Raw genomic sequence first — 55621 nt, 5'->3', positions numbered from 1 at the left:
GCCCGCGCTCCGCACCCGATCTTTGTCGGGGGGCGCGGTTAGCGTGTGCGCGCTGTCGCAGTGCCGGTTTCCGGCGCCGATTCCCCTCGGAGGCACCCATGTCGCAGGAGACGACCTACCTCGAACTGTCCGAAGTGGACGGTAGTGCGCACAAGTTCTACGAGATCGTGGTGGCGGACACCGCGCTGACCGTGCGCTACGGCCGGATCGGCGACCAGGGCCAGGTCAAGACCAGCACCTTCCCGGACAACGTGCGCGCCCGCGCCGCCGCCGCGAAGAAGATCGGCGAGAAGATCCGCAAGGGGTACGCCCCGGCGGTGCGCGGCGTCCGGCAGAAGCGGGCGGTGTCCCGCCGGCAGATCGTCAGCACCCGCTCCACCGCCCACACCGCCCCGGTCCTCTGGCGGTACGACTCGGGCGCCCCCGCGTTCGGCATCTTCATCGACGGGCAGAGTTGCATGGTGGGCAACGAGCACGGCGTCATCACCACGCTGAGCCACGACGCCCGGGTGCTGAACCAGGTCCGGCTCCCCGACGGGGTGAAGTGCATCGTCGCCGACGACGCCTGGATCTACGCCGGCTGCGACGACGGCAACGTGTACGACCTGTCCGGCAAGGTGCCCCGGGTGGCGTACGCGATCGCCCCCGAGATCGACATCTACTGGCTGGACATCCACGACGGGGTGCTGGGTGTCTCCGACGCCGACGGCGGGATCGCCGCGATCGACCACGAGGACGAGTTCCTCTGGCGGCGGCCGGGGCGCGGCCGGGCCGCCTGGATGGTCCGCTGCGACGCCGACGCGCTCTACCACGGCCACTCGCAGGGGGTGACCGGCTACGACTGGCGGACCGGACGGGAGCTGTGGCACACCCGTACCGGGTCGGTGCTCTTCGGCTGGCAGGAACGGGACGCGGTCTTCGCCGGCACCGGCACCCGGGAGGTGGTGCGGCTGCGCAAGGACGGCCGCACCGGACGGGCGTACCGCTGCGACGCCCCGGTCTTCTCCTGCGCCACCGCGGAGGGCGGCCGGTACGTCTTCGCCGGCGACAGCCAGTCCTCCATCTACTGCTTCGACGCATCCGGCAACCGGCTGTGGAAGCTCGGCACCGGCTGCGGCTCGGCGTACTCGATGCAGTACCACGAGGAGCGGCTCTACGTGGTGACCACCGGCGGCTACCTGGCCTGCGTCGACGCCAGCGAGCCGGCGATCCGGGCGGCCGAGGCGGGCAGCGTGCCGGAGGTGGTGGACGTCAAGGCGCCGGCCCGGCTGCCGGAGCCGGCGGCCTGGACGACCGTCGAGGTGACCACCGACGACCGCGACGGCGTGGTGGTGCAGTGCGTCGAGGACCGCGGCCGGCTGCGCATCCAGGTGCTCTCCTCCGGCTACCGGCGCGACTGGTCGGTGCAGTTCCCCAAGGGCATCCGCGAGCCGGGCGCGCGCTACCTGGTCACCGAGGTCCGGCAGTCCGGCCGCGGCGGCTTCTACCGGACGTACGGCGACATCCGCCGCCTCCGCTGACCGGCGCGGTCCCGCGAGCGGGCCGGGACGGCCTGCCGGCCGGAATCGGTTGTACGCGGGGACCCGATTGCGTCGAGGATGGTCGGATGGCCGTCGAACTGGAGATCCCCGAGGGGCTGCGTTGGACCGAGCGGGTCCCGGCCGGGCGGGAGTGGCTGGCGACGCTGCCGGACCGGCTGGCCGAGTGCGTCGAGCGCTGGGAGCTGCGGGTCGGTGCGCCCTACCCGTACGCGTTCGCGTCGCTGGCCGTGCCTGCCACGCTGCCGGACGGCACCCCGGCCGTGCTCAAGCTCCAGTACCCGGACGAGGACAGCGTGCAGGAGGCGACCGCGTTGGCGCACTGGGCCGGCCGGGGGGCGATCCGGCTGCTGGCCCACGACGCCGAGCGCCGGGCGCTGCTGGTCGAGCGGTGCGTGCCCGGCAGCCCGCTCCACCAGCTCCCGCCCGATCGGGCGCTCGACGCGGTGGTGGAGCTGCTCCCCCGGCTCCAGGTGCCGGCCGGCCGGCCGTTCACCCCGCTCGCCGAGGAAGCCGCCGGCTGGGCCGAGCGGATGCCGGTGCACTGGGAGCGGGCCAACCGGCCGTACGAGCGGCGGCTGCTCGACGCCGCGCTCGGGCTGCTCGACGAGCTGGCGCCGAACCAGGGTGAGCAGGTGCTGGTCAACCAGGACCTGCACGCCGGCAACGTGCTGCGGGCCACCCGGGAGCCATGGCTGGTGATCGACCCGAAGCCGGTGGTCGGCGAGCGGGAGTTCGCCCCGGTGCCGATGGTGCGCGGCGCCGAGCTGGGCCACTCTCCCGCGGCGGTGCGACACCGGTTGGACCGGCTCAGCGCCGAGCTGGGGCTCGACCGGGAGCGGGTCCGCGGCTGGACGATCGGGCACACCCTGGCCTGGAGCGTCGCCGAGGGCCAGGTCTTCCCGAACCAGGTCGAGGTCGTCCGCTGGCTGCTCGGCGTGGAGTGACCGGGCCCCGGAGACGGCTGGGGACCGGTGCATCCCACAAGTCCTCCTTCAGGCCGGATACGGGGCGGCGTCGCGTGCCGCCCGCAGGGCTGCGGCCCACCAGGCGAGATGATCCAGCAGGGTCTTGGCATATCCGGGCGCCTCGGGGTCCAGTGGCCGGCCGTCTTCCCAGCCAGTGCGGTAGTTCGGGAAGGCCAGGCCGTCGCGGATCGTCACCGCGTGCAGTTCGGTGAGGACGTTCTCCAGATGGAGGACGGCATGGCGACCGCCGGCGGCGCCGCCGCACCTCACCCGCATCGAGCAGGGACGGGACCGCAACCCGTCGCCCGCAGTGTTGACGCAGCCGACGAGTTGAGGGACGCGGCCCGGCGACACCACGACGAACGTTCGCCGCGACACCGATGATGGCCGGCCGGATCGGTTGGCGTCTGGTGTGCCCGCGGCACCGGCCCGGCGTCAGCCGGCCTGGCAGGTGGCGCACCAGTAGAGGTTGCGGCCGGCCAGGTCGCCCCGGCTGACCTGGGTGCCGCAGACGTGGCAGGGCGCGCCGGGGCGGCGGTACACGTACACCTCGCCGCCGTGCCGGTCGACGCGGGCGCCGCGGCCCATCGCCTCGGGCAGGTGGGCGTCGCGCACGGTGTCGATCCGGCCCCGCTCGACGGCGAGGGTCATCAGCGCGACCAGGTCGGCCCAGAGTTCCCGCCAGCCGGCCGGGGTCAGCTCCCGGCCGGGCAGGGTGGGCGGCAGCCCGGCCCGGAACAGCGCCTCGGTCACGAAGATCAACCCGGTGCCGGCGACCACCGACTGGTCCAGCAGCAGCGCGGCGAGGGGCGTCGGGCTGCGGGAGATCCGGGCGTACGCCCGGTCCGGGTCGGCGTCGGCGCGCAGCGGGTCCGGGCCGAGCCGGTCGCGCAGCGCCGCCACCTCGGGCGGGGTGAGCAGCTCGCAGGCGGTGGGACCGCGCAGGTCGAGCCAGTGCCCGTCGCTGGTCAGCCGCAGCCGCACCTGGCCGACGGGCGGCGGCGGTTCGCCGGCGCCGTCGGCGACCTTGCCGTACAGCCCGAGGTGGACGTGTAGGGCCAGCTCGCCGGCGTAGTGGTGCAGCAGGTGCTTGCCGTACGCCTCGGTGCCGTCCAGGACGGTGCCGGTGAGCCGGGCGGCGCCCTCGGCGAAGCGGCCCTGCGGGCTGGCGGCGTGCACCTTGTCGCCGGCGAAGAGCTCGGCGTGCCGGGCCGCCAGGCGGTGGATGGTGTGTCCCTCTGGCACGCCGGCAACGGTAGCCCGGCGTCGACCCGCCCGCGGAGGCCGACCGCCGCGCGATCCGGGTCGCTCGGGGCCGGCCGGCGCCCGGTGCCCGCGCCACCGGGGCCGACCGGCAGGCCGGGCGATCCGTCGATGGGTGTCGGCGACTCGGCGACGGGGTACATCCTGTCCGTCACGCGTGGCTGCCACTGCGCTTCCGTGGCCTCCACGCCCTTGACCAGGAGGTGTGCAGTGAAGATTCAGTCGCGCCGCAACGGAACGGCGCAGAACGAGGACGTGAACGGCGACGGGCGCGTCGACGAGCGGGACGACGTCGCGTCGCCGGACCGGGTGGACGGCACGGCGGGACGGCCGGTGGTCGCCGACCGGGACGACGACCGGGCGACGTCCCGGAGCACCGCCACCGACGGCGACCGCGTCCCGGACGCGGAGCAACGGGCGGCGACCGCGCGGGCCGCCACCGTACGGCCGGTGGGCGCGGACACCCCGCGGGCCGGCGCCGTGGTGAGTCCGGACCCTGCCCGGGAGCGGACCGTCGACCTGGACCGGAGCCGCGACCGGTCGGTGGAGCGGCCGGTGCCGGTGGACCGGGACCGCGCCGACCTCGACGACCGCGCCGAACCGGTCGCCGTAGGCCCGAAGCCCCGGGCCAGCCTGCTGGCCACGCTCGGCCTGATCGTCTCGGTGGTCGGCGCGCTCTTCGTGCTCACCGGCACCCTCGCCGGGTACGGCGTCGGGCTCGGCGCGGTCGGCGCGGTCCTCGCCGTGCTGGGTCTGATGGCCACCCGCCGCCGGCACATCGCCGGCAAGACCGACGCGCTGATCGGCATCCTGGTCGGTCTCGCCGCCGTGGTGCTCGGCATCGTGGCGCTGACCGGCCAGTTCGACTGGCCGACCACTGACGGCGACTGGGTGGGCCGGTTCCGCGAGTGGCTTGACTCACAGTTTGCCGGCGTGTTCTGACGGGCATTTTCCGGCTCGCCGGCGGTGCGTCGGCACGCCCGACCAGCTCCGGTGGTTCACCGGCCGGGCACATCCTCTTTCGGGGGCGGCGATTCGCCGCCCCCGAAGTGCGTCCGGGGCCTGATGATCGGCCCGACGCAATGAATCGTCGGACTGCCAGCCTCAGACGCAACGATCCGGCGGCCAACGCAACTTCCGACGGTGGATGTCGTCGCCTCGGGCCGCATACCGTTGACCAACGGCGCCAGCCCGTGGGCCACGGTGGCCGGGCGCGCCCGACCGCTGGGAGCAGGACAATGACGATGGACGCCACCAGGCAGCGTTTCCTGATGTGCCGGCCGACGTACTTCGCCGTCGACTACGCGATCAACCCGTGGATGGACCCGACCGCCCCGGTCGACGCCGACCTGGCGATCCGGCAGTGGGAGCAGCTCCGGCAGACGTACCTGGACCTGGGCCACGAGGTCGAGCTGGTCGACCCGGTCGCCGGCCTGCCGGACATGGTCTTCGCCGCCAACGGCGGCACGGTGATCGACGGCAAGGCGATGGCGGTGCAGTTCCGCGACCCGCAGCGCGCCGACGAGGCCCCCGCGTACCGCGCCTGGTTCGAGGCCGCCGGCTTCGAGATGTACGACCCGAAGCACGTCAACGAGGGTGAGGGCGACGTCCTGCTGGTCGGCGACCACCTGCTGGCCGGCACCGGCTTCCGCACCGCGCACGCCTCGCACGCGCAGCTGCAGGAGGTCTTCGGCTACCCGGTGATCACCATGCAGCTGGTGGACCCGCGCTTCTACCACCTGGACACCGCGCTGACCGTGCTCGACGAGCGGACCGTGGCGTACCTGCCGGAGGCGTTCTCGCCCGGCAGCCAGGCGGTGCTGCGCCGGCTCTTCCCGGACGCGATCCACGCCACCATGGCCGACGCCGAGGTGCTGGGGCTGAACGCGGTCAGCGACGGTGAGCACGTGGTGCTGCCCGCGCAGGCCACCGAGCTGGCCGCCAAGCTGCGCGACCGGGGCTACGAGACGATCGGGATCGACCTGTCCGAGCTGCGCAAGGCCGGCGGCGGACCGAAGTGCTGCACGTTGCGACTCCGTCAGGGAAGGGCAAGCAAGTGATCGAGGACATGCTGCGGACTCCGGCCGCGGTCCGGGACGCGGAGCGCTGGACGGCGCACAACTACCACCCGCTGCCGGTGGTGGTCTCCTCCGCCGAGGGGGCCTGGCTGACCGACGTGGACGGCCGGCGGTACCTGGACTGCCTGGCCGGTTACTCCGCGCTGAACTTCGGCCACCGGCACCCGAAGCTGATCGAGGCCGCGCACGCGCAGCTCGACAAGCTCACCCTGACCAGCCGGGCGTTCATCCACGATCAGTTCGCCGACTTCTGCAAGGAGCTGGCCGAGCTGTGCGGCAAGGACCTGGTCCTGCCGATGAACACCGGCGCCGAGGCGGTGGAGACCGGCATCAAGGTGGCCCGCAAGTGGGGCTACCAGGTCAAGGGCGTCACCCCGGGCCAGGCGAACATCGTGGTGGCCGAGGGCAACTTCCACGGCCGGACCACCACCATCGTGAGCTTCTCCACCGACGAGGACGCGCGCGCCGACTTCGGGCCGTACACCCCGGGCTTCACGGTCGTCCCCTACGGCGACCTGGACGCGCTGGCCGCCGCGATCGACGAGAACACCGTCGCCGTGCTGCTCGAGCCGATCCAGGGCGAGCAGGGCGTCGTGGTGCCGCCGGAGGGCTACCTGCCGGGCGTCCGCCGGGTCTGCACCGAGAACAACGTGCTCTTCATCGCCGACGAGATCCAGTCCGGCCTGGGCCGGACCGGCGCCACCTTCGCCTGCGAGCACGAGGGCGTCGTGCCGGACATGTACCTGCTGGGCAAGGCGCTCGGCGGCGGCATCGTGCCGGTCTCCGCGGTGGCCGCGAACGCCGACGTGCTCGGGGTGCTGAAGCCGGGCCAGCACGGCTCGACCTTCGGCGGCAACCCGCTGGCCTGCGCCGTCGCCACCGAGGTGGTCCGGCTGCTGGCCACCGGCGAGTTCCAGCGGCGCTCGGCCGAGCTGGGCGAGCGGCTGCAGGCCGGCCTCCAGGCGCTGGTCGGCAAGGGCCTGGTCGCCGTCCGGGGCCGCGGCCTCTGGGCCGGCCTGGACATCGACCCGACGCTGATGACCGGCCGGCAGGCCTGCGAGCGGCTGATGGAGCGGGGCGTCCTGGCCAAGGACACCCACGGCTCGACGATCCGCCTCGCCCCGCCGCTGGTCATCACCGAAGCGGAGATCGACCACGCGGTGGCGCAGCTCGCCGCAGTGCTGGCCGGCTGACCTCGTACGCGGAAGGGCGCCGGGACCGTGACGGTCCCGGCGCCCTTCGTCGTCGGCCTCAGGGACGTGGCAGCCGCATGGCCATGGTGGGGGCCTCCGCCATCACCGAGGTGGGCGTGAACGGGGCGCCGCTGGGCAGCTCGTCGGCGCGGGCGATCTGCACGCCGGGGTAGAGCTCGACGATGTCGCCCTCCGCCAGCACCCGGGACTGCTGCGGGGCGAGCGGGAGCCGGTCCGGCTCGGCCATCGAGCCGGCCGGCCGGATGCCCGAGCCGTTGGTGCTGGTGTCGGTCACGATCACCTCGCCGACCCGCAGCTCGAGGCGCACGTGGTTGCGGCTGATCCAGCGCCGCGACTCGTCGTTGAGCCACTGGCCGAGCGTGATCCCGCCTGTCTGTTCCGGGGCCCGCCCGACCAGCACCGGCTGGGTCTCGGTGAGCACGAACCGGCGGCGGACCAGCCCACCGATCCGGACCGCCAGCACCTCCGTACGCGGCCGCGGCCCGGCGTCGCCGAGCCGGGCGCCGTGCCGGGGGCAGGTCGGCACGCCACCCCGGAGCGTGGGCGGCGGCTGCCCGGCCGGGGCGCGGTCCACCCGGGCCAGGTCGGCGAAGGCGCCACCGCCCCCACCACCGCCGAAGAGCGCGCAGCCCGGCTCGGGGCAGCGCCACTGCCGGCCGAGCAGCTTCGCGCCCACCGACGACCGGGTGCCGGTGGCCGGGCTCTGCCCGCCCCCGACGTGCGCGATGAAGACCGGCCCGCCCGCGCCGGGCACCGGGGCGAGCACCCGCCCGGCCTGCCCGAGCCATGGCCACCGGCCGCCCAGCCCGTCGAAGCGGACCCGGCTGAGCACCGGCAGGCCGAGCAGGTCGGCGACCTCCAGCATCCGGTCGCCCGGGTTGTCCAACACTTCGACCAGGCCGTCGTCCGCCCAGCGGCGGACCACCATCCGCTCGTTGGAGGTCAGGTCGGCGTCGGAGAGCAGGGCCCGGTGCACGATCGCGTAGACCGGGACGCTGTCCTCCTCCAACTGGCGGGCCAGCGCGTCGATCACCATGCCGAGCCGAAGCAGGCTGGCCGGCCGGCCGGCGTCGAGGTCCTGCCAGCGGATCACCTCGGCCAGGTCCACCACGGCACGGGCCAGCGACGGGTCGGTGCAGACCCGACCCTCGATGGCGTCCAGCACCTTGCTGATCTCGAATCTCATCGGGCGCTCCGGACGATGTCGTCGATCCGCCGGGCCAACGCGAAATCACGGTGGGTCACCCCACCGGCCGAGTGCGTGACGCAACGGAAGGTCAGGGTCCGCCATCGGATGTCGATGTCGGGGTGGTGGTCGAGTTCCTCGGCCGCCGCGGCGACCCGGTCGACCACCGCGACGGCCGCCGGGAAACTGCCCAGCTCAACGGTGCGGCTGATCCCGGCCGGGTCACCCGACCAGTCCGCCAGCCCGCCCAGCTCGTCTCGTACCGCCTCGGCGGTGAGCAGGTCTGCCATGCGTCGACCCTACCGGGAGGGCCTACCGGAGCCCCGCCCCGCCACCGCCGGGCACGCCGGTGAGCAGGGCGGCGGCCGGCGAACGGGTCACCGGTCGCGCAGCGGGCGGCCGACCTCGTGCAGGTGGGCCAGCGCCTGCCGATACGACTCGACCAGCCCGGTCTCCGCGTACCCGATGCCGTGCTCCGCGCAGTACGCCCGGACGATCGGCCGTGCCCGCCGCAGGTTGGCCCGGGGCATGTTCGGGAACAGGTGGTGCTCGATCTGGTAGTTCAACGCGCCGAGCGCCGCGTCGACCAACCGGCCGCCGCGCACGTTGCGCGAGGTGAGCACCTGCTTACGCAGGAAGTCGAGGTCGTCGTCCGCGGACGGCATCGGCATGCCCTTGTGGTTGGGGGCGAACGCGCAGCCCATGTAGAACCCCCAGAGACCCTGGTGGACGGCGACGAAGAGCAGCGCCTTCCCCGGCGACATGACGGTGAACACCAGCCCGAGGTAGCCGACCGCGTGCGCGCCGAGCAGCAGCGCCTCGACCGCCCGGTGCCGGACCGGGGTGGTCCAGCGCCCGTCCGGCTCCCGGCTGGTCAGCGCCCGGACGCTGGCGACGTGCAGCGCCAGCCCCTCCAGCAGCAGCATCGGGAAGAACAGCCACGCCTGCCGCCGGGCCAGCCAGCGGCCGAAGCCGCGGGTCGCCGCCGCCTGCTCGTACGTCCAGACCAGCGCGCCCGCCCCGACGTCCGGGTCCTCGTCCTCGTGATTGGGGTTGGCGTGGTGCCGGTTGTGCTTGTCGACCCACCAGCCGTAGCTGAGCCCGACGGCGAGGTTGCCGGCGATCAGCCCGGCCACCTCGCTGTGACCGCGCCGGCGGAACATCTGCCGGTGTCCGGCATCGTGCCCGAGGAACGCCAGCTGGGTGGTGGCCACCGCCATCCCGACCGCGACCAGCAGCTGCGCCCAGGAGTCGCCGACCGCGACCAGCACCGCCCACCCGGCCAGGAAGGCGCCCAGGGTGAGCACGATCCGCACCGCGTACCCGACCGGGCGGCGGGCGAAGAGGCCGGTCTCGGCGACCCGGCGGGACAACCGTGCGTAATCACTGCCCCGCCCTGCCGGTGGTGCCGCCAGCGTCGAAGAAGTCATCTGCGCTCCCCGTTCCTCGGTCGTGTGGCCCCGCCAGGCGGCGGGCCCGCGTACCGATTCTGGTCGGCACGGTTGCGCTGAGTAATACCGTACCCCCCCGAGCTGGGGGTGGGGCTGGCCCTACCTCAGCTCATCCGGCCGACCATGATCCGCAGCCGGGCCAGGTCCCGCCGGCGCCGCTCGTAGGTCGCGGCAAGCGCGATCAGCGCCAACCCGCCGAGACCCAGGTAGATCCACCGAGGCAGCAGGTCCCAGCCGCGGGCCAGCTCGTGCAGCGCGAGCGGGACGAGGGTGGCCGCGCCCAGCAGGACCGGCGCCTGCCAGCGCCGGACCGCCCCGGCGAGCACCGCGCCGAGCGCGACGACGCCGAGCGCCAGCCGCCGCCAGGGCTGCGGATCCGCCGCCACCAGCACCGAGACCAGGCTGGGCAGCAGCGCCGCGGCCAGCCCCGGGCCGAGCGCCAGCCAGCTGTTCAGCCCGGCCCGGGTACGCAGCGCCACCAGGCCGGCGGCGAGGGCCAGCCCGGCCGCCGGCACCGTGTACGCCTCCAGCAGCGCCACCCCGCCGGCGACCAGCAGCAGCCACCCCCCGAGCAGCTCGCTGCCGCCCGCGACGCCGGCGAGGACCCAGCGCCGGGAGGTCGGCTCGCCCCGCCGCAGCACCCGGAGCGCGACGGCCACGCCCCAGAGCGCGCAGACCGCCGCCGCGTGCCGCAGCGCGCCGCCGGCCAGCAGCAGCGCCAGCACCGCGACCGCCTGGGCGGCCGCCTCCAGCGCCACCGCGAGCGCCGGGCCGCGTCCGGTCGCCGACCGGCCGGCCGCCAGCGCCGCTCCGACGCGGCCCTCGCGGGCGGTGAGGGCCGGCGCGGCGAACAGGACCAGCACCGCCACCGCCAGCACCCCGAAGGCGGCGGTACGCAGTGGCAGGCCGCCGGCCAGCGCCGCGGTCACCGCGAAGCCGGCCGCCGCCAGCACACCCGACAGCCAGCCGGCCAGCCGGGTGTCGGCGTGCCGCCCGACCGCGCCGACGACGGCCGCGGCCACCACCAGCGCACCCAGGCCGGCGAGCGTCCCGGCCCGGGTGGCGAGCAGTCCGCCCAGCCCCGGGACGGTCAGCGCCAGCCCGACCGGCAGCGTCACCGGGAGCAGGGGCGGGCGCGGCGCGGCGAGCGCGGGGGCCAGCAGCGCGGCCAGTCCGACGCCGAACGCCACCGCCGGCGCCACCGGCCAGGGCGCGCCGGCCGCCACCAGCAGCACCGGCAGCCCGGCCGCGCCGAACGGCAGCCCGGCCAGCGCCGGCACCCACCGCCCGCCGCGCACGACCCGGGCGTACGCCGCCGCGGCGGCCCCGAGCAGCAGCAGGGTCAGGCCGGCGCCGCCGGCACCCGGCACCTGGTCCACGGCGGGCACCCCGGACCAGGCCGGGACCGGCAGGTCGACGAGGACCCGCAGGGTGACCGGCGCGACGGCGAGCAGCGCCAGCCCGGACAGTCCGGCCCCGACCAGGCGCGGGGCGATGCCCGGCCGGGCACCTCCGCCGACGGCCAGCGCCAGCAGCACGCCCAGCGTGGCGTAGAGCGACACCCGCTCGGCCCCCGGCACGACCAGCGGCGCGGCCCCGACCAGCGCGAGCGCGGCGGCGAACCCGGTCGAGGCGTACCCGAGCAGGTCCGGCCACTGTCGACGGACGGCGAGGACCCCGAACACCAGCACCCCGACGGCGGCGAACGCCCCGCGCAGCTGCCACCAGGGCGGCGCCCCGGCGGCGATCAGCCCGACGGCCACCCCCGCCGGCACGGCGAGCACCGCCGCGGCCAGCGCCACCCCGCCGACGGTGGGCTGGACGCCGGCGCCCCGCCGGCCCCGGGCCGCCACCAGGGCGCCCGCCGCGGCCACGACGGCGAGCGCCGCTCCCGCCCCGGCGGGATTGGCGAGCCCGACCAGCAGGCCGTGGCCGAGCAGGACGGCCCCGCCGAGGGCCGGGACGAGCACGGTCGCGTACCGCCGGCGCGGCCGGAGCACGGCGGACGCCACCAGCACGGTGGCCGCCAGCAGGTCGGCCGCCACCACCACGGGCCACGGGGTGGCCGCGACCGCCGGGGCGGCCAGCACGGCCAGCGCCCCACCCCCCGCGACGACCGGCCGGGTGGCCCGGGGCAGCAGCAGGGCCACCGCCGCGGCGGTCAGCAGCACGGCGACCGGCAGCTGCCACCCCCAGTGCGGCGCCGGCCCGGCCGCAGCGCCGTGCCACGGCGGCAGCGACCGGAGGACCGCACCGCCGGCGAGCACGACCGTGGCCAGCGTGGCCACCTGCGCCAGCCCACCGGCCACCACCAGCGCCCCCACCCGTGGCCCGGTACGAAGCCGCCCCGGCAGCACGCGGACCGCCCCGGCCAGTACGGCCACCACCGACCCGGCCGCGAACAGCAGCAGCCCCGGACGCAGCTCGGCCACCGGCCGGAGCAGCGCGGTGGCGAGCATCGGCACCAGCAGCCCGGCCGCGACCAACCGGTACGTCCGGCCGCCCACGGCCAGTGCCCCGCCGAGCAGGGCGACCGACACCAGCAGCAGCGGGCCGCCGGCCAGCAGCGGGGTACCGGCCGCCCGGCCCCGGGCCAGCGGCACCAGCGCGCAGCCGGCGGCGGCGGCGAGCGCGACCCCGTGGCCGAGCCAGCCGAGGACCCGCCCGGCGACCACCGCCGGGGTGCCGACGAGCATTCCCGGCCCGGACGCCCCGGCCGGCACCCGGGGACGCAGGGCGACCACCACCACGAGATCGCCCAGCGCCACCCCGGTGCAGACCAGCGCCCACCCGGCGGCCGACGGCCGGGCCGCCGCCGCGGCCAGCGGCAGCACCGGCTGCGCGACCAGCAACGCCGCGAACCACGGCACGGTCAGCCAGCTCAGCCGCGCGTACCCGGCCGCCACCGCCGCGCCGATCCCCCCGACCAGCGCGGCGTACCGGGTCCCCGGCCAGCCGGCCACGCCGAACAGGTCCACCGTCCAGGCGGCGTACCCGTCGAGGAGCACCAGCAGCAGCCCCACCGCGGCGAACGTCTCGGCCGTGCCGCGCAGCCCACGCCGGGTCGCGACCAGCGGCGCGGCCAGCGCGAGCACGGTGACCGCGGCCAGGATCAGTGCCCGGCCGGCCACCCCGACGGCCGCCCAGGCGACGGCGGTGAAGACGATCGCCGCGGTGCCGAGGAGGAGTCCACCGAGGACGAAGAGCAGCCCCTGCACGGTCCGGGTGGAGGTCTCCGGCCGGCCGGGCCCGGCCACGGCCGGCGACGGCGGCGCCGGGACGGGTGGCACGGGACGCGGCTGCGGCGACGGGATCTCCAGGCGGATCCGGGCGGCCAGCTGCGTCCGGCGCTGCCGTGCCGCGCCCAGCCGGGCCGTCAGGTCCTGGTACGTCACCCGGGCCCGCTCCACCTCCGGGGCCAGCGCGGCGATCTCCCGGTCCAGCCGGACCACCTCGGCGGCGGGCGGGTACGGCGGGCGACCGCAGCCGGGGCAGCCGGAGGCGAGGTCGGCGGGCGCGCCGCAGCCGGGGCAGGGGTAGCCGGTGTTCTCCACCCGGCCAGCATCGCGCCCGGGGGGCCGGCCGCCCAGAGTAGGAGTACCTAGGGACGGCTGTGTTCGTGCACCCAGGTCGCGTAGTCGGGGTTGCCGCTCTCCACCCGGGTCACCAGGATCTCCGGCACCTCGTACGGGTGGTTGGCGCGGAGCTGGTCGACCAGGGCGGTCACCCGGTCCGGGGCGGTCTTGAACTGCACCGTCCACTCGGGGGTGGTCTGGATCGCCGACTGCCACCAGTAGGTGCTGTCCACCTGCCCGCCGACCTGGGCGCACGCCGCCAACCGTCCGGCGACGGCCGCGGCCGCCAGCACGTCCGCGACCGACCGCGCGTCCACCACCGTCGTCACCACGCAGATCTGCTCCACGAACGCACCCTACGGGAGACTCCTGCCGATCGCCTGGGACCGCGTGCGGTCAGGTGTCGACCCCGTCGCGATTGGCCGCGACCCAGCCGTCGATCCGGGCCCACCAGTCGAAGAGCCAGTCGATGCGTTCCTGCCGGTCGACGGGGACCTCCTCGGGCGGCACCGACCAGAACCGCATCACGATCCGCTTGTCCATCGGCAGCTCCCGCCACACGTCGGCGACGGTGAGCATGCGGTCCAGACCGGTGTGCGCGACGAAGATCACTCCGGCGTCCGGGGCGGCGTCCAGGGCGGCGAGCAGCCCGCCCGGCTGCGGGGCGAGCACGTGCTCCATCCGCTCGGCGCGCAGCGCCATCCGCTCCAGCCCCAGCGCGCGCAGCCGGGCGATGGCCCGCAGCCGGCGGCCCGGGGTGAAGTTGCCGCCCTCCGGGAAGATCACGAACGCGTCGTCGTCGTCCAGGCCGCTGGCGAGGTGGCCGATCTGCGCGATCATCGTCTCCCGGCCGTCCGACCCGGGGGCGATGAACCGGTTCGGCAGCCGGTTGAGCAGGACGTCGATCGTCGGGTCCCACTGCAGGCTCTCCTTGAGCACGATCCGGGGCTCCCGGTGGAACCAGTTCACCAGCGCGTGGATCAGGATGAACGAGTCCCCCGGCCCGGCGTGCCGGCAGAGCACCAGCTCCGGCCGGCCGGGCAGCGCGGTGTCCGGGTCCGTGCCGACCACGTCGATGCTCAGCCGCAGCGTCCAGCGGGCCTGCCAGAACAGCACCCGCAGGAAGTGCCCGGCCAGCACGTAGTGCGCCCGCTGGAAGATCGGCGTCCGCTTGCGGGCGCCGAAGCCGGAGGCCAGCCAGAGGACGAAGAGGGCGAGCAGCGCGGCCGCGTCCCAGATCAGGTAGACCGTGCCGATCCAGAGCAGGCGCAGCGGCCGCAGCCGGCCGGGCACCAGCGGGGAGGCGGCCAGCGCGAGCAGCGCCCAGACCGGCAGCGTGGTCACCACCGCCACGGCGAGCAGCACCACGCCGGGGGCCAGCAGCAACCGGCGTACCCACCGGGGCGGCAGCGGCATCAGTGGTCCAGCTGGGTCGCCAGGTAGTGCCGGGAGGCGGTGTACGCGCGGCTGATCCGCCGCCCCACCGCCGCCATGTCCCGGTACGCCCACGGGCTGTCGTCGCGCGGCCCCCCGCCACCGGTCGGCAGCACGTGCACCTCCACCCCGTCGGGCAGGGCCGCCATCTCCCGGGCGAACCGGTGCCGCCGGGCCACCTCGAACGCGACCTGGGCGATCTCCCAGGGCCGCCGGGGCGGGGTCAGCTGCCGCTCGATCCGTCCCACCTGGAGCACGAAGATCCGCGTGGCGCCGGCCGCGACCGCCTCCCCGATCGGGATCGAGTTCACGATCCCGCCGTCGATGTAGTGCTGGCCGTCGATCTGGGTGGGCGGCAGCAGCCCGGGCACCGACGCGGAGGCGAGCACCGCGGGCACCAGCGGTCCGCTGTGGAACCAGTGCTCGGCGGCCCGCTCGATGTTCGCCGCGCAGCAGCGGAACGGCACCCTCAGGTCCGCGAAGGTGGTCTCCTCGCCCAGCTCGCTCTCCAGCAGCCGACGCAGCGGCCGGGGCGAGTGCAGATGGGTCCGCGCGGCGAAGCGGCGCAGCTGCCGGGCGACCGAGTCGCCGTACACCTCGCTGGCCTCCGGGGAGGCCCAGAGCCGGACCAGCCGGTCGGTGACGGCCTCGGACGGATCGGCCGCGACCAGGGCGCCGTTGACCGCCCCGATCGAGGTGCCCAGCACCATGTCCGGCCGGATCCGGGCCCGGAACAGCGCCCGGAGCATGCCCACCTCGACCGCGCCGAGCACTCCCCCGCCGCCGAGCACGAACGCCACCGGACCGCCACTCATGGCGTTCATCCTGGCACGCGCCCCGCAACGGGCCCGCCCGAGCCGGCCCGCCCGCCGCGCGCCGTCACCCCGGGCCGCGCGGACGTCGCGGAGCGCGACGAGAAAACGGACAGCCATTGACAGGCCGGACACATTCCCGCACCTGATAGCGCTCCCGAGCCCAGACAGGCGCGGCAGCGCGAGGGGAGCATTCGCCCGCGGGTACGCCCGTCAGCTCGGCGCCGCGGCCGCCCGGCTGGCCGCGGCGCGGGCCTGACCCGTCAGCGGGCCGCGACCGGGACCGGCTGCCGCGCCCTGAACCCGACGGCCCGGTCCGCCAGGAAACTCCGGTACACCGCCTCGTAGCCGCGGGCCATCCGCTCCACGGAGAAGTTCTCCGCGACGTGCGCCACGCAGTCGGCCGGGTCCAGCCGGGGCGACTCGCGCAGCGCCGCCGGCAGCTCGTCGGCCCGGTCGCAGACCAACCCGGTCCGGCCCGGGCGGACCAGTTCCGGCACCGCGCCCCGGCGCAGCGCCACCACCGGCGTACCGGTCGCCATCGCCTCCAGCATCACCATGCCGAACGGCTCCTCCCACTGAATCGGCATGATCAGGCAGCGGGCGTCGAGCAGCAGCCGCTGCGTGGCCTGCCGGTCGGCGTTCAGCACCACGGTCACGTCCTCGTCCAGCAAGGGCTCGACCACCTCCTGGAGGTAGCGGCGCTCGGCCGGCTCGTTGCACTTGCCGGCCAGGGTGAGCGGCAGACCGGCCGCCCGGCAGGCCCGGATCGCCACCTCCGGGCCCTTGTCCGGGCTGAACCGGGCCAGCCAGAGCACCGGCCCCTGACCGGGTGTCCGCTTGCTCGGAAGGTCCCGTGCCGGCATCGCGTTGTGCACCGTGCCCGCCCAGGGCAGCCCCGGATTGGCCCGACGCTGGGCGTGCGAGATGGCCACCAGACCGACGTCGCGGTCGATGTCGGCGAGCACGTCGCCGTACTCCCCCACCGGATTGCCGTGCACGGTCGCCACGGTGGGCACCGCCCGATGGTCGGCGATCAGCGGGCCGATGGTGGTGTGGTCGTGGATCACGTCGAAGTCGGCGGCGGAGATCAGGCGGTTGACCCGAGCCAGGTGCGCCAGCTCGGGCAGCGCCTCGCCGAGCCGCTCGTACTGGAGGTCGGGCACGGTGGAGACGAACTCGGCGGCGGTGCCGTGCTCCGCGCCGGCGCCGAACAGGGTGACCACATGCCCCTCCCCGACGAGGCCGTCCACCAGCCCGGCCACCACGTGTTCCAGGCCGCCGTAACCGGGCGGCGGCAACGACAGCCACGGCGGCGCCACCATCGCGATCCGCAGTGGCCGCGCGCGCGAGCGCTCCGACGGCAGGTGGTTCACGGCCACGAGTCCTCCCCGTTGGTCACCGAAGAACGTGATCGACGGCACTTTCCCGGTGCCGGCGGCGGCAAACGGCGACCCGGCCTCACCCGGCCAACACGAGCCGGTCGTGCACCTCACGGACGCCGGGAGTCGACCAGGCCACCCGTTCCGCCTCGTCCCGCTGCCACCAGGAGCGGACCACCCCGGTCAGCACCACGGTGTCTCCGGTGACCTGGATGTCGACGCGTTCCGTGCCGGTCCGCCGGATCAGCACCCGGTGCAGGTCCCGGCGGGTCTGCTCGTCGCTGGGCGGGCTGGTCGGGCGGACCTCCACCAGGTTCGTCAACCCGCGTACGCCGCGCAGCCGGCGCAGCTCCCGTTCCGCGGTACGCCGCTGGAAACCGAACTCCACCTCGCCGCGGAGCATCACCCAACCGTTGGCGACGGTGACGTCCAGCCGCTCGGCGGGCACGAAACTGTCCCACTCCAGCGCCCGGCCGGCCGCGATGGCGATCTCCGCGTCGGTGCGCTCGTCCGTGCCGGGCAGGCGTACCTCGATCTCGCTGGCCACCGCCCGGACCCCGCGTACCCGGTGCGCGCAGCGCTCGGCCGCCCAGCGGCGGGCGTAACTGTCCACCCAGCCGGTGAGCGTGACCACGCCGGCGGAGACCGTCACGCCGATCTCGGTGGGCTGCGTCTGGGCGTCCCAGTCGAGCTCGTCGAGCACGTCCCGCTGGATCTCCGGATCGGTGCGGACGGCGGCTGCGGTGGTCATGACGTCCCCTCCCCGTACGGTTCCCGTCCGTCGAGGATGCCGCCACCCGGGGTGAGCCGGGTTCACCCGGTGCGGGTGAGCGGGGACGAAAAAGGCGGCGGGTGACGGAGCCAACCCCCTTGGCTCCGTCACCCGCCGCCTGGCGGAGGAAGGTCTGTATCCCCGGTAGGCGCCTCTCGGCGCGTCAATCCCCTATGACGTCTCGGCGAGCGTCACGGTTGCCGTCTGCGCCGATCCGTTCCGCTTGTACTGCACCTCGACCCGGTCGCCCACCTTGCCGGACTGGACCGCGCCGACCAGGTCGTTGGAGTCGTTGATCGCCTTGTCGCCGAACTTGGTGATCACGTCGCCCCGCTGGAGCCCGGCCTTCTCGGCGGCGCTGCCCGGGGTGACCGCGGCGACCAGCGCCCCGCCGTCCTCTGCGGCGTTGACGCTGACGCCGAGCGAGGGGTGGCTGACCTTCTCGCCGCGCTGGAGCTTCTCGGCGACGTTCTTGGCCTTGTTGCTCGGGATGGCGAAGCCGACGCCGATGTTGCCGTTGCTGCCCTGCCCGGCGGTGGCGATCGCGGTGTTGATGCCGATCACCTCGCCCCGGGTGTTGACCAGCGCGCCACCGGAGTTGCCCGGGTTGATCGGGGCGTCGGTCTGGAGCAGTCCGGAGATCGAGCTGGCGGCCTGCCCCGGGTTCTGCTGCTGGCCCTCCTCGCCGGCCTGGATGGTGCGGTCCCGGGCGCTGAGGATGCCCGCGGTGACCGAGCCCTGCAGGCCGAGCGGGCTGCCCAGGGCGAGCACCTGGTCGCCGACCTGCATCCCGTCGCTGTCGCCGAACTTGGCCGCCTTCAGGCCGCTCACCCCGCTGGCCTTGACCACCGCCAGGTCGGTCTTCGGGTCGGTGCCGATGATCTTCGCCTGCGCGGTCTTGCCATCGGCGAAGACCACCTTCACCGTGTCGCCGGTGGCGGAGGCGACCACGTGGTTGTTGGTCAGCACGAAACCGTCGGCGCTGAGGATCACCCCGGAGCCCTCACCGTTGTCCGTGATGATCGAGACCACGCTGTCCTGGACGGCGGCGGCGATCTTCGGCAGGTCCGCGCTGTTGAGCACCGGGGCCGCCGAGTAGGTGCGGGTGACGCCGCCCGAGTCGCCGTCGAGGGCGAGGGCGAGGGCGCCGCCGGCCACGCCGGAGCCGAACATCAGCGCCAGCACCAGCGCGCCCGCGCCGACGAACTTGCCCGCCCGGCTCGGGCGGGCCGCCGGCGCCGGGCCCCACGGCGGGACCGGCTGGCCCGGGTGGTGCGGCTGGCCCGGGTGGTGCGGCTGGTAGGCCTGGTGCCCCAGGTACGGCGGGACCGGCCCGCCGACGTGCGGCGGGTAGCCCGTTCCGCCCTGGTGCGCTCCGGCGGCCCAGCCGGTCTGCTGCTGGCCGCCGTACCAGGGCGTGCCCGGCTGCGGCTGCCCTGAGACCGGGTAGGGCGGGGCGGACGGGGTCGCCGTCGGCGGCGCGTACGGGCTGGCGGGAGCCGCTCCCTCCGGCCGGCCGGCCTCGAAGGCGGCGGTGGGGCCGGGTTCCGGGGCGGCGGCGGTGGCTTCCGGGGCGGCGGAGGTTCCGGCGGCCGGGGAGTCGGCCGGAACCGGCGCGGCGGCCGGGGTGGTGGGGTCGGACTGCCCGCTCTCGACGCGGGACAGCTCGGCGATGGGCTGCGACGGCTCGGCGTCGGCGGGAGCCGGCGACCGCTGCGGGTCGGTCTCGTACTCGGTCATGGGACCACCTTCTCCCCTGGCACTGCGATCAGCCTGGAACGTGCCTGAATGTTTTCTGAAAGTCAGTCGGACTGGTCCGGTGCCCCCGGCAGCAGCGGCAGCTTGACCCGGAAGGTTGCCCCGCCGCCGGGCGTCTCGGCCACCTCCACGGTGCCGTGGTGGGCCGCGACCAGCGCCGAGACGATGGCCAGCCCCAGCCCGGTGCTGGTGGCCCCACTGGGCCGCCGGGTCCGCGCCGCGTCGGCCCGGTAGAACCGCTCGAAGACCCGCTCGGCCTGCTCCGGGGTCAGCCCCGGACCGGTGTCCGCGACCTCCACCACGGCCAGGTTGCCCGGCTCGGTACGCAGCCGCAGGGTCACCGAGGTGTCCGGCGGCGTGTGGGTGAGCGCGTTGGTCATCAGGTTGCCGATCACCTGGCGCAGCCGGGCGTCGTCGCCGTGCACCACCAGCGCACCGGCGCCCGGCTCGATGTCCAGTTCGATCCGCCGCTCCGGGGCGACGGCGCGGGCGGCCTGCACCGCGTCGCCGGCCAGCACCGGCAGCTCCACCGGGGCCAGGGCGATCGGCCGTTCCCGATCCAGCCGGGCGAGCAACAGGAGGTCCTCCACGAGCAGCCCCATCCGGGCCGCCTCGTCCTCGATCCGGCGCAGCAGGCCGGCGGTCTGCTCCGGCTCGCGGGCCGCGCCCTGCCGGTACAGCTCGGCGAAGCCCCGGATGGTGGTCAGCGGGGTGCGCAGCTCGTGCGAGGCGTCCGCGACGAACTGCCGCATCCGCTCCTCGGAGCGTCGGGCCCGCGCCTCGGAGGCCTGCGCCGCCGCCGCCGCGTCCCGGGCACTGACCTCGGCGCTGCGGGCCGCTGCCTCGGAGGCGGCGCGGGCGGTGAAGGCGGCCTCGATCTGGGCCAGCATGGCGTTCAGCGCCCGGGACAGCCGGCCCAGCTCCGAGGTGGGGCAGGGCCGCCCCTCCTCCGGGTCGGGCACCCGCCGGGTCAGGTCACCGCCCGCGATGGCGGCGGCGGTGCGCTCGATTTCCACCAGCGGTTTCAGGCTGGTCCGGACGATCGCCGCGCCGACCGAGGCCAGGATGATCATCACCGCCCCGCCGACCAGCAGGTCGATCCAGATCAGGCGCTTGACGGCCAGGTCGACGTCGGTGAGGTGCTGTCCGAAGGCGATGATGCGGCCGTTGCCGAGGTCGGTGTAGAGCATCCGCCAGCGGGTGCGGCCGTCCTCGGAACGCACGGTGAACGGCTCACCCACCCGCGCCTGGTAGCCGGCATAGTCCACGGGAAAGCGCGGCAGCTCTTCGGTGCTCATCTCTGAGTAGCGCGAGGGTTCCTGCACGCCGTCGGCAGGGGTGGCCTGTGCGGCCACGTAGTCGGAGGGGATGTTGACCAGGAGTCGCCCTCCGCCGGCCTGGTCCAGCGCCCGGGCGACGCTCACGGTGTCGCCGCGGAGTTGCTCGTCCACCTGGGCGATCAGGTAGTCCCGGAGGAAGTAGGTGGTGAGTGCGCTGATCACGACCAGGGCGGCGGCCACCAGGGCCAGCACCGAGGTGACCAGCTTGACGCGGAGCGGGACGCTGCGCAGCCGTCCCTTCGCCTGCTCGAGCGTGTTCACGCCGCCGGCTTGCGCAGCACGTAGCCCACCCCGCGCAGGGTGTGGATCAGCCGGGGCTGGGTGTTGTCGACCTTGCGCCGCAGGTACGAGATGTAGGACTCGACGATGTTGTCGTCGCCCCGGAAGTCGTAGTTCCAGACGTGGTCGAGGATCTGCGCCTTGGAGAGCACCCGGTTGGCGTTGAGCATCAGGTAGCGCAGCAGCTTGAACTCGGTCGGCGAGAGTTGCACCCGCTGACCGGCCCGGTGCACCTCGTGGGTCTCCTCGTCCAGTTCCAGGTCGGCGAAGGTGAGCCGGGACGGCGCCTGCTCCCCGGTGGCGGTACGCCGCAGCACGGCGCGGATCCGGGCGGTGAGCTCCTCCAGGCTGAACGGCTTGGTGACGTAGTCGTCCCCGCCCAGGGTCAGCCCGCGGATCTTGTCGTCGGTGGCGTCCCGCGCGGTCAGGAAGACCACCGGGGTACGCGTGCCGCCCTCGCGGAGCATCCGGATGACCTCGAAGCCGTCCAGGTCGGGCAGCATCACGTCGAGCACCACCAGGTCGGGCCGGTGGTCCTTGGCGGCGTTGAGCGCCGCGCTGCCGCTGGTCGCGGTGGCCACGTCGAAGCCCGCGAAGCGCAGGCTCGCGGAGAGCAGTTCGAGGATGTTGGGATCGTCCTCGACGACGAGCAGTCGGGCCTCGGTCTGGGTAGCCACCATGTGGCCCATCATCCGCGCTCTCGCTGCGGCGACGCTGGGCGGTTCCTGGAAACAACCTGTGAGCCCGGCCCCGAGCCCGCCGGGCCGGGGACGGCCGTCAGCGGAGCAGCCGGCGCAGCCCGTCCAGCGCCCCGTCCAGCACCCGGATCGCGGTCCGCAGCTTGCTGTCGCTGAGCCGGCCGGCCCGGACCAGCGCGCCGACCTCGACGGTGAACGCGGCGAGCCGCTGGTCGAACTCGGCGAGCAGCGGTGATTCGGCCGGCTGCGGGGTTCCGTTGGTGGCGGGCCGGGCGGGCGGCGGCTCCCACCGGGCCGCCCGGCTCTGCCGGGTCTGCCGGGTCGCCTCGCGCAGTTCGCGCTTGAGGTCACGCACCGAGCCGCGTACCTCGGTCTGGATCTCGCCGGCCAGGGCGGAGAGGTCCTCGACGGAGGCGGTGATGTCCGATTCCAGGGTGGCCAGCTCACCGGCGCGCTGCCGCAGCTCCGCCCGGCCCGCGTCGGTGATCTCGTAGACCTTGCGCCCGCCGGCGGCGGTGTGGGTGACCAGTCCCTCGACCTCCAGCCGCTGCAGCCGGGGGTAGATGGTGCCGGCGCTCGGCGCGTACAGGCCGAGGAAGCGGTCCTCCAGCAGCCGGATCAGCTCGTAGCCGTGCCGGGGACCGTCGTCGAGGAGCTTGAGCAAGTAGAGCCGGAGCCGCCCGTGACTGAACACGGCGGTCACGGCAGCTCCTCCTCGTCGACCTCGTCGGTCTCGTCCACCGGCCGGGCCAGCAGCGCGATGCTGCCCGACGTCGCGGACGCCCAGAGCTTACCGTCGCCCGCGCCGAGGACCCCGTGGCTGTCCTTGGTCGCGCCGAACCCGCCGGCGCCGCGTACCTGGGGGAAGCCGCTGGTGATCCGGCCGGAGGTGGTGTGCAGGTGGACGGCGAGGTCGCTGTCCTCGCGGACCCGGACGGTGACGCTGCCGGAGATGGTGCTGAGCCGGATCTCGCTGCGCCGGGGGTTGTCCAGGTCGCAGGTGATCGCCCCGGAGACGGTGTTCGCCTGCACCCGCCCGGCGGCGCTGTCGGCGAGGATCACCTCTCCGGACACGGTCTCCATGGTCAGGTCGCCGGCCACCCCGAGCGCCTCCACCGGACCGGAGATGATCTTCGCGGCAGTCCGGCCGCGGAGCCCCATCAGGGTGATCTGCCCGGAGGTGACGTCCACCTGTGTCTCGCGGCGCAGGCCGGAGGCGACCAGTGAGCCGTCGATCAGGCGCAGGTCGGCCAGCACGTCGGCCGGTACGGCGATGGACACCTCGGCCCGGAACCGGCGGCCGAGCTGACCGAGCCACCAGAGGAACCCCGGCCAGCGCGGGATCCGCTCGTGGCCGACGTGCAGCCGGCCGTCCCGGTGCTCCACGATGACCGGCCGCCGGCCGACCCGGGTGACGTCGACCCGGGCCGGGCCGTCGGTGCCGACCACGTTGAGCCGGCCGGTGATCAGGCGTACCTCGAGCCGGGTGACCGGCTCGTCCAGAGTGATCCGCTGCGGGCTGTCGACCGTCCAGCTGGCCACGACGTCCTCCCCTCGGTGACGTACCGGTCCGCGGCACGTCGAGCGACGAGGAGAGCCTAACGCGATACATCGCGACGTATCAAGACTGTCCCGAGTCGGGGATCCGTCAGGCCGCCAGGTCCAGGTCCCGCACCGGCACGGGCGGGGCCGGGCGCCGGGCGCCGGGGACGAGGTGCACCGCCGACTCGGCGGCCCGGGCCAGCAGCCGGCGGTCCGCGTCCACGGCCGGGTGCAGCGCCGCGGTCACCGCCACCGACAGGGTCAGGTCGCGGGCCGCCAGCACCCGGCGTACCGAGTCCCAGAGGGTCTCGTCGCCGAGGAAGGCCGCCGCCGTCGTCGCCGTGCCGGTCGCGCCGCACCCGTAGCCGAGCCGCAGCGGCACCACCGGCGCCCCGGCGTCCACCGCCGCCTGGAACATGGCCGGCCGGAACCCCCGGCCCGGCCGGCAGTCGGCCGCCTCGCCGCACCAGGTGGTCCCCTCGGGGAAGACCGCGACCGGGTGACCGGCGCGCAGCGCGGCCGCGACCCGGCCCACCGTGGCCGGCAGCTCGCGGGGGCGCGCCCGATCCACGAAAATCGTCCCGGCCGCGGCGGCGAGCTGACCCACCAGCGGCCAGGTCCGCACCTCCCGCTTCGCCAGCATCCGGGCCGGCGCGACGGCCAGCACCGCCAGCACGTCCAGCCAGGAGACGTGGTTGGCCACCAGTAGGGCAGGCCGGCGTGGCAGCCGGCCCCGGACCACCAGCCGGATGCCGAGGGCCCGCAGCGTCCCCCGGGCCCAGCCGCGCACCGCGGCGTCGCGCTCCCCGGCGGGCAGCACCGCGAGCAGGCCGGCCAGCCCGACCCCGAGCACGAGCATGCCGAGTACGCCCACCAGCCGGCCGGCCCGGCGCAGGGCCGGCACGGTCGGCTCCACCACGAGCGGCAGGCAGTCCGGGCCGCAGCCGGAGGCGGGCCGCCAGAGACCGTCGACGGTCATCACTGCTCCCCACCGAGGAAGTGGCGCAGGTAGCGGGGGTTCATCCGGTCCAGCGAGAAGAGCACGTAGAAGTCGGCCACCCCGAAGTCCGGGTCGTACGCCGGCTCGCCGCAGACCCAGGCGCCGAGCCGGAGGTACCCGCGCAGCAGCGGCGGGACCAGCGCGCGACGCTCGGCCGGCGGCAGGGTGGCCGGGTCGACGGCGACCGGCGCCTCGGCGAACCACGGGCGCAGCGGGCGGACCCGCAGCGGCGGCGGCGCCAGGTGCCGGGCGCGGACCTGGGCCCACACCTCGGCGGCGGCCGACCCGCCGTCGGCCACCGGCACCGAGGCGCAGCCGCCGAGCCAACGCGACCCGCGCAGGTGCAGGTACCGGGTGATGCCGGCCCACATCAGGTTGATCACCGCGCCGGACCGGTGGTCCGGGTGCACGCACGACCGGCCGGCCTCGACCAGGTCGTCGCGGAGCGGGTCGAGCGCCGCAAGGTCGAACTCGCCCGCGGCGTACCGGCGGTCGGTGCGCCCGGGCGGCAGCAGCCGGTAGGTGCCGACCACCTCGGCGGTGCTGTCGTGCACGACGATCAGGTGGTCGCAGTGGGCGTCGAAGTCGTCGGTGTCCAGCCCGGCGGCGCCCGGGTGCAGGGTAGCGCCGAGCTCGGTGGCGAACACTTGGTGGCGCAGGCGTTGCGCGGCCGCGACCAGGGTGGGGTCGTCGGCGATCAGCAGGGTGTATCCGCTGGTCGTCAGGGGTGCGCCAGCGGCGTGCAGTACGGCCATGGGTATCTGTGTAAGGGCCTCGGGTTGCCGGCTGCGGGGTGAGGGGTGTCGATTCGGTGAACGCCACCCGGCGCTCGGGTCCGCCCGTTCACCTGCGGCGGACCGCCACCGAGCGGCGCGGCGGGCCGGCGCCGGCCGGTGCGGCGGGGCCGGAACGGGCGTGCGAGGCTGCCGGGGCGGTGCCCGGCGACGCGGCCGGAGCCCGGACCAGCCCGGAGGGCGTACATGATCATCGAGTCCCGCTTCGCCGGCCCGCCCGGCTCCGGCAACGGCGGCTGGAGCGCCGGCGTCTTCGCGGCAGCGCTCGACGACCGCGGCCCGGTGGAGGTCACGCTGCGCCGGCCGCCGCCGCTGGAGACCCCGCTGCGCGCGGTCGACGGGGAGATCCGCGACCCGGACGGCCAGGTCGTCGCGCAGGTACGCCGGGTCGAGCCGTTCACCGCCGTGGTGCCCCCGGTGGACGCGGCCACGGCGGCGGCTGCCGCGAAGACGTACCCCGGTCTGGTGGACCACCCCTTCCCCGGCTGCCACGTCTGCGGCCCGGCGAACCCGGACGGGCTGCGGATCTTTCCCGGCCGGCTGCCCGACGGGCGGACCGCCGCCCCGTTCCGGGCGCCCGAGCGGGTGGTCCGGGCTACGGTCTGGGCCGCGCTGGACTGCCCCGGCGGCTGGGCGGTGATCGCGCCGGGCCGCCCGTACGTCCTCGGCCGGATCGCCGCCGTGGTCGCCGGGCTGCCCGCGCCCGGCGACGAGTGCGTGGTCACCGGCGCGACGATCGGCGGCGAGGGGCGCAAGGCGGAGGTCCACTCCAGCCTCTACGGCCCGGACGGCGCCCTGCTCGGGTACGCCCGGGCCACCTGGATCGCGCTGCCGCCGGCCTGACGTCTCCTCCCTGGGGATGATCACCTCCTGCCCAGGACGGAGACGGGACTACGGACAGCGCCTGATTGACCAGCTTGCGCGGCCTTGCCAGGCTGGGCCCGGCGCCCCGCAGCGGCGTCCCCACCGGCGCGCCCGCGCGCCGTGGCAGGAGAGGAGAACGATGTCCGACGGGCAAAGGAGCCCCAGCGCCGGGTCCGGCCAGATCGTGGTGTCCGGACTGACCAAGCAGTACAAGAAAGTCCGGGCGGTGGACGACCTGTCCTTCACCGTCGAGCCGGGGCGGGTGACCGGCTTCCTCGGCCCGAACGGCGCCGGCAAGACGACCACCCTGCGCATGCTGCTCAACCTGGTCACCCCGACGGCTGGCACGGCGACCATCGGCGGTCGGCGGTACGCCGACCTGACCGACCCGCTGCGCTCGGTGGGCGCGGTGCTGGAGGCGTCCAGCGCGCACAAGGGCCGCACCGGGATCAACCACCTCCGGGTGATCTGCGCGGCGGCCGGCCTCCCGGCGTACCGGGCCGACGAGGCGATGGCGCTGGTCGGGCTCACCCCGGCGGCGAAGCGCAAGTTCAAGGGCTACTCGCTGGGCATGAAGCAGCGGCTCGGCATCGCCGCCGCGATGCTCGGCGACCCGCGGGTGCTGATCCTCGACGAGCCGGCCAACGGCCTCGACCCGGAGGGCATCCGGTGGATGCGCGGCTTCCTCAAGGGGCTGGCCGCCGAGGGCCGGACCGTGCTGGTCTCCAGCCACCTGCTGTCGGAGATGCAGTTGCTCGCGGACGACGTGGTGATCATCGCGGCCGGCAAGCTGGTCCGGCAGGGGCCGGTGGAGCAGGTGATCGGCTCGATGGCCCACGGCGTCCGGGTGCGGGTCCGCACCCCGCAGGCGGCGGAGCTGGTCGCGGCGCTGCGCGAGCAGGCCGCCACGGTGGACACCGACGAGCACGGCGCCCTGCTGGTGAGCGGGGTGGACGCGCCCACCGTGGGTCGGACCGCGCTGGCCGCCAAGGTGGAGCTGCACGAGCTGACCACCGAACGCCCCGATCTGGAAGGGGTCTTCCTCGAGCTGACGGCCGGAAAGGCGGACATCCGATGAACCTGGTCCGGTCCGAACTGCTCAAGATCCGTACGACCAGCACCTGGTGGCTGCTCGGCATCGGGGCGTTCCTGGCGACCGCCCTGGCCTTCGCGGTCAACGCCTGGCTCGCCCACCAGGTGCTCAGCGGCCACGCCGAGGACTTCGGGGTCAGCGGGGAGCAGGCGAGCGCCGCCGGCCAGGCGGCCAACCTCTACACCTCGGGTCAGTACCTGGGCCTGCTCTTCGTGATGCTGATCGGCATCCTGATGGTCACCAACGAGTTCTTCCACCAGACGGCGACCACCACCTTCCTCACCACGCCGCGGCGCACCTCGGTGATCCTGTCGAAGCTCGGCGCGGCCTCCCTGCTCGGCTTCGGCTTCTGGCTGGCCACCACGGTGATCGACCTGGCCGCCGGGGCGATCTTCCTCAGCGCCGACGGGCACGGCGCCCAGCTCGGCGAGTGGACGGTGCACCGCGCGCTGCTGCTCAACCTGCTGGCGTACGCGATCTGGACGATCCTCGGGGTGGGCATCGGCACGCTGATCCCCAACCAGCTCGGCGCGGTGATCACCGCGGCGGTGCTCTACCTGGTCGGCACCCAGGTGGTGCAGCTGCTCTTCTTCCTGCTCTCCAACTGGCTGGACAGCCAGGCGGTGGTGAAGTGGCAGGTCGTCTGGCCGGCCGTGGCGTCCCAGGTGATGATCAGCGGAAGCAGCACCGAGCTGACTCCCGACTGGTGGGTGGGCGCCCTGGTACTGGTCGGTTACGCGCTGGTCAGCGGCGTCTTCGGGGTCCTGATCACCCGGCGGCGCGACATCTCCTGACCGGTCGTCGGATGGCCCCGGGCGCGGCGGTGACCGCCGCCCCGGGGCCGTCCGGCATCTAGCAGGAGTCGCCGGGACACGCAGCGTTTGCCGAACTTCTGGCATCTTCTGTGAAACGGACCACCAGCCGGAGGCGAGAATGCCAGCCGCATCCGTACGGCGTAGCCTGGGACCGTCTTCCGTGCGCCCCGTTTCCGGCAGCGGCGGACACCGCGTGACATACGAACCCGCGTGAAAGAGGCGATTACCGGCCGTGTCGACCCAGCAGACTTCGCAGGAGAACCCACTGGCGGGTTTCGGCCCGAACGAATGGATCGTCGAGGAGATGTACCAGCGCTACCTCGCCGACCCATCGAGCGTCGACTCGGCCTGGCACGACTTCTTCGCCGACTACCGACCCGCGCCCGGTGCCGCGACCCCGCGCCCGGCCGACGGCCAGGCCAAGCCGGCCGCCGCGCCGGAGCCGGCCGAGCAGCAGGAGGCGGTCGCCGCCGTCACCCAGCAGCCGGCCCCCCAGAAGCCGGCGGCCAGGTCGGCCCCCGCCCCGGCAAAGCCGGCCGAGAAGCCCGCCGCCAAGCCGGCCGCGAAGGCCGCCCCGGCAAAGCCGGTCGCCAAGGCGCCGACGGTCAGCGCCGCCGGCACCACCCCGCTGCGCGGCGTGGCCGCCAAGATCGTGCAGAACATGGACGCCTCGCTGGCCGTGCCGACCGCGACCAGCGTACGCGCCGTCCCGGCCAAGCTGCTGGTCGACAACCGCATCGTGATCAACAACCACCTCGCCCGCGGGCGCGGCGGCAAGGTCAGCTTCACCCACCTGATCGGGTACGCGATGGTCCGGGCGCTGGTCGAGCACCCGGAGATGAACAACTCCTTCGCCGAGGTCGACGGCAAGCCGGCCGTGGTCCGCCCGGAGCACGTGAACCTGGGCATCGCGATCGACCTGGCCAAGCCGGACGGCTCCCGCAACCTCGTGGTCCCGTCCATCAAGGCCTGCGAGCAGATGGACTTCCGGCAGTTCTGGCAGGCGTACGAGGACGTGGTCCGGCGTGCCCGCCGCAACGAGCTGACCATGGAGGACTACGCCGGCACCACGATCTCGCTGACCAACCCGGGCGGCATCGGCACCGTCCACTCGATCCCGCGCCTGATGCAGGGGCAGAGCGCCATCGTCGGCGTCGGCGCCATGGAATACCCGGCGCCCTACCAGGGCATGAGCGAGGCGACCCTGGCCGAGCTGGCGGTCAGCAAGATCATCACGCTGACCAGCACGTACGACCACCGGATCATCCAGGGCGCGCAGTCCGGCGAGTTCCTCAAGGTGATGCACGAGCTGCTGCTCGGCGAGCGCGGCTTCTACGACCAGATCTTCACCTCGCTGCGCATCCCCTACGAGCCGGTGCGCTGGGTGCGCGACGTCGCCGTCGACTCCGAGGGCCAGATCAACAAGACCGCGCGGGTGCACGAGCTGATCCACGCGTACCGGGTGCGCGGCCACCTGATGGCCGACACCGACCCGCTCGAGTTCAAGATCCGCAAGCACCCGGACCTGGACGTCCTCCAGCACGGGCTGACCCTGTGGGACCTGGACCGGGTGTTCCCGGTCAACGGCTTCGCCGGCAAGCAGCGGATGAAGCTGCGCGAGATCCTCGGTGTGCTGCGCGACTCGTACTGCCGCCGGGTCGGCATCGAGTACATGCACATCCAGGACCCGGAGGAGCGGCGCTGGATCCAGGAGCGGATCGAGCGCAAGTACGAGAAGCCCAACCCGGACGAGCAGAAGCACGTGCTCAACCGGCTCAACGCCGCCGAGGCGTTCGAGACCTTCCTGCAGACCAAGTACGTCGGGCAGAAGCGGTTCTCCCTGGAGGGCGCCGAGTCGCTGATCCCGCTGCTGGGCGAGATCCTGGAGTCGTCCGCCGAGGGCGGGCAGGACGAGGTCGTCATCGGCATGGCCCACCGCGGCCGGCTCAACGTGCTGGCCAACATCGTCGGCAAGCCGTACGAGAAGATCTTCTCCGAGTTCGAGGGGCACCTCGACCCGCGCTCCACCCAGGGCTCGGGCGACGTGAAGTACCACCTCGGCCAGAACGGCAAGTTCACCACCCCGAACGGCGAGCACGCGGTCAAGGTGTCGGTGGTGGCGAACCCGTCGCACCTGGAGGCCGTGGACCCGGTGCTGGAGGGCATCGTCCGGGCCAAGCAGGATCGGATCGACCTCAAGCTGGAGGGCTACACCGTGCTGCCGCTGGCGGTGCACGGTGACGCCGCCTTCGCCGGCCAGGGCGTGGTCGCCGAGACGCTCAACCTCTCCCAGCTGCGCGGGTACCGCACCGGCGGCACCGTGCACGTGGTGGTCAACAACCAGGTCGGCTTCACCACCGCCCCGGAGTACAGTCGGTCCAGCCTCTACAGCACCGACGTGGCCCGGATGATCCAGGCGCCGATCTTCCACGTCAACGGCGACGACCCCGAGGCCGTGGTCCGGGTCGCCCGGCTGGCCTTCGAGTACCGGCAGGCGTTCAACAAGGACGTCGTGATCGACATGGTCTGCTACCGGCGGCGCGGGCACAACGAGGGCGACGACCCGTCGATGTCCAACCCCCAGATGTACAAGATCATCGACTCGAAGCGCTCGGTGCGGAAGCTCTACACCGAGGAGCTGATCGGGCGGGGCGACATCACCGTCGAGGACGCGGAGGAGCTGCTGCGCGACTATCAGGCGCAGCTGGAGCGGGTCTTCAAGGCCACCCGCGACGCCGCCACCACCCCGCGCCAGCTCAGCCGGCCGCCCCGCCAGGAGGAGCCGGAGCCGCTCGTGGAGACGGCCACCGACGCCGCCGTGGTCAAGGCCATCGGCGAGGCTCACGTCAACCTGCCGGAGGGCTTCACCCCGCACAAGCGGATCCAGCAGCTGCTGGACCGGCGGGCGAAGATGTCCGTCGAGGGCAACATCGACTGGGGCTACGGCGAGATCATCGCCTTGGGCGCGCTGCTGCACGACGGGGTCACCGTCCGGCTCGCCGGGCAGGACTCCCGCCGGGGCACCTTCGTCCAGCGGCACGCCTCGGTGGTCGACGCGAAGACCGGCGACGACTACCTGCCGCTGAAGACGCTCACCGGAGACGGCGAGCGGTCCCGCTTCTTCGTGCACGACTCGCTGCTGTCCGAGTACGCCGCGATGGGCTTCGAGTACGGCTACTCGGTGGAGAACGTCAACGCGCTGGTCTGCTGGGAGGCCCAGTTCGGTGACTTCGTCAACGGCGCCCAGTCGGTGATCGACGAGTTCATCTCCTCCGGCGAGGTGAAGTGGGGCCAGCGCTCCGCCGTCACCCTGCTGCTGCCGCACGGCCACGAGGGCCAGGGCCCGGACCACACCTCCGGCCGCCCGGAGCGGTTCCTCCAGCTCTGCGCCGAGGACAACATGCGGGTGGCCATCCCGACCACCCCGGCGAACTACTTCCACCTGCTGCGTCGTCAGGCCCTGTCGTCGAAGCGCAAGCCGCTGGTGGTGTTCACGCCGAAGTCGCTGCTGCGGCACAAGCTCTGCGTCTCCTCGGTGGAGGACTTCACCACCGGCACCTTCCAGCCGGTGCTGGCCGACACCGCCGCCCCGGCGCCGGAGCAGGTGAAGCGGGTGCTGCTGTGCTCGGGCAAGGTCTACTACGACCTGTTCCAGGCCCGGGCCGAGCGGGGGGTCACCGACACCGTGATCATCCGGATGGAGCAGCTCTACCCGCTGCCGATCGAGGAGATCCGGGCCGCCCTGGCGCAGTACCCGAACGCCGAGGACTTCGCCTGGGTCCAGGAGGAGCCGGCCAACCAGGGCGCCTGGTCGTTCGTGGCGCTCAACCTGCTGGAGCACCTGACCGACGTCCGGCTGCGGCGCATCTCCCGCCCGGCCGCCGCCGCCCCGGCGGGCGGCTCGGCCAAGATGCACGAGGTGGAGCTGAACGCGCTGATCGAGGCGGCCCTCCCCCGCCCGTGACCTGACCGCACCGCCAGCACCGGGGCAGCGACCGTACGACGGCCGCTGCCCCGCCTCATGTGGCGGCCCCGTTTCCGAGAGGACACACCGATGTACTTCACCGACCGCGGCATCGAGGAACTGGTCGAGCGCCGGGGCGAAGAGCAGGTCAGCCTGGAGTGGCTGGGCGAACGCCTCCGCGACTTCGTCGACCTGAACCCGGAGTTCGAGACCCCGATGGAGCGTTTCGCCACCTGGCTCGCCCGGTTGGACGACGAGGACGACGAGTAGCCGGCCGCGGGTCAGCTGTTCGGTGAACCTACGAGGCGCAGGTACCGCTCGACGACCGCCGTCGTTCGCTCGACGTCACCGGTGGCCAGCAGGTCGAGCAGAGCGCCGCGCAGCAACGCCAGGCCGAGCGCCCCGCTCGTCCCGTCGGCGTGGTCGCCACCCTCGGGCAGCGCCGCCAGCAGCCCGAGCCAGTCCTCGACCGTCTGCCGGGCGAAGCCGGCCCACGGCCCGTCCGGCTCGCTCAGTGAGCGGGCGTACGCCTGGAGCCAGAGGATCAGCATCGGCCGGTGCGCCGGATCCACGAGCCAACCCCAGGTGGTCCGCACCGTGGCGACGAAATCGGCCGGGTCCCCCGCGTGCCGGGCCCGGCGGAGGGCGGTCAGTTCGTCAGCCCGGGCCCGGGCGAGCAGGGCGCGGATCAGCTCCTCCTTGGATCCGAAGAGGAAAAGCAGGACCCGAGGGCTGGAGCCGATCGCGGCGGCGAGCGGGCGCAGCGACAGCTCCGCCAGCCCGTGCTCCAGCGCGTACCGGTAGGCCAGCTCCAAGAGCTCGTCCCGGCGGGCGCTCGGGGGTCGCTCGTGCCGCGTCACAGCGCTACTCTGCCACTGAAACGACTGTTTCAGTAGCGGAGGGGCGTCGATGAGCGTGCAGATTCGGCCGTTGGGCCGCCCGGGCGACCTCGGCTGGGTGGTGCTGGCCCACGGCGAGGTGTACGCCGCCGAATTCGGCTGGGACACGAGCTTCGAGGCGCTCGTGGCCCGGATCGTGGCCGACTACGCCGCCGCCCACGACCCGGCGCGGGAGGCCGCGTGGATCGCCGAAGTCGACGGGGAGCGGGTCGGCTGCGTCTTCTGCGTCGCCGTGGACGAGCACACCGCCCAACTCCGGATCCTGTTGGTCGACCCCTCGGCCCGGGGCCGGCACCTCGGTGGCCGGCTGGTCGACGAGTGCCTGTCCTTCGCCCGACGGGCGGGGTACGCCCAGATGCGGCTCTGGACCAACCACCCGCTGGTCGCGGCCCGCCAGATCTACCTTTCCCGGGGTTTTCGGCTGGTCAAGGAGGAACCCCACCACAGCTTCGGTGTGGCCCTGAGCGGCCAGGTGTACGAACGGGACCTCGCACCGGCTGAGGCGTGATGCTCACCGACCGTTTGACGCGGGCGGGGTGGATCGAGTCCACTGGAGAGCAGCGCCCCGGGTCCCGCTAGGGCCCGCCGGAGCGTACGCCGCCGGACGACAGGGAGGCGGAAGTGGACCCCGAGACCCGCAAGCCGCCGCAGGACGCGGTGACCGTCCGCCGCCTGCGCCTCGGCATCGGTTCCGTCGGCATCGCGCTGCCGGTCGTGCTGGTGGTCGGCCACCTCGTCGCCACCCGACGGCTCACGCTGCTGGACTCGCTCAGCGGCTACTACCACACCGAGATGCGGGACGTCTTCGTCGGCGCGCTCTGCGCGATCGGGGTGTTCCTGATCAGCTATCGGTACCGCTGGCCGGACGACGTCTTGAGCACCGTCGCCGGGGTGCTGGCGATCGCGGTGGCCCTGTTCCCCACGACGGTCGGCGCCCCGGCCGGCACCACGAGCGGCACCGACCGGACGGTCGGGGTGGTGCACCAGGTCGCCGCCGCGGCCCTGTTCCTGCTCCTCGCGGTCTTCTGCCTGTTCCTCTTCACCCGGCCGGACCGGGTGGGCGTACCGCAGGGGCGGTCGGTCAACCGGTTCTACCGCGCCTGCGGGCTGGTCATCCTGGCGGCCATCGCGCTCGCGCCGGCGAGCACCGCGTTGCCCGCGGACGTACGCCACACGCTCAAGCCGGTGCTGTGGTGCGAGACGGTCGCCGTCTTCGCGTTCGGTGCCGCGTGGGTGGTCAAGAGCGCCGCGCTCTTCGCGGCGTCCGGTCCGGTCGACCCGGTGCCGGACGTCGGGCGCGACGCCACGCCGGCCGCCTCCTGATCGGGCCGGTGGGCCCGGGCACAAGGACCCGGGCGCGGGGTACCCCGATCTTGTAGCGTGAGGTCGTGGCGCGCAGCGTGTACCTGACCAGCGTGGGGTCCGGCGGGGGAAAGTCGACCATCGCGCTCGGGCTGGCCGAGCTGCTCTCCCGCCAGGTCGGGCGGATCGGCGCGTTCCGACCGCTGGTTTCCGGGGCCGGCACCGACCCGATCCTCGCCCTGCTCACCGACCGCTACCGGTTGGACCTCCCGGTCGCCGAGCTGTCCGGCAGCACGTACGCGGAGGCGACGGCGCTGGTCGCGGAGGGCCGGCGGGAGGAGCTGATCGCCCGGATCGTCGCCCGCTACCGGGACGTCGAGCGGCGCTGCCCCGCGCTGGTCGTGGTGGGCAGCGACTTCGCCGACGGGGACGGCGCCGGCCCACGCGAGCTGGCCTTCAACGCCCGGCTGGCCACCGAGTTCGGCAGCGTGGTGGTGCCCGTGGTCGACGGCTTCGGCCAGGAGCCGGCGGCGATCGCGGCGGCCGCCCGCGGGGCGTACCACGACCTCGAGGATCTCGGCGCGACGGTGCTGGCGGTGATCGCCAACCGGGTGCCCGGGCCGATGGCGCTCCCCGAGCTGCCCGTCCCCGCGTACGCGATCCCGGAGGTGCCGACCGTCTCGGCGCCGACCGTGGCGGAGGTGGCGGCGGCCCTCGGCGCCACCCTGCTGGCCGGCGACGACGCCGCGCTCGACCGGGACGTGCTCGACTACGTGGTGGGCGCCGCGCACGTGCCGACCCTGCTGGACCACCTGACCGAGGGCGCGCTGGTGATCACCCCGGGCGACCGGGCCGACCTACTGGTCGCGGCGAGCGCCGCGCACGTCGCCGGTCAGGTCTCGGTGGCCGGGCTGGTGCTCACCCTCGGCGAGCAGCCCGACCCGCGGGCGATGCGGGTGGTCGAGGGCCTGAACACCGGTCTCGCCGTGCTCTCGGTGACCAGCGACAGCTACGACACGGTGGCCGCGTCCAGCCGGATCGAGGGCCGCCCGAGCGTCGACAACCCGCGCAAGGTCGAGGCCGCGCTCGGCGCCTTCGAACGCTGCGTGGACACCGTCGACCTGGCCCGCCGGCTGCGGGTCAGCCGCTCCGAGCGGGTCACCCCGCTGATGTTCGAGAACGACCTGATCGACCGGGCCCGGACGAACCGCCGCCGGCTGGTGCTGCCGGAGGGCGCCGAGGAGCGGATCCTGCGCGCGGCGGAGATCGTGCTGCGCCGGGGCGTCGCCGACCTGACCCTGCTCGGCCGCCCCGACGACATCGCCCGGCGTACCCGGGAGCTGGGCATCGACATCGGCGACGCCGAGGTGGTCGACCCGGTCACCAGCGGCTGGCGGGACGACTTCGCCGCCCAGTACGCGAAGCTGCGCGCGCACCGGGGCATCACCGTCGAGCTGGCCCACGACATCGTGGCCCAGCCCAACTACTTCGGCAGCATGATGGTGCAGACCGGTCACGCCGACGGCATGGTCTCCGGGGCGACCCACACCACCGCGGCCACCATCCGCCCCGCCTTCGAGATCATCCGTGCCGTGCCGGGCGTCTCGGTCGCCTCCAGCGTCTTCTTCATGCTGCTCGCCGACCGGGTGCTGGTCTACGGGGACTGCGCGGTCAACCGCGACCCGGATGCCGCCCAGCTCGCGGACATCGCCACCTCCTCCGCCGACACCGCGGCGCGGTTCGGCATCGAGCCGCGGGTGGCGATGCTGTCGTACTCGACCGGCAGCTCGGGCGCCGGCGCCGACGTGGAGAAGGTCGCGGCGGCCACCAAGCTGGTCCGCGAGCGCCGGCCGGAGCTGCTGGTGGAGGGCCCGATCCAGTACGACGCGGCGATCGATCCGCAGGTCGCGGCCACGAAGCTGCCGGACAGCCCGGTGGCCGGGCGGGCCACCGTCTTCATCTTCCCGGACCTGAACACCGGCAACAACACGTACAAGGCGGTGCAGCGCTCGGCCGGCGCGGTGGCGGTCGGCCCGGTGATGCAGGGCCTGCGCCGGCCGGTCAACGACCTGTCGCGGGGTGCGACCGTCCCGGACATCGTCAACACCGTCGCCATCACCGCCATCCAGGCCGCTGCGGAGGCATCATGAGCCGGGTACTGGTGCTCAACTGCGGGTCGTCGTCGGTCAAGTACCGGCTCTACGACGACGAGGAGGTCCGCGCCAAGGGCAAGGTGGAGCGGGTTGGCGAGCCGGGCGGCGGGCCGGCCGACCACGAGACCGCGGTCCGGCAGATCCTCGCCGGGCTGGACCTGGCCGGGCTGACGGCGGTGGGGCACCGGGTCGTGCACGGCGGCCGGAAGTTCAGTGAACCTGTCCTGATCGACGACGCGGTCTTCACCGCGATCGAGCGTCTTGTGCCCCTCGCACCGCTGCACAACCCCGTCAATCTGGCCGGCATCCGGGTGGCCCGCGAGTCGCTGCCGGACGTCCCGCAGGTCGCCGTCTTCGACACCGCATTCCACCACACGCTGCCGGAGGCCGCCGCCACGTACGCCATCGACCGGGACACCGCGCAGCGGTACGGCGTCCGGCGCTACGGCTTCCACGGCACCTCGCACGCGTACGTCTCCCGGCGCACCGCCGAGCTGCTGGAGCGGCCGTACGAGGAGCTGAACGTCATCACCCTGCACCTGGGCAACGGGGCCAGCGCCTGCGCGGTCTCCGGTGGACGGAGCGTGGCGACCTCGATGGGGATGTCGCCGCTGGAGGGCCTGGTGATGGGCACCCGCAGCGGTGACCTCGATCCGACCGTCATCTTCCACCTGCGCCGCGAGGGCGGGATGACCGTCGACGACATCGACGACCTGCTGAACCACCGCAGCGGCCTGCACGGCCTGACCGGGGCCAACGACATGCGCGAGGTGCTGGCCCGGAGGGACGCCGGGGACGCCGGCGCCGCGCTCGCCTTCGACGTCTACTGCCGCCGGATCAAGGGCTACCTCGGCGGGTACTACGCGCTGCTCGGGCGGGTCGACGCGGTCACCTTCACCGCCGGGGTCGGCGAGCACGCGGCGCCGGTCCGCGCGGCGGCGCTGGCCGGCCTGGATCGGCTCGGCATCACCGTGGACCCCGCGCGCAACGACGGCAGCGGCGACCGGGTGATCTCGCCGGACGGGGCCGAGGTGACGGTCTGCGTCATCAGCACGGACGAGGAGCGGGAGATCGCCCGGGAGACCCGGGCCGTGGTGGCGGCGACCCACCACTGACCCGGGTACGGCTCAGCTCAGCGCGAGCCAGGCGACCACGGCCACCACCAGCACGACGACCGCCGCGCCGACGATCAGCGGGAGGCGGGACGGCGCGACGTCCGGGGCGGCGCCCTCGGGCGTGTGGACGAAGGCGCGGAACTGCTCGGTGTTACCGCTCGGGTCGGTGTAGTTCTCAGGCATGCCGGTGACCCTAGCGAAGCCCGTCGACGCGGATCGTCCCGCCGGGCCGATGGCGGCAGGTCGGCCCGGCCGGCCGAGCCGCACCGACCGGGTGGTGACGGCAGCCGGTCCGGACGGCGGGGCCGCCCGGCCCACCCGCCCGCCTAACGTGGAGCGGTGGGGGTGCAGCGGCTGGTCGCCGCGCTGTCGACGGCGCTGCTGGCGGGCTGCGGACCGGCCACCGCCGCGGCTGGGCCACCCCCAGGGACCGTCCGTGTCGTCTCCTTCGGGCACGCCCCGCAGCGGAGCTGGCCGGTCGGCGTCCGGCAGCTCACCGTCGATCCGGACGGTCCACGACCGCTCCCGGTCACCATCTGGTACCCCGCCGCCCCGGGCGGCCCGGGTGGCCCGTCGACGACCGGGCCGGTGCCGATGGCTGACGCACCCGTCGCGACGGGACGGTTCCCGGTCGTCGTCTACAGCCACGGGCTGCGCAGCCTCCCCGAGCTGCAGGCCGCGCTGACCACCCGGTGGGCCGCCGCCGGCTTCGTGGTCGCCGCACCGACCTATCCCCGCACCAACCTGCGCGCCCCGGACTTCACCAGGGCGGACGTCCGCAACCAGCCGGCCGACGGGTGGCGACTGATCCGCCACCTGGTCCGCCTCGACGCCCGCCACGACGACCCGCTCGCCGGGCACCTGGCCGTCGATCGGATCGCCGCGGCCGGTCACTCGGCGGGCGGCTTCACCACGGCCGGCATGTTCACCTCCGGACACTCGGCGCGACTGCGCTCCGGCATCGTGATCGCCGGCGGGGGCCTGGCGGGCAGCTTCGCCGGCCCACCCGCACCGCTGCTGTTCGTGCACGGGGCCGCCGACCCGATCGTGCCGGAGTCCGTGGGTCGCGCCGCGTACGCCCGGGCGACCGGGCCGGCGGCCTTCCTGAGCCTGCCCGCCCAGGGTCACGGCGAGTACCTCACTCCGGGCCACCCCGGCTTCGCCCAGGTCCTCGCCACCACCACCGACTTCCTCCGCTGGACCCTCTACGCCGACCCGAGCGCCCTGCACCGCCTCCCCGCCGACGCCGAGGGTCCGCCGATCACCGTCTTCACCAGCCGCCTTCCGCGCTGATCCGGGGGCGGCAGTCCGAGTTCGACTACAGATCGCCGAGGTGGCGGCATCCAACGCCGCCCGATCCCGCCACCTCGGCGACCTGGTGCCGACCGGACGGCGAGGGGCGGCACGCGGAGGGCACGGAGCGGTAGCGTTCGGCGGATGGACGGGGGCGGACTGGTCGGGCGGCAGCTGGAGACGGTTCGGGCGGTGGTGGCATGGTGCGCGGCGGCCCGGATCGCGGTCTGGCTGCGCGGGGGCTGGGCGATGGACTTCCACCTCGGCGAGGTGACCCGGCCGCACGTGGACGTCGACTGGTACTGCTGGCGGGCCGACGCGGAACGGCTGGCCGTCCTGCTGCGTGACCAGGGGTGGCGGCCGGACCCCCGGATGCCGGCCGAACTGCAGCTCGACCTGCTCCGGGACGACGTCGAACTGAGCTTCGCCTACCTTGACCGGGACGCGGACGGCCGGCTGGTGGTCGGTGCCGGGCCGTGGGCCGGCACCCCGCTGCCCGACGGGATGCTGGACGGGCCACGGGGCCGGATCGGACCGGTCACCGCACCCGTGATCAGCGTGGCCGCGCAGATCGAGTTCAAGGAGATGTTCCCGGTCTGGATGCCCGACCGGCCCAGGCGGGCCAAGGACGCGGCGGACATCGCCCGCCTTCGAGCCAGCCTTCCCGGCCAGCCAGCCACCTGAGACCACCGCGGCAACCCTGGACGCTCGGTCACGGAGCGCGGCGTCCGGCCGCCCGCGACCGCCGATCCGGCCACGCTCCGTTGGATGTCGGGCCGGCGACCCGGGGGCGCGAGGCACAATCGTCTTCATGTCCCGTCGCCGTACCTCCGCCCTCGCCGCCGCCGCCCTGCTCACCGTGGGCCTGGCCGGCTGCTCGGGCGGTGCCGCGCCGACCGTGCGCAGCGCCCCGACCCCGCCGCCGAAGGCGACCACCCCCGCGCCCCGGGTACCCGCCGGGCACGCACCCACCGCGGCCTTCGCGGTCGGCGTACGGCAGCTGAAGCTGAACCGCGACGGCGACCGCCCCCTGCCGGTGACCCTCTGGTACCCGGCCCGGGGCGCGGCCGGCGGCGCGCCGGAGCGCTCGGCGCCGGCCGCGACCGGCCGGTTCCCGGTGGTGATGTTCAGCCACGGCCTGGGCGCCCGGCCGGAGGACTACCAGCTGCTGCTGAGCCGCTGGGCGGCGGCGGGTTTCGTGGTCGCCGCGCCCCGGTTCCCGCACACCGGCACGGGCGGCGACGGCAGCGTGCTCGACGTGCTCAACCAGCCGGCCGACGTGTCGTACGCGCTGACCCAGGTGCTCGCCCTCGACGCGAAGGCCGATGACCCGCTGCACGGCCGGCTGGACCCCGAGCGGGTGGCCGCGGCCGGGCACAGCGCCGGCGGGGTGACCACGATCGGGCTCTTCACCGCCGGGCGGGACGAGCGGCTGGACGCCGGCATCGTCTTCGCCGGCACGGCGCTCGGGGTCGGCACCGCCTTCGCCGGCGCCGCCGCGCCGCAGCTCTTCGTGCACGGCGAGGCCGACGAGGTGGTGAACTACGCCGCCGGCAAGGCCGTCTACGACGCGGTGCCCTGGCCGAAGGCCATGCTCAGCCTGCCGAAGGGCGACCACGGCCGGGCCCTGCTCACCGACGGCAAGGCGCTGCGGGTGGTCTCCGACACCACCGTCGAGTTCCTCCGCTGGACCCTCTACGGCGACGCGAAGGCCAGGGACCGCCTCCCCGCCGACGCCACCCGCGGCGACCTGGCCACCCTCGACGACCACCTCTGAGCGGCCGCCGAGGGCGGCCGGCTCAGGCGGTGTGGTCGACGACGACCTTGCCGAAGACGTCACCGGAGGCGAGGCGGGCGAAGGCCTCCTCGATCCGGCTGAACGGCACCACGCTGTCGATCACCGGGCGCACGTCCCGCTCGGCGCAGAACGCGAGCAGCTCGGTCAGCTCGTCCGGGGTGCCCATCGAGGTGCCCAGGATCTCCAGCTGCATGGCGAAGACCCGACGCAGGTTGACCTTGGGCTCGTAGCCGGCGGTGGCGCCGGAGACGACGATCCGGGCCATCGGCGCGGCCGACTTCAGGGAGTGGTCGAAGGTCGCCGCGCCGACCGTCTCGATCACCACGTCGACCCGCTCGGGCAGGCGCGCGCCGGGTTCCAGCGCGGTCGCGCCCAGTTCGGTGATCCGCTCCCGCTTGGCGGCGTCCCGGCTGGTCGCGTACACCCGCTTGCCGAGCGCGACGCCGAGCGCGACGGCCGCGGTGGCCACGCCGCCACCGGCCCCCTGGACCAGCACCGACTCGCCGTCGTCGACCCGGCCCTTGGTGGTGAGCATCCGCCACGCGGTCAGCCAGGCCGTGGGCAGGCACGCCGCGTCGGCCGCCGCCAGGCCGGTGGGCAGCGGCAGCAGGTTCATCCGGGGTACGGCCACCCGCTCGGCGAAGGTACCGGGGAAGTGCTCGGAGAGGATGGACATCCCGCGCGGGTCGCCCGGGGTGGGCACCACCGGGTAGATGACCACCTCGTTGCCGTCCGGGTCGGTCCCGACCGCGTCGCAGCCGAGGATCATCGGCAGCTGGTCCGGGCCGAGCCCCACCCCGCGCAGCGACCAGAGGTCGTGGTGGTTGAGCGAGCTGGCACGCACCTGCACGCTGACCCAGTCCCGCTGCGGGTGGGCCGGCTCGGGGCGGTCGCCGACGGTGAGCGCGGCGAGCGGGTTGTCGGCGTCGAAGCTCGAGGCATAGGCGGCACGCATGATCGGCACGGTAACAAGCTGAGCGCCCGTTAAGAAGGGGCCCTTCCCATCAAAACGCGATAAGAAGGGCCCCGTGCTCCTGCGCGGCGCCGGTCAGCGGCGGGCGACGCCGTCGCGGCGGGCGGCCTCGGCCACCGCCTCGGCGACCGCCGGGGCGACCCGCGGGTCCAGCGGGGAGGGCACGATCGCCTCGGCGGTCAGCGACTCGGCGACCACGCCGGCGATCGCGTCGGCGGCGGCCACCTTCATCCCCTCGGTGATCCGGGTGGCCCGGGCGTCCAGCGCACCTCGGAACACGCCGGGGAAGGCGAGCACGTTGTTGATCTGGTTGGGGTAGTCGCTGCGACCGGTGGCCACCACCGCCACGTGCCGGGCGGCCACCTCGGGGTGCACCTCGGGGGTGGGGTTGGCCAGCGCGAAGACGATGCCCCCGGGCGCCATTCCGGCCACCGCCGCCTCGGGGATCTGCCCGCCGGAGACGCCGACCAGGACGTCCGCGCCGCGCAGCGCCTCGGTGATGCCGCCCTGCCGGCCCTCGGCGTTGGTGATCTCCGCCAGCTCGGCCTTGCTCCCGGTCAGCTCGCGGTGCCGGCCGATGATCCCCTTGGAATCGCAGACCACCACCTGGTCCGGGTTCACTCCCCCGGCGACCAGCATCTTCGTCACCGCCACCCCGGCCGCACCGGCGCCGCTGACCGCCACCCGCAGGTCGCCGAGCTTGCGGTTGAGCAGGGTGGCGGCGTTACGCAGCGCGGCCAGCACCACGATCGCGGTGCCGTGCTGGTCGTCGTGGAAGACCGGGATCGGCAGCGCCTCGTCGAGCCGGCGTTCCACCTCGAAGCAGCGCGGAGCGCTGATGTCCTCCAGGTTGATCCCGCCGAACGACGGGGCGAGCGCCCGCACCGCGGTCACGATCTCGTCCACGTCCTGGGTGTCCAGGCAGATCGGCACCGCGTCCACGCCGGCGAACTGCTTGAACAGCACCGCCTTGCCCTCCATCACCGGCAGCGCCGCGCGGGGGCCGATGTTGCCCAGCCCGAGTACAGCGGACCCGTCGGTGACCACGGCGACGGTGTGCGACACCCAGGTGTAGTCATCGGCGAGGGCGGGGTCGGCGGCGATCGCCTCGCACACCCGGGCCACGCCGGGGGTGTACGCGAGGGAGAGATCCTCCCGGCTGGTGAGCGGAACGGTCGAGGCGACGGCCATCTTGCCGCCGACGTGCAGCCGGAAGACGGGATCGGCGGGGTCCACGGTGGACGAAGACATTGGTGACTCCAGGATCTGTCGAGCAGACGGACCGGCCGGCTCGGGCGCGAGGTCAGCGGCGAGCGGGGCGGGCGGTGCGGGGGTCACCCGGGCACTTTTCGAGCATAGTGGCGCAGGCGGAGCGCCGATGTGAGCGGGGTCATATCCACGCGCGGCGCACCCGACCGGGCCGGGGCCAGTACCGGACCACCACCCGGCCCCGGACGTCGGCCACCCCGTACGCCCGGGAGTCGTCGGCGACCAGGTCGTTGTCGCCGCGTAGCCACCAACCGCCGTCCTGCGGGCGGACCGCGCGCTTCACGACGAGCAGGTCGGGGCGGCTGCGGAAGACCGCCACCACCACGTCGCCCGGACGGACGGCCCGACCCCCGGTGCGCACCAGCACCGAGTCGCCGTGGCGCAGCGTCGGGAACATGGAGGGTCCGGTGACCAGCACGGTCACCAACGGGCCGCGCAGCTCGGGCGCGGCGGAGTCGTCTGGGGTGCGCATCGGGTTTCACCTCCCGCCCGCCGGGGAGCATGTCCAGGAGTAATGTCGGCTTGGATCATCGCAAACATCCCATGGAGGACCCTGATGCGCCTTCCTCGCATCCTTTCGCCCCGTGTGACCGCCAGCGCGCACTGCGACCTGCCGTGCGGCGTGTACGACCCGGCGCAGGCCCGGATCGAGGCCGAGTCGGTCAAAATGATCTGCGAGAAGTACCAGGCGAACACCGACCCCGAGTTCCGCACCCGGGCCATCATCATCAAGGAGCAGCGCGCCGAGCTGGTCAAGCACCACCTGTGGGTGCTGTGGACCGACTACTTCAAGCCGGCCCACTTCGAGAAGTACCCGAACCTGCACATGCTCTTCAACGAGGCCACCAAGCTCGCCGGCGCCAGCGGCGCCAAGGGCAGCGTCGACCCGGCCAAGGCCGACGGGCTGCTGCAGAAGATCGACGAGATCTCCAAGATCTTCTGGGAGACCAAGAAGGCGTGACCCTGGCCTCCCAGGCACCGACGATCCGGCCGGCGCGTCCCGAGGACGTGCCGGCCGTCGTCGCGATGGTGCACGAACTCGCCGAGTACGAGCGCGCCCCCGAGCAGTGCCACCTGACCGCCGAGCAGTTGACCGCCGCCCTGTTCGGGCCGGCCCCGGCGCTCTTCGGACACGTCGCGGTGGACGGCCGGGACGAGCCGCTCGGCTTCGCCCTCTGGTTCCTGAACTTCTCCACCTGGGAAGGCGTGCACGGCATCTACCTGGAGGACCTGTACGTGCGCCCGGCCGCCCGGGGCAGCGGCGCCGGTCGGCTGCTGCTGGCCACCCTCGCCGCGATCTGCGTCGAGCGGGGCTACCGCCGGCTCGAGTGGTGGATGATCAAGTGGAATCCGGCGGCCGGCTTCTACGCGTCCATCGGCGCGGTGCAGATGGACGAGTGGGTGCCGTACCGGCTCGCCGGCCCGGCGCTGTACGGCCTCGCCGCCCAGGCGACGGCCGTGCCCCCGCATCCGCACACCTGACCGGGTAGAGTCCCGCCCGGGGGGATGAGGCGTGACTCAACTGACCGGCCAGCCGACGACCGACGACGACGTGGTGCACCTCACCGTGCCCGCCGACGGCGGTTACCTCGGCGTACTCCGTACCGCCACGGCGGGTCTCGCGGCCCGCCTCCAGTTCGCCCTCGACGAGATCGAGGACCTGCGCATCGCCGTCGACGAGGCGTGCGCCATGCTGCTCGCCATCGCCACCCGGAACGCCGAGTTGGAGTGCCGCTTCGCGGTCACCGACGACGCGCTGACCGTCGAGGTGACCGTGCCGACCGTCCGGGGCGCCACGCTCCCGTCCGAGTCGTCCTTCGCCTGGAAGGTGCTCAGCGCGCTGACCACCTCGGCGGCCGCGAAGGCGGCCGACGGTCGGGCCACCATCTCGCTGCTCACCCGCCGCGCCGCCGGCTACTGACCCACCGCGCCCCGGACTCGCCCGGGCGGGTTGGCCGGGTGAACGGGCGGCGGTCAGTCGAAGCCGAGCGCCCGGTTGGTCGGCGGGCTGACCAGCAGGCCGGTGACGCCCAGGCCGAGGGCCATCAGCGGCAGGCCCAGCCAGCCCAACCCGCCCTGGATCATGTACCAGCCGATCGGCAGCAGCATGAGCTGAAGGACGATGGCCGGGGCCCGGGCGCCGCTCTTCCGGCGGGCCAACGCGCCGCCGAGGGCCCAGAGCGCCGCCGCTCCGGCGACCGCGAACGCCGTCACCAGCAGCGCCGAGGTGAGGTCGCTCGTGGCGGCGGTGAGGTCGGACCAGATCAGCCAGACCGCGACCAGGCCGAGCGCCACGGCCTCGGCGCGCAGCAGGCGTACCGCCCAACGGAGGGTGTCGGGGGTCGGCCCGGAGTCGATGGTCACGCGCGACACGATACCCGTGGGTAGGCGCGGTACAGTGCCGCCCATGCGGGCCGTCCTGGTGGTCAATCCGAAGGCCACCACCACCAGCGAACGCAGCCGGGACGTCCTGGTCCGGGCGCTGCGCAGCGAAGTCGACCTGTCGGTGCGGTACACCCGCCGACGGGGCCACGCCATGGACCTGGCCCGGGAGGCCGCCGAGGAGGGCGTCGACCTGGTGGTCACGCTTGGTGGCGACGGCACGGTCAACGAGGTGGTGAACGGCCTGATGGCGGCCGAGCCGCCGACGTTCCGGACCGGCGACACGCCGGCGGAGCGGCTGCCCGCGCTGGCCACCGTCCCCGGCGGCTCGACGAACGTCTTCGCCCGGGCGCTGGGACTGCCCCGGGAGTGGCCGGAGGGGACCAGCATGATCCTGGAGGGGCTGCGCCTGGGCCGTTCCCGGACGATCGGCCTGGGCCGGGCGGACGACCGGTACTTCACCTTCTGCGCCGGCTTCGGCATCGACGCCGCGGTGATCCACCGGGTCGAGCGGGCCCGGCGGAAGGGACGGGTCTCCACGCCCGGGCTCTACCTTCGGTCCACCGTCGGCCAGTACTTCTTCGCGTCGGACCGGCGGCATCCGGCGATCAGCCTGGAACGCCCGGGCGAGCAGGCGGAGAGCGGACTGGCGACGGTCATCATCCAGAACACCGCGCCGTGGACGTATCTGGGCGAGCGTGAGATCAACCCGAACCCGGAGGCCTCGTTCGACCTGGGCCTGGACGTGCTGGCGATGCGTCAACTCCGGGTCGCCAGCACGGCACGGACGGTGACCCAGTCCTTCTCCCGGAATCCCGGTCCCCGCGGCCGTCAGGTGCTGCAGCTGCACGACGCGGCGGAGTTCACCCTGCTCTCGGCCCGTCCGCAAGCTTTTCAGCTAGACGGGGACTACCTCGGGGAGCGGCAGAAAGTTAGATTCACATCCGTTCCGGCCGCACTGAGAGTAATCTGCTAGGTCTCGGGTACTCCCGTCGGTTGACGCGGTCACCCATCGCAGCGTCGCGGTGGCCGCCACACCGGAGAGGTAAGTGCCAGAAATGTCAGCAATGTCACGCGGACTGTACTATATTGATCCTCGACTGTGGTACGCCGGGTAACCAGAGCGCTCTGAAACCCGGACAAAAGGGTGGTGAGCTCGCTCACTGCTCGGAGTTTTTCCGAGCGTCACCCTTGACATCGCGACAGTTCGTGAAAGTATTCACAAGCGAACTTGTGTTACCGGGACATTGCCCTGGATATGCTCGGCAGGTTGAGCTGTTCCAGCAGGTCCAGGGGCCCGCAGCCTGCTCACGCAGTGCCGAATTGATGGACGCTGACCGTCACTGATCGGCATTGCGGATGCATATAGGAAAAGCACGAAGCGATATCTGCCACCCATCCAGAATGAGGAGTGTTGCCGCCATGGACTGGCGTCACCATGCTGTCTGCCGCGACGAGGACCCGGAGCTGTTCTTCCCGATCGGGACGTCCGGTCCGGCTCTCCTGCAGGTCGAGCAGGCCAAGGCCGTCTGCCGGCGCTGCTCCGTGACCGACGAGTGCCTGAAGTGGGCGCTCGAGTCCGGTCAGGACGCCGGCGTCTGGGGCGGGATGAGCGAAGAGGAGCGCCGTGCGGTCAAGCGCCGCGGCGGTCTCCGGGTGCTGCGCGCTCACTCCGCCTGACCAACCACACAGCTGCACGCACGCCCCGGCCGGGTCACCCCGCCGGGGCGTCTTGCTGTCCAAGGCCCGCACCCGCTCCTGCTACCCCGACACGGCCTCCGCCGACCGGGGCGGCGACGGTCGTCACAGCGGGCACCAGCCGGCCGGCCCGGCAAGGCGGCGCACCGGGTCACCGCGCCAATCGAAACTGACCGTCCGGAGCCGCGTCGACCCGACGCAGGACCAGGCCGGCGAGTTCCGGAATGTCGTTGAGCGGGTCTGCCGCCGCCAGCGCCCCGGCTTCGCGGGCCGCCGCCACCACGCTGTCGTGGAACAGACCCGGGGCCAGGAAGTAGGCGGCCACCGCGACCCGCCGGGCGCCGGCCCGGCGCAGCTTCGCCACCGCCCGGGCGGTCGCCGGCGGCGCCGCGGAGGCGTACGAGACCCGGCACGGCACGGCCAGTTCCGCACCGAGCGCCGCGGCGACCCGCCCCACCGAGGCACGGGCCCCTGGGTCCCGGGTGCCCGCCGCGGCCAGCACCAGGGCGTCGACGGGTCCCGGCTCTGCCTCGGCCAGCCGTCGGCGCAGCCCGGCCAGGAGTCCGGCGTCCACCACCCCGTCCGCCGGTCCCAGCACGTCGGTGATCCGGACGTCCATCGGCGGCCCCGACGACTCCCGTGCGGCGGCGACCGCCGCCGGGATGTCGACCTTCCGGTGGTACGCGGCGGTCAGCAGCAGCGGGACCAGCACCGCCCGGGGATGCCCCGCGGCAGCCAGGTCGCGCAGCACGCTGGTCGGTCCGGGCTCGGTGTGGTCCAGCCAGCTCGGCAGCACCGTGGTGCCGGGACGGGCCCCCGCGACGGCCCGGGCCAGCGCGCGGGTCGCCTCGGCGGCGCGGGGATCGCGGCTGCCGTGCGCGACCAGGACGACCGGAGCGGCCTCGACGACCGCCCCGGCGCCCGTCGAGGTCACACGTGCAGGCCGCACTCGGTCTTCTCGAACATGGCCCAGCGGCCCGCCCGCGGGTCCTCCCCCGCCTTGGTCCGGCGGGTGCAGGGCCAGCAGCCGATCGAGCCGTAGCCACGGCTGAACAGCTCGTTGACCGGGATGTCGTACCGGGAGATGTAGGCGTCCACGTCGCGCTGGGTCCAGGTCGCGATCGGGTTCACCTTGACCTTGCCGCGCCGGGCGTCGAAGGTCACCACCGGCGTGGTCGCCCGGGTCGGCGACTCGTCCCGGCGCAGCCCGGCGGCCCAGGCGTCGTACCCGGTCAGGGCCCGCTCCAGCGGCTCGACCTTGCGCAGCTGGCAGCAGTCGTCCGGGGACCTGTTGAACAGCCGCGGGCCGTACTGGCCGTCCTGCTGCCCGACGGTCATCCGGGGACGGATCGAGCGGACGTTCACCGGCAGCCGGCGGGCCACCTCGTCGCGGACCCGCAGCGTCTCCGGGAAGTGCAACCCGGTGTCCAGGAAGACCACGTCCACCCCGGGCGCGACCCGGGAGACCAGGTGCGCGAGCACCCCGTCCGCCATCGAGCTGGTCACGCAGAACCGGTCGCCGAAGGTCTCGGCGGCCCAGCGGGCGATCTCCAGCGCCGGGGCGCCCTCCAGCTCCCGCCCGGCCGTCTCGGCCAGCGCGCGCAGCTCCTCGGGGTCACGGCGGGCCGGGTCGGCCGGCGCCGGCCCGCCGATGCCGACCAGACCCAGGTTCGCGGCGGAGACCAGGCTCATCGGGCCACCCCCTTGCTGAGCAGGCCGGTGAACTTCACGGTGAAGACCCGGGCGCAGGCGTGGCACTCCCAGGCGCCGTGCCCGGCCTCGCTCGGCCGCAGGTCCTCCTCACCGCAGTACGGGCAGTACAGCGGCGCGGAACGGGCGTCACTCATCGCAACTCCTCCTCGTCGACCCTGATCACCCAGTTGGCGAACGTCTCACCCGCGGTCCGGCCGGCCAGGTAGCGGCGGGCCAGCCGTTCCACGTACTCCGGAAGCTCCTCGGCGGTGGTCTTCAGGCCGCGCAGCTTGCGGCCGAAGCCGGCGGTCTGCCCCTGGACCATGCCGAGGCCACCGCCCAGGTGCACCTGGAAGCCCTCCACCTGGCGGCCGTCCGGACCGACCACCAGCTGGCCCTTCAGGCCGATGTCGGCGACCTGGGTCCGGGCGCAGGCGTTCGGGCAGCCGTTGAGGTGGATGGAGATGTCGGCGTCGAAGTCGCGCAGCCGCTCCTCCAACCGGGCCACCAGTTCCTCACCGCGGGCCTTGGTCTCGACGATGGCGAGCTTGCAGAACTCGATGCCGGTGCAGGCCATCGTGCCGCGCCGCCAGGCCGACGGCCGGGCCGCCAGGCCGATCCCGCGCAGCGCCGCGACCAGGGACTCCGTCCGCTCCGGCGCCACGTCGAGGACCAGCAGCTTCTGGTACGGGGTGAGCCGCACCCGGTCGCTGCCGTGCGCCTCGACCACGTCGGCCAGCTCGGCGAGCTGCCCGCCGGAGACCCGACCCACCACCGGGGCCGCCCCGACGTAGTTGCGCCCGTCGCGCTGCCGGTGCACGCCGATGTGGTCGACCGGCTTGTCGGGCAGCTCCGGCGCGGGACCGTCGAGCAGGGTCCGGCCCAGGTACTCCTTCTCCAGCACCTCGCGGAACTTCTCCACGCCCCAGTCGGCGACCAGGAACTTCAGCCGGGCCCGGTTGCGCAGCCGGCGGTAACCGTAGTCGCGGAAGATGCCCACCACGCCGGCCCAGATGTCCGGCACCTCGGCCAGCGGCACCCAGACGCCGAGCCGCTTCGCCAGCATCGGGTTGGTGGAGAGGCCGCCGCCGACCCAGACGTCGAAGCCGGGACCGTGCTCCGGGTGGTCCACACCGAGGAAGGCGATGTCGTTCGCCTCGTACGGGGTGTCGACCAGCCAGGAGATCGAGGTCTTGAACTTCCGCGGCAGGTTGGAGAACTGCTTGTCGCCGACGTACCGGCTCACGATCTCGTCGATCGCCGGGGTCGGGTCGACCAGCTCGGCCTCGGCCACCCCGGCGACCGGGCTGCCGAGCACGACGCGCGGGCAGTCACCGCACGCCTCGGTGGTCTGCAGGCCGACCGCCTCCAGCCGGCGCCAGATCTCCGGCATGTCCTCCACCCGGATCCAGTGGAACTGGATGTTCTGCCGGTCGGTGATGTCGGCGGTGTCCCGGGCGAACTCCCGGGAGATGTCGGCGATGACCCGGAGCTGGGCCAGGTTGAGCTGGCCGCCGTCGACCCGGACCCGGAGCATGAAGAACTCGTCCTCCAGCTCGTGCGGCTCCAGCACGGCGGTCCGCCCACCGTCGATGCCGGCCTTGCGCTGGGTGTAGAGGCCCCACCAGCGGAACCGGCCGCGCAGGTCCTGCGGGTCGATCGAGGCGAAGCCCCGGTGGGCGTAGATGGTCTCGATCCGGGCCCGGACGTTCAGCGGGTCGTCGTCCTTCTTGATCCGCTCGTTGGCGTTGAGCGGCTCGCGGTGACCGAGCGCCCACTGCCCCTCCCCGCGCGGACGGCGGGGGGCCCGGCCGGCGGGGGCCGCCGGGGCCTCGGGCCGGGTCGGGGTGCTGCTGACCGCCATCGCGGCGTCCTCCGTTGTCTGCTGTGCCTGGACGCGGACGCGGCGGCCGGCCCTGAGGAGGGCCGTGGACGGCGATGTCTTCGACGGCCGGCGCGGAACGCGCCCGAGACGGATGGGTCGGGCGTCGTCAGTGGGCCGGACAGATCGCGCTGCGCACGCGGCCGTAGTCGACGTGGCGACGGGCCACGAAGCGGCGGACGACAGCGGCGGTCATGGGCCCCATGCTCCCATACCCCCGGTTGACCGGCCAATGACCGCGTGTGTGATCCCACATCACGGACCGGATCACCGTCCCGACGTGCCCCACCCGCGAATCGGCGGACCAGCCCGACGGGCCGTCCTGCTGTGTGACGCTGCGACATGTGACCGCACCTTCGGAGCCGAGACGGGCCAGAGGCGCGGCCGCTCCGGCCCGGAGCTACCCACGGTGGCTGGCCTGGCTGGCGCCGATGCTGCTCACGCTGGTGGTCACCCTCACGGGGGTGAGCCGCGCGCAGCTGTGGCGGGACGAGCTGGCGACCTGGAGCGCAGCGACCCGGCCGGTCGGCGACCTGGTCCGGCTGGCCGGCACCATCGACGCCGCCACCGGGCCGTACTACCTGCTCATGCACGGCTGGATCGCGCTGTTCGGCGACTCGACGACCGCGCTGCGGCTGCCGTCCGTGCTGGCCATGGCGGGCGCCGCGGGGCTGACCGCCCGGCTCGGCGAACGGCTGGTCGACGCCCGGGTCGGGTTACTGGCGGGGCTGCTCTTCGCCGTCCTTCCCGGCACCTCCCGGTACGCCCAGGAAGCCCGCCCGTACGCGCTGGCCACGCTCCTCGCCGTGCTCGCCACGCTGCTGCTGGTCGAGGCGCTACGCCGCCCGTCGTGGGCCCGCTGGGCGGGCTACGCAGCCGCCGTCGCGGGGTTGGGCCTGACCCACCTCATCGCACTCACCCTGCTCGCCGCGCACGCCGTCGCGGTGCTGCTGGTCCGGTGGCGCGACCCGACAGCCGCCGGTCTCGACGCTCCGCCGGGTGGCGCCGGCCGGCCCATCGACGACCGGTCGGCCGGCGGGGGACCGGACGACGAACGACCGGACAGTGAGCGGCGGACCGGCGAACGACCCGGCGACGAACGAACGGGCGGCGCGCGGCAGGCGCGTCGCCGTGTCCTGTGGCGGTGGCTGGTGGCGTTGGCGCCGGCCGTACTGCTGGTCAGCCCGCTGGTGCTGGTGGCCCGGGGGCAGCGGTCCCGGCAGCTCGACTGGGTGGACCCGGCGCGGCTCACCGACCTGCCGGCGCTGCCCGGTGGGGTGGCGCAGAGCGGCGCGGTGGGCGGCCTGCTGCTCGGTCTCGCCGCGCTGGGCGCCGGACGGCTCGTCCGGCGGGCGCTGCTGCCGGCGGCCTGTGTGCTGCTGCCGGTGCTGCTGGTCTTCGCCGCGGGGCTGGTCGTACCGCTGTGGGTGCCGCGCTACCTGGTCTTCACCGTGCCGTTCGGCTGCCTGCTGGCCGGCGCGGCCCTGGCCGGCGTACGGCTGGCGCCGGCGCTCGCCGTGGTGGTGCTGGCCGGGGTGCTCGGCCTGCCCGATCAGGCGGCGTTGCGCCGCACCCACGAATGGCCGCGCAGCGCCACCGTCGACTACCGGGGGGTGGCCCGGGTGATCGCCGACCATGAGCAGCCCGGCGACGTCATCGTCTTCTCCCCCCGGGACAGTTGGCTCTTCCTCGACCTCGGCACCGCGTACCACCTGGGGTCGCGGCAGCCCCGGGACGTGCTGGTGGTCCGCGACCAGCGGCAGCGCGCGGACCTCTGGGCCGGCGAGTGCGAGCGGCCGGCGGAGTGCCTGGCCGGCGCGCGCCGGGTCTGGCTGGTGGTCGCCGGGCGGCGCAGCGATCCGGTGGCGACCGTGCCGGGGGCGAAGGGCGCGGCGCTGCGGGACGGCTTCATCGTCCGCCAGGTCTGGCCGCGTCCCGGCCTCACCGTCGCCCTGCTCGCCCGATGATCCCCGCCGTGCCCGCAGGCGGCCCCGCCGCCGCTGCCCACCGGCAAGCCCGCAAACATCCCGAAGTTGCCCGACTTCCCCGGCTCGGCGCGGCGCGGTCCGCAGGGGCCGGGAACGCGGGGAGTCAGGGGGCGAGGCGGTCGGCGGAGCCGCGGGCGAGGGGGACGACCAGGACGGCCTCGGTGCCGCCGGTGGCGCCGTTGCGCAGCTCGATGGTGCCGCGGAGTTCGCCGGTCACCAGCGCCCGGACGATCTGCAGGCCGAGCTTGCCGCCGCGTTCGGCGTCGAACTGCTCGGGCAGGCCCCGACCGTTGTCGGCGACCGAGACGTGCAGCTGCTTGCGGAACCGGTGCGCCGAGACCACCACCTCGGGCTTCCCGTCCCCGTCGACGGCGGCCGCGCCCTCCTGTCCGGCGGGCGGGAAGCCGTGCTCGACGGCGTTGAGCAGCAGCTCGTTGAGGACCATCACCAGCGAGGTGGCGATCTCGGCGGGCAGCACGCCGAAGCTGCCCTTGCGGCGCATGCCGACCGTCACCTCGGTCGCCGCGACCTCGGTCGCCGCGCTGGCCACCCGGTCGACGATGCCGTCGAACTCGACCGCCTCGTCGCTGGACATGGAGAGCGTCTCGTGCACCAGGGCGATCGAGGCGACCCGGCGGACCGACTCCTCCAGGGCGACCCGGGCCTCGGGCATGGACACCCGGCGGGCCTGGAGGCGGAGCAGCGCGGCCACGGTCTGCAGGTTGTTCTTCACCCGGTGGTGGATCTCCCGGATGGTGGCGTCCTTGGTGATCAGGGCGCGGTCGCGGCGGCGCACCTCGGTGATGTCGCGGACCAGCACCAGGGCGCCGATCGGCACGCCGGCCGGCATCAGCGGCAGGGCCCGGGTGAGCATGGTGGCGCCCCGGGCGTCGATCTCCCGCCGGGGCGGGGCCTCGCCGCGCAGCGCGGCCAGCACGGCGTTGCCGGCGTCGGTGCCTTCGAGCGGGTCACCGGCCAGCCGGCGGTGCAGCTTGGCCAGGTCCTCACCCACCAGGTGGGAGGCGTAGCCCAACCGCCGGTACGCGGACTGCGCGTTCGGGCTGGCGTAGGTGACCTTGCCGTTGGCGTCCAGCCGGACGAGGCCGTCGCCGACCCGGGGCGCGGAGGTGGTCTCGCCGGGGTGCCGGGGCGGCGGAAACGTTCCGTCGGCGATCATCTGGGCCAGGTCGTCGGCGGTGGTCAGGTAGTTCAGTTCGAGCTGGCTGGGCGTGCGGGCGGTGGAGAGGTTGGTGTCCCGGCCGACCACGGCGACCACCTCGCCGGCCTCCCCGTCGGCGGTGCGCAGCCGGACCGGGATCGCCTCGTGCCGGGCGGGCACGTCGCCGTACCAGACCGGATCGCCCTCCCGCCAGATCCGGCCCTGCCGGTGGGCGACCTCCAGGTGCGCCACCTCCGGCCCGCCGACGATCCGCCCCACCTGGTCGTCCAGGTAGGCGGTGGGGGCGGTCGTCGGGCGGACCTGGGCGACGCAGAGGAACGTCCCGTCGCCGTCCACCGGCACCCAGAGCAGCAGGTCGGCGAAGGAGAGGTCGGACAGCAGCTGCCAGTCCCCCGCGATCCGGTGCAGGTGGTCGATGTCGGCCGGGCGGAGCTGGGTGTGCTCCTCGGCGAGGTCGCGCAGCGTGGACACGAGACCCAGCGTGCCACGCCGCGGGTCACATCGTCGTGGTGACCTTCTTCAGCCCGCGCGGAGCGTCCGGGTCCTCGCCGCGGGCCAGCGCCAGAGCCAGGGCGAGCCGCTGCAACGGGAGGATGTCCAGCAGCGGGGCGTACCGCTCGTCGACCTCAGGGACGGCCATCCGGGTGGCCCCCTCGACGTCGGCGGAGCCGACCACCAGCACGTCGGCGCGGCGCTCGCCGAGCCGGGGCAGCACCTCCCCCATCGACCGCCCGCCGGGGCCGGAGCCGACGACGGCGAGCACCGGGACGTCCGGATCGGTCATGGCCAGGGGGCCGTGCAGCAGGTCGGCGCCGGAGAAGGCGAGCGCCGGCAGGTACGAGGTCTCCATCAGCTTCAGCGCCGCCTCCCGGGCGGTCGGGTACGCGTACCCCCGGCCGGTGGTGACGAGCTGGGCGGCGAACCGGTAGCGCGGGGCGAGCTGGGCCGGGGTGGGATCGGCGAGGGTGCGCTCGGCCAGCTCGGGCAGGGCGGCGAGGGCGGCCCGCTCCTCGGCCGGCAGCATCCCGTCGCCGGCGCGTACCCCCTCGACCAGCATCAGCAGCGCGAGCAGCTCGGCGGTGTACGTCTTGGTGGCGGCGACCGCCCGCTCGTGCCCGGCGGCGATGTCGACGGCGAGCTCGGCGGTCTCCACCAGCGGGGAGTCGGGCGCGTTGGTGACGGCGAGGGTGAGCGCGCCCGAGGCCCGGGCCACCCGGAGCACCTCGGCCAGGTCGGGCGAGCCGCCGCTCTGGCTGACCCCGACGACCAGGGCGTCGGAGAGGTCGGGCCGGGCGCCGTAGACGGTGATCGCGCTGGGCGAGGCGAGGCCGGCGGGGAGGCCCAGCCGGATCTCGGCCAGGTACGCCGCGTAGAGGGCTGCGTGATCGGAGGTGCCGCGGGCGGTGAAGACCACGTGCCGGGGGCGGCGCTCGGCGATCACCGCCGCCACCCGGGCGATCGCCCCGGCGTGGTCGGCGGAGAGCAGGCGGTCGTAGCCGGCCGGCTGCTCGTCGATGTCGGCCGCCATGCCGGCGCCTGGACGGGTCACGGAGAACTCCCCTCTGCGCGATTGTCGCGCGATCGGTGCTCAGTCTTGCATCTTTGCGCCCATACGAGCAACGCAACGAGCAGCAATGCGCAGTGGATCACCAAATCAACGCACCATCCCCTAGGCTTGCCCGACTGGCGAACCGACTCAGGCGAGAGGACGACGTGCCCGAGGGAACGGACGACCCTGCGCTCTCCGCGGAGGGGGAACTCGCGCTCGCCCGGCTGGCGCTGGGCGACGGGGATCTCCAGCACGCCGCCGCCCACGTCGCCGCCGCCCTCGTCCAGGCCCCCACGCTGCCCGAGGTGCACGAGACCCTGGCCCGGGTCGCCGCGGCCAGCGGCGGCGACCTGGATCTCTTCCCGCTGGGGCACCACGCATTCGTCGGCGCGGTGGTGGCCCGCGCACACCTGCTCGCCGCCGCCGGGCGGCCGGCCGAAGGACTCGACCTGCTGGCCGCGGCCACCGGCTACGCGCCCGGCGCCGACTGGGCGGGCGTGCCCTGGGTGACCGCCCCTGAGCTGCCCGAACGCCTCGAACCCGAGCGGATCGCCCGGATCCTCATGCAGATCTGCGCGGCGGCGCCCGACCCGGTGCCCCGGCGCCTCCGCGACCCGCTGCGGCCGTA

At 74.1% G+C, this 55621-nt stretch carries 54 protein-coding genes (1 of these 54 only partly in view); 24 read left to right on the top strand and 30 right to left on the bottom strand.

Annotated features, from left to right (window positions below):
* Positions 1 to 98: 98 nt before the first annotated feature.
* Positions 99 to 1520, top strand: coding sequence for a WGR domain-containing protein (locus GA0070613_RS14340; protein ID WP_089012763.1), 1422 nt, complete (start codon positions 99 to 101; stop codon positions 1518 to 1520).
* 86 nt (positions 1521 to 1606) lie between these two features.
* Positions 1607 to 2485 carry an aminoglycoside phosphotransferase family protein gene (locus tag GA0070613_RS14335; RefSeq protein WP_089012762.1) on the top strand — a complete coding sequence of 293 codons (879 nt, stop codon included), beginning with the start codon at positions 1607 to 1609 and terminating at the stop codon, positions 2483 to 2485.
* 48 nt (positions 2486 to 2533) lie between these two features.
* Here GA0070613_RS14335 and GA0070613_RS14330 read toward each other — a convergent pair whose 3' ends face one another.
* Entirely contained in the window at positions 2534 to 2782 is a 249-nt protein-coding gene (locus GA0070613_RS14330) for an NADPH-dependent FMN reductase family protein (protein ID WP_197699078.1), read from the bottom strand.
* Between the two features lie 159 nt (positions 2783 to 2941).
* Positions 2942 to 3751, bottom strand: a complete 810-nt coding sequence (locus GA0070613_RS14325; RefSeq protein WP_089012761.1) for an Fpg/Nei family DNA glycosylase — start codon at positions 3749 to 3751, stop codon at positions 2942 to 2944.
* Between the two features lie 228 nt (positions 3752 to 3979).
* On the opposite strand from GA0070613_RS14325, the gene GA0070613_RS14320 reads away from it, so the two are divergent.
* The 3 genes from GA0070613_RS14320 (at position 3980) to rocD (ending at position 7040) form a co-directional block, all read left to right on the top strand.
* Entirely contained in the window at positions 3980 to 4711 is a 732-nt protein-coding gene (locus GA0070613_RS14320; RefSeq protein ID WP_089012760.1) for a DMT family transporter, read from the top strand.
* A 302-nt stretch (positions 4712 to 5013) separates the two neighbouring features.
* The gene (gene ddaH / locus GA0070613_RS14315; RefSeq protein WP_172875988.1) at positions 5014 to 5829 is read left to right on the top strand and encodes a dimethylargininase; all 816 of its coding nucleotides are present in this window, start codon (positions 5014 to 5016) and stop codon (positions 5827 to 5829) included.
* Entirely contained in the window at positions 5826 to 7040 is a 1215-nt protein-coding gene (rocD, locus tag GA0070613_RS14310; protein ID WP_172875820.1) for an ornithine--oxo-acid transaminase, read from the top strand. The genes ddaH and rocD overlap by 4 nt, the downstream gene beginning before the upstream one ends.
* Positions 7041 to 7098: 58 nt before the next feature.
* Here the strand turns inward: rocD and GA0070613_RS14305 are convergent, their stop codons facing one another.
* The 16 genes from GA0070613_RS14305 to GA0070613_RS14235 form a co-directional block, all read right to left on the bottom strand.
* Positions 7099 to 8247, bottom strand: coding sequence for an FHA domain-containing protein (locus tag GA0070613_RS14305; protein WP_197699077.1), 1149 nt, complete (start codon positions 8245 to 8247; stop codon positions 7099 to 7101).
* Entirely contained in the window at positions 8244 to 8537 is a 294-nt protein-coding gene (locus GA0070613_RS32965) for a 4a-hydroxytetrahydrobiopterin dehydratase (RefSeq protein ID WP_197699076.1), read from the bottom strand. The genes GA0070613_RS14305 and GA0070613_RS32965 overlap by 4 nt, the downstream gene beginning before the upstream one ends.
* An 87-nt stretch (positions 8538 to 8624) precedes the next feature.
* Positions 8625 to 9677, bottom strand: a complete 1053-nt coding sequence (locus GA0070613_RS14300; RefSeq protein WP_089012758.1) for a fatty acid desaturase family protein — start codon at positions 9675 to 9677, stop codon at positions 8625 to 8627.
* Between the two features lie 125 nt (positions 9678 to 9802).
* On the bottom strand, positions 9803 to 13252 hold the full coding sequence (locus GA0070613_RS14295) for an SCO7613 C-terminal domain-containing membrane protein (RefSeq protein WP_089012757.1): 3450 nt from the start codon (positions 13250 to 13252) through the stop codon (positions 9803 to 9805).
* A 47-nt stretch (positions 13253 to 13299) separates the two neighbouring features.
* Positions 13300 to 13620 (bottom strand): divalent-cation tolerance protein CutA, encoded by a 321-nt coding sequence (gene cutA / locus GA0070613_RS14290; protein WP_089012756.1) that lies wholly within the window; start codon positions 13618 to 13620, stop codon positions 13300 to 13302.
* A gap of 49 nt (positions 13621 to 13669) precedes the next feature.
* Positions 13670 to 14689, bottom strand: coding sequence for a 1-acyl-sn-glycerol-3-phosphate acyltransferase (locus GA0070613_RS14285; protein WP_089012755.1), 1020 nt, complete (start codon positions 14687 to 14689; stop codon positions 13670 to 13672).
* The gene (locus GA0070613_RS14280) at positions 14689 to 15522 is read right to left on the bottom strand and encodes a patatin-like phospholipase family protein (RefSeq protein WP_089012754.1); all 834 of its coding nucleotides are present in this window, start codon (positions 15520 to 15522) and stop codon (positions 14689 to 14691) included. Before GA0070613_RS14280 ends, GA0070613_RS14285 begins: the two co-directional genes overlap by 1 nt.
* Before the next feature lie 260 nt (positions 15523 to 15782).
* Positions 15783 to 16844 carry a glycosyltransferase family 4 protein gene (locus GA0070613_RS14275; RefSeq protein WP_172875987.1) on the bottom strand — a complete coding sequence of 354 codons (1062 nt, stop codon included), beginning with the start codon at positions 16842 to 16844 and terminating at the stop codon, positions 15783 to 15785.
* A gap of 136 nt (positions 16845 to 16980) precedes the next feature.
* Positions 16981 to 17652, bottom strand: a complete 672-nt coding sequence (locus GA0070613_RS14270; protein WP_089012752.1) for a BON domain-containing protein — start codon at positions 17650 to 17652, stop codon at positions 16981 to 16983.
* Positions 17653 to 17844: 192 nt separating this feature from the next.
* The gene (locus GA0070613_RS14265; RefSeq protein WP_089012751.1) at positions 17845 to 19413 is read right to left on the bottom strand and encodes a S1C family serine protease; all 1569 of its coding nucleotides are present in this window, start codon (positions 19411 to 19413) and stop codon (positions 17845 to 17847) included.
* A 62-nt stretch (positions 19414 to 19475) separates the two neighbouring features.
* Positions 19476 to 21032, bottom strand: a complete 1557-nt coding sequence (locus GA0070613_RS14260) for a HAMP domain-containing sensor histidine kinase (protein ID WP_089012750.1) — start codon at positions 21030 to 21032, stop codon at positions 19476 to 19478.
* On the bottom strand, positions 21029 to 21730 hold the full coding sequence (locus GA0070613_RS14255; protein ID WP_089012749.1) for a response regulator transcription factor: 702 nt from the start codon (positions 21728 to 21730) through the stop codon (positions 21029 to 21031). Before GA0070613_RS14255 ends, GA0070613_RS14260 begins: the two co-directional genes overlap by 4 nt.
* A 97-nt stretch (positions 21731 to 21827) precedes the next feature.
* Positions 21828 to 22451 carry a PadR family transcriptional regulator gene (locus GA0070613_RS14250; RefSeq protein ID WP_089012748.1) on the bottom strand — a complete coding sequence of 208 codons (624 nt, stop codon included), beginning with the start codon at positions 22449 to 22451 and terminating at the stop codon, positions 21828 to 21830.
* Positions 22448 to 23290, bottom strand: coding sequence for a DUF4097 family beta strand repeat-containing protein (locus GA0070613_RS14245; protein WP_089012747.1), 843 nt, complete (start codon positions 23288 to 23290; stop codon positions 22448 to 22450). Before GA0070613_RS14245 ends, GA0070613_RS14250 begins: the two co-directional genes overlap by 4 nt.
* 106 nt (positions 23291 to 23396) lie before the next feature.
* On the bottom strand, positions 23397 to 24269 hold the full coding sequence (locus GA0070613_RS14240; protein ID WP_089012746.1) for a lysophospholipid acyltransferase family protein: 873 nt from the start codon (positions 24267 to 24269) through the stop codon (positions 23397 to 23399).
* Positions 24269 to 25045, bottom strand: coding sequence for a GNAT family N-acetyltransferase (locus GA0070613_RS14235; protein ID WP_089012745.1), 777 nt, complete (start codon positions 25043 to 25045; stop codon positions 24269 to 24271). The genes GA0070613_RS14240 and GA0070613_RS14235 overlap by 1 nt, the downstream gene beginning before the upstream one ends.
* 225 nt (positions 25046 to 25270) lie before the next feature.
* Here GA0070613_RS14235 and GA0070613_RS14230 point away from each other — a divergent pair, with 225 nt between their 5' ends.
* The 5 genes from GA0070613_RS14230 (at position 25271) to GA0070613_RS14210 (ending at position 32090) form a co-directional block, all read left to right on the top strand.
* A complete protein-coding gene (locus GA0070613_RS14230; RefSeq protein ID WP_089012744.1) occupies positions 25271 to 25927 on the top strand; it encodes a hypothetical protein in 657 nt (218 codons plus the stop codon).
* 160 nt (positions 25928 to 26087) lie between these two features.
* A complete protein-coding gene (locus tag GA0070613_RS14225) occupies positions 26088 to 27026 on the top strand; it encodes an ABC transporter ATP-binding protein (protein WP_089012743.1) in 939 nt (312 codons plus the stop codon).
* A complete protein-coding gene (locus tag GA0070613_RS14220) occupies positions 27023 to 27835 on the top strand; it encodes an ABC transporter permease (protein ID WP_089012742.1) in 813 nt (270 codons plus the stop codon). Before GA0070613_RS14225 ends, GA0070613_RS14220 begins: the two co-directional genes overlap by 4 nt.
* 253 nt (positions 27836 to 28088) lie before the next feature.
* On the top strand, positions 28089 to 31820 hold the full coding sequence (locus tag GA0070613_RS14215) for a multifunctional oxoglutarate decarboxylase/oxoglutarate dehydrogenase thiamine pyrophosphate-binding subunit/dihydrolipoyllysine-residue succinyltransferase subunit (protein WP_089012741.1): 3732 nt from the start codon (positions 28089 to 28091) through the stop codon (positions 31818 to 31820).
* 90 nt (positions 31821 to 31910) lie between these two features.
* A complete protein-coding gene (locus GA0070613_RS14210) occupies positions 31911 to 32090 on the top strand; it encodes a DUF6104 family protein (protein WP_089012740.1) in 180 nt (59 codons plus the stop codon).
* An 11-nt stretch (positions 32091 to 32101) separates the two neighbouring features.
* Here the strand turns inward: GA0070613_RS14210 and GA0070613_RS14205 are convergent, their stop codons facing one another.
* Positions 32102 to 32680: a TetR/AcrR family transcriptional regulator gene (locus GA0070613_RS14205; RefSeq protein WP_089012739.1), complete on the bottom strand. Its 579-nt coding sequence runs from the start codon at positions 32678 to 32680 to the stop codon at positions 32102 to 32104.
* A gap of 49 nt (positions 32681 to 32729) precedes the next feature.
* On the opposite strand from GA0070613_RS14205, the gene GA0070613_RS14200 reads away from it, so the two are divergent.
* From GA0070613_RS14200 to GA0070613_RS14185, 4 genes are all read left to right on the top strand, one after another.
* The gene (locus GA0070613_RS14200; RefSeq protein WP_089012738.1) at positions 32730 to 33227 is read left to right on the top strand and encodes a GNAT family N-acetyltransferase; all 498 of its coding nucleotides are present in this window, start codon (positions 32730 to 32732) and stop codon (positions 33225 to 33227) included.
* Between the two features lie 113 nt (positions 33228 to 33340).
* Complete coding sequence (locus tag GA0070613_RS14195) at positions 33341 to 34042, top strand: DUF998 domain-containing protein (protein ID WP_197699075.1); 702 nt, start codon at positions 33341 to 33343, stop codon at positions 34040 to 34042.
* Between the two features lie 65 nt (positions 34043 to 34107).
* A complete protein-coding gene (gene pta, locus GA0070613_RS14190; protein ID WP_089012737.1) occupies positions 34108 to 36171 on the top strand; it encodes a phosphate acetyltransferase in 2064 nt (687 codons plus the stop codon).
* Positions 36168 to 37289, top strand: a complete 1122-nt coding sequence (locus GA0070613_RS14185) for an acetate/propionate family kinase (RefSeq protein ID WP_089012736.1) — start codon at positions 36168 to 36170, stop codon at positions 37287 to 37289. The genes pta and GA0070613_RS14185 overlap by 4 nt, the downstream gene beginning before the upstream one ends.
* Positions 37290 to 37301: 12 nt before the next feature.
* Here the strand turns inward: GA0070613_RS14185 and GA0070613_RS32760 are convergent, their stop codons facing one another.
* Complete coding sequence (locus GA0070613_RS32760; protein ID WP_172875819.1) at positions 37302 to 37472, bottom strand: hypothetical protein; 171 nt, start codon at positions 37470 to 37472, stop codon at positions 37302 to 37304.
* Between the two features lie 156 nt (positions 37473 to 37628).
* Here GA0070613_RS32760 and GA0070613_RS14175 point away from each other — a divergent pair, with 156 nt between their 5' ends.
* From GA0070613_RS14175 to GA0070613_RS14165, 3 genes are all read left to right on the top strand, one after another.
* The gene (locus tag GA0070613_RS14175) at positions 37629 to 38582 is read left to right on the top strand and encodes an alpha/beta hydrolase family protein (protein ID WP_089012734.1); all 954 of its coding nucleotides are present in this window, start codon (positions 37629 to 37631) and stop codon (positions 38580 to 38582) included.
* Between the two features lie 144 nt (positions 38583 to 38726).
* Positions 38727 to 39266 carry a nucleotidyltransferase domain-containing protein gene (locus GA0070613_RS14170; protein ID WP_089012733.1) on the top strand — a complete coding sequence of 180 codons (540 nt, stop codon included), beginning with the start codon at positions 38727 to 38729 and terminating at the stop codon, positions 39264 to 39266.
* A 127-nt stretch (positions 39267 to 39393) separates the two neighbouring features.
* Complete coding sequence (locus GA0070613_RS14165; protein ID WP_089012732.1) at positions 39394 to 40359, top strand: alpha/beta hydrolase family protein; 966 nt, start codon at positions 39394 to 39396, stop codon at positions 40357 to 40359.
* Between the two features lie 22 nt (positions 40360 to 40381).
* Here GA0070613_RS14165 and GA0070613_RS14160 read toward each other — a convergent pair whose 3' ends face one another.
* The 3 genes from GA0070613_RS14160 to GA0070613_RS14150 all read right to left on the bottom strand — a co-directional run bounded on the left by GA0070613_RS14160 (position 40382) and on the right by GA0070613_RS14150 (position 43094).
* Positions 40382 to 41344, bottom strand: coding sequence for a zinc-binding dehydrogenase (locus GA0070613_RS14160; protein ID WP_172875818.1), 963 nt, complete (start codon positions 41342 to 41344; stop codon positions 40382 to 40384).
* Between the two features lie 84 nt (positions 41345 to 41428).
* Positions 41429 to 42604, bottom strand: coding sequence for an NAD(P)-dependent malic enzyme (locus GA0070613_RS14155; protein ID WP_089012731.1), 1176 nt, complete (start codon positions 42602 to 42604; stop codon positions 41429 to 41431).
* A gap of 139 nt (positions 42605 to 42743) precedes the next feature.
* Positions 42744 to 43094: a S24/S26 family peptidase gene (locus tag GA0070613_RS14150; RefSeq protein WP_089012730.1), complete on the bottom strand. Its 351-nt coding sequence runs from the start codon at positions 43092 to 43094 to the stop codon at positions 42744 to 42746.
* An 84-nt stretch (positions 43095 to 43178) separates the two neighbouring features.
* On the opposite strand from GA0070613_RS14150, the gene sodN reads away from it, so the two are divergent.
* From sodN to GA0070613_RS14135, 3 genes are all read left to right on the top strand, one after another.
* Positions 43179 to 43583 carry a superoxide dismutase, Ni gene (gene sodN, locus GA0070613_RS14145; RefSeq protein WP_089012729.1) on the top strand — a complete coding sequence of 135 codons (405 nt, stop codon included), beginning with the start codon at positions 43179 to 43181 and terminating at the stop codon, positions 43581 to 43583.
* 65 nt (positions 43584 to 43648) lie between these two features.
* A complete protein-coding gene (locus tag GA0070613_RS14140) occupies positions 43649 to 44104 on the top strand; it encodes a GNAT family N-acetyltransferase (protein WP_089015937.1) in 456 nt (151 codons plus the stop codon).
* 31 nt (positions 44105 to 44135) lie between these two features.
* Positions 44136 to 44543, top strand: a complete 408-nt coding sequence (locus GA0070613_RS14135) for an ATP-binding protein (protein ID WP_089012728.1) — start codon at positions 44136 to 44138, stop codon at positions 44541 to 44543.
* Positions 44544 to 44596: 53 nt separating this feature from the next.
* Here the strand turns inward: GA0070613_RS14135 and GA0070613_RS14130 are convergent, their stop codons facing one another.
* The gene (locus GA0070613_RS14130) at positions 44597 to 45031 is read right to left on the bottom strand and encodes a hypothetical protein (RefSeq protein WP_231929776.1); all 435 of its coding nucleotides are present in this window, start codon (positions 45029 to 45031) and stop codon (positions 44597 to 44599) included.
* Here GA0070613_RS14130 and GA0070613_RS14125 point away from each other — a divergent pair.
* Positions 45030 to 45980 (top strand): diacylglycerol/lipid kinase family protein, encoded by a 951-nt coding sequence (locus GA0070613_RS14125; RefSeq protein WP_089012726.1) that lies wholly within the window; start codon positions 45030 to 45032, stop codon positions 45978 to 45980. The genes GA0070613_RS14130 and GA0070613_RS14125 overlap by 2 nt on opposite strands.
* 446 nt (positions 45981 to 46426) lie before the next feature.
* On the top strand, positions 46427 to 46684 hold the full coding sequence (locus tag GA0070613_RS14120; protein WP_089012725.1) for a WhiB family transcriptional regulator: 258 nt from the start codon (positions 46427 to 46429) through the stop codon (positions 46682 to 46684).
* Positions 46685 to 46853: 169 nt separating this feature from the next.
* On the opposite strand, the gene GA0070613_RS14115 is transcribed toward GA0070613_RS14120, so the two are convergent.
* From GA0070613_RS14115 to GA0070613_RS14105, 4 genes are read right to left on the bottom strand one after another with little or no spacing between them, the layout of a single operon-like run.
* The gene (locus GA0070613_RS14115; protein ID WP_089012724.1) at positions 46854 to 47651 is read right to left on the bottom strand and encodes a sirohydrochlorin chelatase; all 798 of its coding nucleotides are present in this window, start codon (positions 47649 to 47651) and stop codon (positions 46854 to 46856) included.
* Positions 47633 to 48394 carry a phosphoadenylyl-sulfate reductase gene (locus tag GA0070613_RS14110; RefSeq protein ID WP_089012723.1) on the bottom strand — a complete coding sequence of 254 codons (762 nt, stop codon included), beginning with the start codon at positions 48392 to 48394 and terminating at the stop codon, positions 47633 to 47635. Before GA0070613_RS14110 ends, GA0070613_RS14115 begins: the two co-directional genes overlap by 19 nt.
* Complete coding sequence (locus GA0070613_RS32755) at positions 48391 to 48549, bottom strand: IS1 family transposase (RefSeq protein ID WP_172875817.1); 159 nt, start codon at positions 48547 to 48549, stop codon at positions 48391 to 48393. The genes GA0070613_RS14110 and GA0070613_RS32755 overlap by 4 nt, the downstream gene beginning before the upstream one ends.
* The gene (locus GA0070613_RS14105; RefSeq protein ID WP_089012722.1) at positions 48546 to 50258 is read right to left on the bottom strand and encodes a nitrite/sulfite reductase; all 1713 of its coding nucleotides are present in this window, start codon (positions 50256 to 50258) and stop codon (positions 48546 to 48548) included. Before GA0070613_RS14105 ends, GA0070613_RS32755 begins: the two co-directional genes overlap by 4 nt.
* Before the next feature lie 449 nt (positions 50259 to 50707).
* Here GA0070613_RS14105 and GA0070613_RS14095 point away from each other — a divergent pair, with 449 nt between their 5' ends.
* Positions 50708 to 52243, top strand: coding sequence for a glycosyltransferase family 39 protein (locus GA0070613_RS14095; protein ID WP_089012720.1), 1536 nt, complete (start codon positions 50708 to 50710; stop codon positions 52241 to 52243).
* A gap of 124 nt (positions 52244 to 52367) precedes the next feature.
* On the opposite strand, the gene GA0070613_RS14090 is transcribed toward GA0070613_RS14095, so the two are convergent.
* Together GA0070613_RS14090 and GA0070613_RS14085 are read right to left on the bottom strand one after the other, a co-directional pair.
* Positions 52368 to 53915, bottom strand: coding sequence for a sensor histidine kinase (locus tag GA0070613_RS14090; RefSeq protein WP_089012719.1), 1548 nt, complete (start codon positions 53913 to 53915; stop codon positions 52368 to 52370).
* A 25-nt stretch (positions 53916 to 53940) separates the two neighbouring features.
* Positions 53941 to 54972 (bottom strand): SIS domain-containing protein, encoded by a 1032-nt coding sequence (locus tag GA0070613_RS14085; RefSeq protein ID WP_089012718.1) that lies wholly within the window; start codon positions 54970 to 54972, stop codon positions 53941 to 53943.
* Between the two features lie 185 nt (positions 54973 to 55157).
* On the opposite strand from GA0070613_RS14085, the gene GA0070613_RS14080 reads away from it, so the two are divergent.
* Positions 55158 to 55621 carry the start of a tetratricopeptide repeat protein gene (locus GA0070613_RS14080; RefSeq protein WP_089012717.1) on the top strand. Its footprint extends 1369 nt past the window's final position, so only the first 464 of its 1833 coding nucleotides appear in the window; its start codon is at positions 55158 to 55160; its stop codon lies off the right edge, out of view.

The sequence above is a fragment of the Micromonospora inositola genome (assembly GCF_900090285.1).
Taxonomy (GTDB): Bacteria; Actinomycetota; Actinomycetes; order Mycobacteriales; family Micromonosporaceae; genus Micromonospora; species Micromonospora inositola.
The sequence above is the reverse complement of the archived record's forward strand: the minus strand, read 5'-3'. Positions and strand labels throughout refer to the sequence as shown.

Coding starts and splice junctions, on each gene's coding strand:
- GA0070613_RS14165 (WP_089012732.1), top strand. CDS start 39,394: ATGTCCCGTCGCCGTACCTCCGCCCTCGCCGCCGCCGCCCTGCTCACC.
- GA0070613_RS14150 (WP_089012730.1), bottom strand. CDS start 43,094: ATGCGCACCCCAGACGACTCCGCCGCGCCCGAGCTGCGCGGCCCGTTG.
- sodN (WP_089012729.1), top strand. CDS start 43,179: ATGCGCCTTCCTCGCATCCTTTCGCCCCGTGTGACCGCCAGCGCGCAC.
- GA0070613_RS14210 (WP_089012740.1), top strand. CDS start 31,911: ATGTACTTCACCGACCGCGGCATCGAGGAACTGGTCGAGCGCCGGGGC.
- GA0070613_RS14225 (WP_089012743.1), top strand. CDS start 26,088: ATGTCCGACGGGCAAAGGAGCCCCAGCGCCGGGTCCGGCCAGATCGTG.
- GA0070613_RS14105 (WP_089012722.1), bottom strand. CDS start 50,258: ATGGCGGTCAGCAGCACCCCGACCCGGCCCGAGGCCCCGGCGGCCCCC.
- GA0070613_RS14200 (WP_089012738.1), top strand. CDS start 32,730: ATGAGCGTGCAGATTCGGCCGTTGGGCCGCCCGGGCGACCTCGGCTGG.
- GA0070613_RS14155 (WP_089012731.1), bottom strand. CDS start 42,604: ATGTCTTCGTCCACCGTGGACCCCGCCGATCCCGTCTTCCGGCTGCAC.
- GA0070613_RS14270 (WP_089012752.1), bottom strand. CDS start 17,652: ATGACCACCGCAGCCGCCGTCCGCACCGATCCGGAGATCCAGCGGGAC.
- GA0070613_RS14275 (WP_172875987.1), bottom strand. CDS start 16,844: ATGGTGGCGCCGCCGTGGCTGTCGTTGCCGCCGCCCGGTTACGGCGGC.
- GA0070613_RS14095 (WP_089012720.1), top strand. CDS start 50,708: ATGCTGCTCACGCTGGTGGTCACCCTCACGGGGGTGAGCCGCGCGCAG.
- GA0070613_RS14220 (WP_089012742.1), top strand. CDS start 27,023: ATGAACCTGGTCCGGTCCGAACTGCTCAAGATCCGTACGACCAGCACC.
- GA0070613_RS32760 (WP_172875819.1), bottom strand. CDS start 37,472: ATGCCTGAGAACTACACCGACCCGAGCGGTAACACCGAGCAGTTCCGC.
- GA0070613_RS14335 (WP_089012762.1), top strand. CDS start 1,607: ATGGCCGTCGAACTGGAGATCCCCGAGGGGCTGCGTTGGACCGAGCGG.
- GA0070613_RS14125 (WP_089012726.1), top strand. CDS start 45,030: ATGCGGGCCGTCCTGGTGGTCAATCCGAAGGCCACCACCACCAGCGAA.
- GA0070613_RS14140 (WP_089015937.1), top strand. CDS start 43,649: ATGGTGCACGAACTCGCCGAGTACGAGCGCGCCCCCGAGCAGTGCCAC.
- GA0070613_RS14170 (WP_089012733.1), top strand. CDS start 38,727: ATGGACGGGGGCGGACTGGTCGGGCGGCAGCTGGAGACGGTTCGGGCG.
- GA0070613_RS14235 (WP_089012745.1), bottom strand. CDS start 25,045: ATGGCCGTACTGCACGCCGCTGGCGCACCCCTGACGACCAGCGGATAC.
- GA0070613_RS14305 (WP_197699077.1), bottom strand. CDS start 8,247: ATGAGATTCGAGATCAGCAAGGTGCTGGACGCCATCGAGGGTCGGGTC.
- GA0070613_RS14300 (WP_089012758.1), bottom strand. CDS start 9,677: ATGACTTCTTCGACGCTGGCGGCACCACCGGCAGGGCGGGGCAGTGAT.
- ddaH (WP_172875988.1), top strand. CDS start 5,014: ATGGACGCCACCAGGCAGCGTTTCCTGATGTGCCGGCCGACGTACTTC.
- GA0070613_RS14185 (WP_089012736.1), top strand. CDS start 36,168: ATGAGCCGGGTACTGGTGCTCAACTGCGGGTCGTCGTCGGTCAAGTAC.
- GA0070613_RS32965 (WP_197699076.1), bottom strand. CDS start 8,537: ATGGCAGACCTGCTCACCGCCGAGGCGGTACGAGACGAGCTGGGCGGG.
- GA0070613_RS14120 (WP_089012725.1), top strand. CDS start 46,427: ATGGACTGGCGTCACCATGCTGTCTGCCGCGACGAGGACCCGGAGCTG.
- GA0070613_RS14285 (WP_089012755.1), bottom strand. CDS start 14,689: ATGCCGCTGCCGCCCCGGTGGGTACGCCGGTTGCTGCTGGCCCCCGGC.
- GA0070613_RS14130 (WP_231929776.1), bottom strand. CDS start 45,031: ATGGGCGGCACTGTACCGCGCCTACCCACGGGTATCGTGTCGCGCGTG.
- GA0070613_RS32755 (WP_172875817.1), bottom strand. CDS start 48,549: ATGAGTGACGCCCGTTCCGCGCCGCTGTACTGCCCGTACTGCGGTGAG.
- GA0070613_RS14280 (WP_089012754.1), bottom strand. CDS start 15,522: ATGAGTGGCGGTCCGGTGGCGTTCGTGCTCGGCGGCGGGGGAGTGCTC.
- GA0070613_RS14230 (WP_089012744.1), top strand. CDS start 25,271: ATGATCATCGAGTCCCGCTTCGCCGGCCCGCCCGGCTCCGGCAACGGC.
- GA0070613_RS14265 (WP_089012751.1), bottom strand. CDS start 19,413: ATGACCGAGTACGAGACCGACCCGCAGCGGTCGCCGGCTCCCGCCGAC.
- GA0070613_RS14330 (WP_197699078.1), bottom strand. CDS start 2,782: ATGCGGGTGAGGTGCGGCGGCGCCGCCGGCGGTCGCCATGCCGTCCTC.
- GA0070613_RS14085 (WP_089012718.1), bottom strand. CDS start 54,972: ATGGCGGCCGACATCGACGAGCAGCCGGCCGGCTACGACCGCCTGCTC.
- GA0070613_RS14340 (WP_089012763.1), top strand. CDS start 99: ATGTCGCAGGAGACGACCTACCTCGAACTGTCCGAAGTGGACGGTAGT.
- GA0070613_RS14255 (WP_089012749.1), bottom strand. CDS start 21,730: ATGGTGGCTACCCAGACCGAGGCCCGACTGCTCGTCGTCGAGGACGAT.
- GA0070613_RS14110 (WP_089012723.1), bottom strand. CDS start 48,394: ATGAGCCTGGTCTCCGCCGCGAACCTGGGTCTGGTCGGCATCGGCGGG.
- GA0070613_RS14240 (WP_089012746.1), bottom strand. CDS start 24,269: ATGACCGTCGACGGTCTCTGGCGGCCCGCCTCCGGCTGCGGCCCGGAC.